Origin of the sequence: Companilactobacillus kedongensis (assembly GCF_003946625.1) — a bacterium.
Classification (GTDB): domain Bacteria; phylum Bacillota; class Bacilli; order Lactobacillales; family Lactobacillaceae; genus Companilactobacillus; species Companilactobacillus kedongensis.
Genome location: NZ_RHOR01000004.1, coordinates 57,672 through 115,342, shown reverse-complemented (window position 1 = coordinate 115,342; position 57,671 = coordinate 57,672). Strand labels below are relative to the sequence as shown.

General features: G+C 35.8%; 61 protein-coding genes and 1 riboswitch (2 of these 62 cut by a window edge). Of the genes, 7 read left to right on the top strand and 54 right to left on the bottom strand.

Going from position 1 to position 57,671, the window contains the following annotated elements:
- The 18 genes from holA to EKM60_RS04075 form a co-directional block, all read right to left on the bottom strand.
- Nucleotides 1-813, bottom strand: partial view of a DNA polymerase III subunit delta gene (gene holA / locus EKM60_RS04160; RefSeq protein ID WP_125712746.1) — the 5' portion only. Its footprint begins 201 nt before the window's first position; the window shows 813 of its 1,014 coding nt (coding positions 1-813); the start codon lies at nucleotides 811-813; the stop codon falls past the left edge of the window.
- A complete protein-coding gene (locus EKM60_RS04155; RefSeq protein ID WP_125712744.1) occupies nucleotides 788-3,040 on the bottom strand; it encodes a DNA internalization-related competence protein ComEC/Rec2 in 2,253 nt (750 codons plus the stop codon). Before EKM60_RS04155 ends, holA begins: the two co-directional genes overlap by 26 nt.
- Nucleotides 3,041-3,634 (bottom strand): helix-hairpin-helix domain-containing protein, encoded by a 594-nt coding sequence (locus EKM60_RS04150; RefSeq protein ID WP_125712742.1) that lies wholly within the window; start codon nucleotides 3,632-3,634, stop codon nucleotides 3,041-3,043.
- Nucleotides 3,635-3,718: 84 nt separating this feature from the next.
- Complete coding sequence (locus EKM60_RS04145; RefSeq protein ID WP_125712740.1) at nucleotides 3,719-4,762, bottom strand: SepM family pheromone-processing serine protease; 1,044 nt, start codon at nucleotides 4,760-4,762, stop codon at nucleotides 3,719-3,721.
- 5 nt (nucleotides 4,763-4,767) lie between these two features.
- Nucleotides 4,768-5,259, bottom strand: coding sequence for a pantetheine-phosphate adenylyltransferase (coaD, locus tag EKM60_RS04140; RefSeq protein WP_125712738.1), 492 nt, complete (start codon nucleotides 5,257-5,259; stop codon nucleotides 4,768-4,770).
- Between the two features lie 2 nt (nucleotides 5,260-5,261).
- Nucleotides 5,262-5,810, bottom strand: coding sequence for a 16S rRNA (guanine(966)-N(2))-methyltransferase RsmD (gene rsmD, locus EKM60_RS04135; RefSeq protein WP_125712735.1), 549 nt, complete (start codon nucleotides 5,808-5,810; stop codon nucleotides 5,262-5,264).
- A 2-nt stretch (nucleotides 5,811-5,812) separates the two neighbouring features.
- Entirely contained in the window at nucleotides 5,813-6,079 is a 267-nt protein-coding gene (locus EKM60_RS04130; protein ID WP_125712733.1) for a YlbG family protein, read from the bottom strand.
- A 4-nt stretch (nucleotides 6,080-6,083) separates the two neighbouring features.
- Nucleotides 6,084-7,262, bottom strand: coding sequence for an FtsW/RodA/SpoVE family cell cycle protein (locus tag EKM60_RS04125; RefSeq protein WP_125712731.1), 1,179 nt, complete (start codon nucleotides 7,260-7,262; stop codon nucleotides 6,084-6,086).
- 137 nt (nucleotides 7,263-7,399) lie between these two features.
- A complete protein-coding gene (typA, locus tag EKM60_RS04120) occupies nucleotides 7,400-9,265 on the bottom strand; it encodes a translational GTPase TypA (RefSeq protein ID WP_125712831.1) in 1,866 nt (621 codons plus the stop codon).
- Nucleotides 9,266-9,330: 65 nt separating this feature from the next.
- Nucleotides 9,331-10,107, bottom strand: a complete 777-nt coding sequence (locus tag EKM60_RS04115) for an inositol monophosphatase family protein (RefSeq protein ID WP_125712729.1) — start codon at nucleotides 10,105-10,107, stop codon at nucleotides 9,331-9,333.
- Nucleotides 10,091-10,384, bottom strand: coding sequence for a UPF0223 family protein (locus tag EKM60_RS04110; protein WP_125712727.1), 294 nt, complete (start codon nucleotides 10,382-10,384; stop codon nucleotides 10,091-10,093). The genes EKM60_RS04115 and EKM60_RS04110 overlap by 17 nt, the downstream gene beginning before the upstream one ends.
- A gap of 154 nt (nucleotides 10,385-10,538) precedes the next feature.
- Nucleotides 10,539-11,966, bottom strand: coding sequence for a dihydrolipoyl dehydrogenase (gene lpdA / locus EKM60_RS04105; protein WP_125712725.1), 1,428 nt, complete (start codon nucleotides 11,964-11,966; stop codon nucleotides 10,539-10,541).
- Between the two features lie 7 nt (nucleotides 11,967-11,973).
- Nucleotides 11,974-13,263, bottom strand: a complete 1,290-nt coding sequence (locus EKM60_RS04100) for a 2-oxo acid dehydrogenase subunit E2 (protein ID WP_125712723.1) — start codon at nucleotides 13,261-13,263, stop codon at nucleotides 11,974-11,976.
- A gap of 45 nt (nucleotides 13,264-13,308) precedes the next feature.
- Complete coding sequence (locus EKM60_RS04095; RefSeq protein WP_125712721.1) at nucleotides 13,309-14,286, bottom strand: alpha-ketoacid dehydrogenase subunit beta; 978 nt, start codon at nucleotides 14,284-14,286, stop codon at nucleotides 13,309-13,311.
- Nucleotides 14,287-14,288: 2 nt separating this feature from the next.
- Entirely contained in the window at nucleotides 14,289-15,389 is a 1,101-nt protein-coding gene (pdhA, locus tag EKM60_RS04090) for a pyruvate dehydrogenase (acetyl-transferring) E1 component subunit alpha (protein ID WP_125712719.1), read from the bottom strand.
- Between the two features lie 155 nt (nucleotides 15,390-15,544).
- The gene (locus EKM60_RS04085) at nucleotides 15,545-16,543 is read right to left on the bottom strand and encodes a D-2-hydroxyacid dehydrogenase (protein WP_125712717.1); all 999 of its coding nucleotides are present in this window, start codon (nucleotides 16,541-16,543) and stop codon (nucleotides 15,545-15,547) included.
- Nucleotides 16,544-16,564: 21 nt separating this feature from the next.
- Nucleotides 16,565-17,311, bottom strand: coding sequence for an LrgB family protein (locus tag EKM60_RS04080; RefSeq protein WP_125712715.1), 747 nt, complete (start codon nucleotides 17,309-17,311; stop codon nucleotides 16,565-16,567).
- A 3-nt stretch (nucleotides 17,312-17,314) separates the two neighbouring features.
- Nucleotides 17,315-17,740 carry a CidA/LrgA family protein gene (locus EKM60_RS04075; RefSeq protein ID WP_125712713.1) on the bottom strand — a complete coding sequence of 142 codons (426 nt, stop codon included), beginning with the start codon at nucleotides 17,738-17,740 and terminating at the stop codon, nucleotides 17,315-17,317.
- A gap of 708 nt (nucleotides 17,741-18,448) precedes the next feature.
- Here EKM60_RS04075 and def point away from each other — a divergent pair.
- The 4 genes from def (at nucleotide 18,449) to EKM60_RS04055 (ending at nucleotide 22,042) form a co-directional block, all read left to right on the top strand.
- Nucleotides 18,449-19,009: a peptide deformylase gene (gene def, locus EKM60_RS04070; protein WP_125712711.1), complete on the top strand. Its 561-nt coding sequence runs from the start codon at nucleotides 18,449-18,451 to the stop codon at nucleotides 19,007-19,009.
- A 133-nt stretch (nucleotides 19,010-19,142) separates the two neighbouring features.
- Nucleotides 19,143-19,355 carry a DNA-directed RNA polymerase subunit epsilon gene (locus tag EKM60_RS04065; protein WP_125712709.1) on the top strand — a complete coding sequence of 71 codons (213 nt, stop codon included), beginning with the start codon at nucleotides 19,143-19,145 and terminating at the stop codon, nucleotides 19,353-19,355.
- A 3-nt stretch (nucleotides 19,356-19,358) separates the two neighbouring features.
- A complete protein-coding gene (rnjA, locus tag EKM60_RS04060; protein WP_125712707.1) occupies nucleotides 19,359-21,047 on the top strand; it encodes a ribonuclease J1 in 1,689 nt (562 codons plus the stop codon).
- A gap of 44 nt (nucleotides 21,048-21,091) precedes the next feature.
- Nucleotides 21,092-22,042, top strand: a complete 951-nt coding sequence (locus EKM60_RS04055) for a diacylglycerol/lipid kinase family protein (RefSeq protein WP_125712705.1) — start codon at nucleotides 21,092-21,094, stop codon at nucleotides 22,040-22,042.
- Nucleotides 22,043-22,093: 51 nt separating this feature from the next.
- Here the strand turns inward: EKM60_RS04055 and EKM60_RS04050 are convergent, their stop codons facing one another.
- From EKM60_RS04050 to EKM60_RS04040, 3 genes are read right to left on the bottom strand one after another with little or no spacing between them, the layout of a single operon-like run.
- Nucleotides 22,094-22,906 (bottom strand): PTS system mannose/fructose/sorbose family transporter subunit IID, encoded by an 813-nt coding sequence (locus tag EKM60_RS04050; protein ID WP_125712703.1) that lies wholly within the window; start codon nucleotides 22,904-22,906, stop codon nucleotides 22,094-22,096.
- Entirely contained in the window at nucleotides 22,881-23,681 is an 801-nt protein-coding gene (locus tag EKM60_RS04045; RefSeq protein ID WP_125712701.1) for a PTS mannose/fructose/sorbose/N-acetylgalactosamine transporter subunit IIC, read from the bottom strand. Before EKM60_RS04045 ends, EKM60_RS04050 begins: the two co-directional genes overlap by 26 nt.
- 2 nt (nucleotides 23,682-23,683) lie before the next feature.
- Nucleotides 23,684-24,601 (bottom strand): PTS mannose/fructose/sorbose transporter subunit IIAB, encoded by a 918-nt coding sequence (locus tag EKM60_RS04040; RefSeq protein WP_125712699.1) that lies wholly within the window; start codon nucleotides 24,599-24,601, stop codon nucleotides 23,684-23,686.
- 217 nt (nucleotides 24,602-24,818) lie between these two features.
- Here EKM60_RS04040 and EKM60_RS04035 point away from each other — a divergent pair, with 217 nt between their 5' ends.
- On the top strand, nucleotides 24,819-26,054 hold the full coding sequence (locus tag EKM60_RS04035) for an alpha-L-fucosidase (protein WP_125712696.1): 1,236 nt from the start codon (nucleotides 24,819-24,821) through the stop codon (nucleotides 26,052-26,054).
- Between the two features lie 16 nt (nucleotides 26,055-26,070).
- Nucleotides 26,071-26,796, top strand: coding sequence for a GntR family transcriptional regulator (locus EKM60_RS04030; RefSeq protein ID WP_125712694.1), 726 nt, complete (start codon nucleotides 26,071-26,073; stop codon nucleotides 26,794-26,796).
- Nucleotides 26,797-26,976: 180 nt separating this feature from the next.
- On the opposite strand, the gene EKM60_RS04025 is transcribed toward EKM60_RS04030, so the two are convergent.
- From EKM60_RS04025 to mraZ, 27 genes are all read right to left on the bottom strand, one after another.
- On the bottom strand, nucleotides 26,977-27,486 hold the full coding sequence (locus EKM60_RS04025) for a DUF2892 domain-containing protein (protein WP_125712692.1): 510 nt from the start codon (nucleotides 27,484-27,486) through the stop codon (nucleotides 26,977-26,979).
- A 96-nt stretch (nucleotides 27,487-27,582) separates the two neighbouring features.
- Nucleotides 27,583-29,973 (bottom strand): SF1B family DNA helicase RecD2, encoded by a 2,391-nt coding sequence (gene recD2 / locus EKM60_RS04020; protein WP_125712690.1) that lies wholly within the window; start codon nucleotides 29,971-29,973, stop codon nucleotides 27,583-27,585.
- Nucleotides 29,960-30,628: a tetratricopeptide repeat protein gene (locus EKM60_RS04015; protein ID WP_125712688.1), complete on the bottom strand. Its 669-nt coding sequence runs from the start codon at nucleotides 30,626-30,628 to the stop codon at nucleotides 29,960-29,962. Before EKM60_RS04015 ends, recD2 begins: the two co-directional genes overlap by 14 nt.
- Before the next feature lie 8 nt (nucleotides 30,629-30,636).
- Complete coding sequence (locus EKM60_RS04010; protein WP_164508314.1) at nucleotides 30,637-31,290, bottom strand: histidine phosphatase family protein; 654 nt, start codon at nucleotides 31,288-31,290, stop codon at nucleotides 30,637-30,639.
- Between the two features lie 406 nt (nucleotides 31,291-31,696).
- Complete coding sequence (mnmA, locus tag EKM60_RS04005; RefSeq protein ID WP_125712684.1) at nucleotides 31,697-32,815, bottom strand: tRNA 2-thiouridine(34) synthase MnmA; 1,119 nt, start codon at nucleotides 32,813-32,815, stop codon at nucleotides 31,697-31,699.
- An 11-nt stretch (nucleotides 32,816-32,826) separates the two neighbouring features.
- Nucleotides 32,827-33,162, bottom strand: a complete 336-nt coding sequence (locus tag EKM60_RS04000; RefSeq protein WP_125712682.1) for a hypothetical protein — start codon at nucleotides 33,160-33,162, stop codon at nucleotides 32,827-32,829.
- A 47-nt stretch (nucleotides 33,163-33,209) separates the two neighbouring features.
- Nucleotides 33,210-34,358 carry a cysteine desulfurase family protein gene (locus tag EKM60_RS03995; RefSeq protein WP_125712680.1) on the bottom strand — a complete coding sequence of 383 codons (1,149 nt, stop codon included), beginning with the start codon at nucleotides 34,356-34,358 and terminating at the stop codon, nucleotides 33,210-33,212.
- A 14-nt stretch (nucleotides 34,359-34,372) separates the two neighbouring features.
- Nucleotides 34,373-35,062 carry a 5'-methylthioadenosine/adenosylhomocysteine nucleosidase gene (locus EKM60_RS03990; RefSeq protein ID WP_125712678.1) on the bottom strand — a complete coding sequence of 230 codons (690 nt, stop codon included), beginning with the start codon at nucleotides 35,060-35,062 and terminating at the stop codon, nucleotides 34,373-34,375.
- Nucleotides 35,063-35,076: 14 nt separating this feature from the next.
- Nucleotides 35,077-35,370 carry a hypothetical protein gene (locus EKM60_RS03985; protein ID WP_225426995.1) on the bottom strand — a complete coding sequence of 98 codons (294 nt, stop codon included), beginning with the start codon at nucleotides 35,368-35,370 and terminating at the stop codon, nucleotides 35,077-35,079.
- The gene (locus EKM60_RS03980) at nucleotides 35,360-35,923 is read right to left on the bottom strand and encodes an NUDIX hydrolase (protein ID WP_125712676.1); all 564 of its coding nucleotides are present in this window, start codon (nucleotides 35,921-35,923) and stop codon (nucleotides 35,360-35,362) included. The genes EKM60_RS03985 and EKM60_RS03980 overlap by 11 nt, the downstream gene beginning before the upstream one ends.
- On the bottom strand, nucleotides 35,916-37,337 hold the full coding sequence (locus EKM60_RS03975) for an MFS transporter (RefSeq protein WP_125712674.1): 1,422 nt from the start codon (nucleotides 37,335-37,337) through the stop codon (nucleotides 35,916-35,918). The genes EKM60_RS03980 and EKM60_RS03975 overlap by 8 nt, the downstream gene beginning before the upstream one ends.
- Nucleotides 37,338-37,380: 43 nt before the next feature.
- The gene (locus EKM60_RS03970) at nucleotides 37,381-37,608 is read right to left on the bottom strand and encodes a cold-shock protein (RefSeq protein ID WP_125712672.1); all 228 of its coding nucleotides are present in this window, start codon (nucleotides 37,606-37,608) and stop codon (nucleotides 37,381-37,383) included.
- A gap of 3 nt (nucleotides 37,609-37,611) precedes the next feature.
- Nucleotides 37,612-40,392: an isoleucine--tRNA ligase gene (ileS, locus tag EKM60_RS03965; protein ID WP_125712670.1), complete on the bottom strand. Its 2,781-nt coding sequence runs from the start codon at nucleotides 40,390-40,392 to the stop codon at nucleotides 37,612-37,614.
- A gap of 180 nt (nucleotides 40,393-40,572) precedes the next feature.
- Entirely contained in the window at nucleotides 40,573-41,304 is a 732-nt protein-coding gene (locus EKM60_RS03960; RefSeq protein ID WP_125712667.1) for a DivIVA domain-containing protein, read from the bottom strand.
- A gap of 16 nt (nucleotides 41,305-41,320) precedes the next feature.
- Nucleotides 41,321-42,118: a YlmH family RNA-binding protein gene (locus EKM60_RS03955; RefSeq protein ID WP_125712665.1), complete on the bottom strand. Its 798-nt coding sequence runs from the start codon at nucleotides 42,116-42,118 to the stop codon at nucleotides 41,321-41,323.
- Between the two features lies 1 nt (nucleotide 42,119).
- Nucleotides 42,120-42,389: a YggT family protein gene (locus EKM60_RS03950; protein WP_125676589.1), complete on the bottom strand. Its 270-nt coding sequence runs from the start codon at nucleotides 42,387-42,389 to the stop codon at nucleotides 42,120-42,122.
- Nucleotides 42,390-42,402: 13 nt separating this feature from the next.
- The gene (locus EKM60_RS03945; RefSeq protein WP_125712663.1) at nucleotides 42,403-42,795 is read right to left on the bottom strand and encodes a cell division protein SepF; all 393 of its coding nucleotides are present in this window, start codon (nucleotides 42,793-42,795) and stop codon (nucleotides 42,403-42,405) included.
- Nucleotides 42,796-42,809: 14 nt separating this feature from the next.
- Nucleotides 42,810-44,030: a cell division protein FtsZ gene (ftsZ, locus tag EKM60_RS03940; protein ID WP_125712661.1), complete on the bottom strand. Its 1,221-nt coding sequence runs from the start codon at nucleotides 44,028-44,030 to the stop codon at nucleotides 42,810-42,812.
- Between the two features lie 34 nt (nucleotides 44,031-44,064).
- On the bottom strand, nucleotides 44,065-45,408 hold the full coding sequence (gene ftsA / locus EKM60_RS03935) for a cell division protein FtsA (RefSeq protein WP_125712659.1): 1,344 nt from the start codon (nucleotides 45,406-45,408) through the stop codon (nucleotides 44,065-44,067).
- A 78-nt stretch (nucleotides 45,409-45,486) separates the two neighbouring features.
- A complete protein-coding gene (locus tag EKM60_RS03930) occupies nucleotides 45,487-46,185 on the bottom strand; it encodes a cell division protein FtsQ/DivIB (protein ID WP_164508310.1) in 699 nt (232 codons plus the stop codon).
- Between the two features lie 16 nt (nucleotides 46,186-46,201).
- Nucleotides 46,202-47,308: an undecaprenyldiphospho-muramoylpentapeptide beta-N-acetylglucosaminyltransferase gene (gene murG, locus EKM60_RS03925; protein WP_125712654.1), complete on the bottom strand. Its 1,107-nt coding sequence runs from the start codon at nucleotides 47,306-47,308 to the stop codon at nucleotides 46,202-46,204.
- A complete protein-coding gene (murD, locus tag EKM60_RS03920; protein WP_125712652.1) occupies nucleotides 47,308-48,678 on the bottom strand; it encodes a UDP-N-acetylmuramoyl-L-alanine--D-glutamate ligase in 1,371 nt (456 codons plus the stop codon). The genes murG and murD overlap by 1 nt, the downstream gene beginning before the upstream one ends.
- A 10-nt stretch (nucleotides 48,679-48,688) precedes the next feature.
- Nucleotides 48,689-49,654, bottom strand: a complete 966-nt coding sequence (gene mraY, locus EKM60_RS03915) for a phospho-N-acetylmuramoyl-pentapeptide-transferase (RefSeq protein WP_125712650.1) — start codon at nucleotides 49,652-49,654, stop codon at nucleotides 48,689-48,691.
- Between the two features lie 15 nt (nucleotides 49,655-49,669).
- A complete protein-coding gene (locus EKM60_RS03910; protein WP_125712648.1) occupies nucleotides 49,670-51,841 on the bottom strand; it encodes a penicillin-binding transpeptidase domain-containing protein in 2,172 nt (723 codons plus the stop codon).
- The gene (gene ftsL, locus EKM60_RS03905) at nucleotides 51,838-52,200 is read right to left on the bottom strand and encodes a cell division protein FtsL (protein WP_125712646.1); all 363 of its coding nucleotides are present in this window, start codon (nucleotides 52,198-52,200) and stop codon (nucleotides 51,838-51,840) included. The genes EKM60_RS03910 and ftsL overlap by 4 nt, the downstream gene beginning before the upstream one ends.
- 15 nt (nucleotides 52,201-52,215) lie before the next feature.
- Nucleotides 52,216-53,163 carry a 16S rRNA (cytosine(1402)-N(4))-methyltransferase RsmH gene (gene rsmH / locus EKM60_RS03900; protein WP_125712644.1) on the bottom strand — a complete coding sequence of 316 codons (948 nt, stop codon included), beginning with the start codon at nucleotides 53,161-53,163 and terminating at the stop codon, nucleotides 52,216-52,218.
- Complete coding sequence (gene mraZ / locus EKM60_RS03895; protein ID WP_125712642.1) at nucleotides 53,153-53,584, bottom strand: division/cell wall cluster transcriptional repressor MraZ; 432 nt, start codon at nucleotides 53,582-53,584, stop codon at nucleotides 53,153-53,155. The genes rsmH and mraZ overlap by 11 nt, the downstream gene beginning before the upstream one ends.
- A gap of 236 nt (nucleotides 53,585-53,820) precedes the next feature.
- On the opposite strand from mraZ, the gene EKM60_RS03890 reads away from it, so the two are divergent.
- On the top strand, nucleotides 53,821-53,940 hold the full coding sequence (locus EKM60_RS03890) for a DUF4044 domain-containing protein (RefSeq protein ID WP_083480759.1): 120 nt from the start codon (nucleotides 53,821-53,823) through the stop codon (nucleotides 53,938-53,940).
- A 47-nt stretch (nucleotides 53,941-53,987) separates the two neighbouring features.
- Here the strand turns inward: EKM60_RS03890 and thiT are convergent, their stop codons facing one another.
- The 6 genes from thiT to EKM60_RS03860 all read right to left on the bottom strand — a co-directional run.
- Nucleotides 53,988-54,575 (bottom strand): energy-coupled thiamine transporter ThiT, encoded by a 588-nt coding sequence (gene thiT, locus EKM60_RS03885; RefSeq protein WP_125712640.1) that lies wholly within the window; start codon nucleotides 54,573-54,575, stop codon nucleotides 53,988-53,990.
- A 51-nt stretch (nucleotides 54,576-54,626) separates the two neighbouring features.
- Nucleotides 54,627-54,728, bottom strand: a riboswitch (TPP riboswitch).
- A gap of 26 nt (nucleotides 54,729-54,754) precedes the next feature.
- Nucleotides 54,755-55,555: a septum site-determining protein MinD gene (gene minD / locus EKM60_RS03880; protein WP_125712638.1), complete on the bottom strand. Its 801-nt coding sequence runs from the start codon at nucleotides 55,553-55,555 to the stop codon at nucleotides 54,755-54,757.
- A gap of 2 nt (nucleotides 55,556-55,557) precedes the next feature.
- Nucleotides 55,558-56,220, bottom strand: coding sequence for a septum site-determining protein MinC (locus EKM60_RS03875; RefSeq protein WP_125712636.1), 663 nt, complete (start codon nucleotides 56,218-56,220; stop codon nucleotides 55,558-55,560).
- Nucleotides 56,220-56,759, bottom strand: a complete 540-nt coding sequence (mreD, locus tag EKM60_RS03870) for a rod shape-determining protein MreD (protein ID WP_125712634.1) — start codon at nucleotides 56,757-56,759, stop codon at nucleotides 56,220-56,222. Before mreD ends, EKM60_RS03875 begins: the two co-directional genes overlap by 1 nt.
- Nucleotides 56,759-57,619: a rod shape-determining protein MreC gene (mreC, locus tag EKM60_RS03865; protein WP_125712632.1), complete on the bottom strand. Its 861-nt coding sequence runs from the start codon at nucleotides 57,617-57,619 to the stop codon at nucleotides 56,759-56,761. Before mreC ends, mreD begins: the two co-directional genes overlap by 1 nt.
- A gap of 45 nt (nucleotides 57,620-57,664) precedes the next feature.
- Nucleotides 57,665-57,671, bottom strand: the 3' portion of a protein-coding gene (locus EKM60_RS03860; RefSeq protein WP_057765642.1) for a rod shape-determining protein. Its footprint extends 995 nt past the window's final position; the window shows 7 of its 1,002 coding nt (coding positions 996-1,002); its start codon lies off the right edge, out of view; its stop codon occupies nucleotides 57,665-57,667.

Below are 57,671 nucleotides of genomic sequence, written 5' to 3'. Positions count from 1 at the left end.
GCGCTCACTTAATATTTTAGTCTGGATCAAAGTTCGTAATTGTGACATTAAGATAGCTACTAGTAGTATTGGATCAATCTTTTGCAATAAGAACTGTTGATACAATTCTTCGGCTTGATAAATATTTTGAGCTAGAATTTGATTCATTAATTCAAACACGTTGTCATCTAAACTTTGAGGGACTAGTTCACTGACCGCTTTTTCATCAATAACTTTTGATTTTAAAGCATACAACTTTAATTTCTCTAGTTGGTTTACTATTTGTGAGTAATTGCCTTGAGTTTTATTGATCAAAAGGTCTAACGCTCCTCTATCAATCGAATAACCATCATTTCTCAAGTCTTCATTAATAGTTTTGACCAAATGTCCACTATCCATCTTGCTGGCATCTATCATACCGGCAGATTTCTTTAATTGTTTAACGATTTTTTTACGAGAGTCTAATTTATCATAGGTCGCGAAAATAACCATGATAGTGGAAGGAGTCGGATTTTTAACATATTCAGTTAATAGATCCATATTTTGTTCTACAAAACCCTTAGATTTCTCACCAGTCAAAAAGTACGGATGGTTTATGAACACTAAACGCTTTTCTCCAAAAAATGGCGCTGAAATAGCTTCATTTATTGCATCATCTAATGATGTATCCTCTAAATCAAATGAAGAGAAGTTCATGTCTTGCTCTTCCGGCAACAATAAATTCTTAAATAGCTTTTCAACTTGTTTAACAAATACTTCTTCTTTACCAGTTACAAGATAAACGTTTTGAATATTTCCCTTTTTCAATTCACTTTTTAATTCTGTTATTTTCAATTACTTCACCCTTTAAAAAAGTTTTTATCTTGTTCTGCTGCATAAACGGATAATAATACCAAGTAATCATACCATAATCAGCCGTATTCATATGCGGCACATGTAATTTATCCAATCTTTGAATTGTTTCTTTATTTGGATGACCATAACGATTATTCACTCCTGCGGAAATGAGAGCTAATTTAGGTGATGTCTGCCTTAAAAACTCATCCCCACTTGAGGTCTTTGATCCATGATGGCCTACTTTTAGATAATCAACTTTTATCTTATAATCCTCTAACATCTTTTTTTCATTATCGATATCTAAATCACCTGTAAATAACCAATTCTTATCATTAATGCTAGCCAATAGAGTCAACGAATCACCATTTTCACCAATGCTTCTATTTTTGGGCCATAGAACATCCCAATCTGTATCTGCAATCCTGAATCTATCCCCCTGTTTAATATGCGTGAACTTCACCTTAGGATTATTTTGGATAATCCTTTTAATAGACAAATTATCATCTAATCCTTCGCCGAAACTAACCTCAGTAACAGGAAATTTATTCAATAGAACGGGTAAGTTCCCCATGTGATCAGCATCTTTATGGGATAGGAAAACTCGATCAATTTTATTGATACCCTGAAATTTTAAATAAGGAATTGTTGAATTAGTCACCTGATCTGACTTAGTCCCCTTCTGCCATTGCTTTTTCGGAAAGCTTAATTTGCCACCAGTATCAATTAAAACAGTCTTTCTATTGAAAGGCGTCGTCACTAAGATACTGTCTCCTTGACCTACATCGATCATCGATACTTGACCAGCTAAAGGGAACTTATTATAAGTTACAGCCATAGTAAAAATCACCAGATAGCTAATCAAATACTTATTCTGAAATGATTTCTGTTCTAAATTGAATAGACTCAACACAACCAATATTAAAACAACGAATAGAGAAATTTTACCAGTTATCAGAACAAAACCACTATTCTGGGCTATTTGCTCAAGAAAAATATATACACTATCAAACAACTGATTTACGATATTCCAAAAGAAAAATTTTGGAAAAATTGCTGCAACTATTGTCGTAGGTAAAATTATATATTCAAAGAACGGAACAAATATCAAATTTATCAACAATATCAGCCAGCTAAATTGATAAGTATAATTACAAATCAATGGAAGACTGACCAAATTTACTTTAAATGTCATCGAAATCGTATTTTTAATGTCATAAATAAACAATAAAGCAAATGACAATAAAAAGCTTAACTGTCCACCCATATCTAAAATCGATCTCGGCTGTACAAACAAACATATCATTATAGTTAAGCTAAATACATCTAACTTACTAATGTTCCAATGAAGTTTACCGATGATAATACCCAAGATAGATAAAACTATTGCTCTCCAGATTCCAATTTTAGAACCAACCAAAATCCCATAAATCGGTAATAGGATAAGCAATATATCATCAACCATTTCTCTAGTTATCTTAATAGTAGAAAAAGTTTTTCTAAAGAACGTCACTAACATTAAAACATGCAATCCTGACAGACTAAAAAGATGTATTATTCCTAAAACACTTAAATTGTTAAAAAAGTCTTTTTCCTCACCACTGCTGTATCCAAGTAACAAACTTTGAGCATGTATTTTGAGCCATCTTGGTAACTTTTCTAATTTTTTGATCATATGTATTCGTAAAACATTTATTATTTCAAATACTGATCCTGGTTGATGAACTTTAATTTTATCGATTTTACTCAAATATACTGAATAGTAGATACTTCTGTTTTCTAAAAAATTTCGATAATTAAACTCACCGGGATTTCTATTAAATTGAATTCTTTCAACTTTATCAATCGTTACATTTGCCTCAATAGGATCAGATAAAGATTTCCAGTTAGACTTATCACTTTGATTTTGTAACCTATAAAAAAATTTCACCTTTTGCTTATCGATAGATGTTTCCCCACTCATTAGATCACCATTTATCTTAATAGTATCTGGAAAAATTATCAGAGTCTCCTTCTCGGAAGTTATTTCTGGAATATTATTATCACCCCTGATCCAAACGACTCCCGCAATCATAAGCATCAAAAGGATTAAAATTGGTCTTTTTAAAAAAATAACCCTTATTAAGATTAAGATTCCAAGTAATATCCAAATAACTCTATTCGTATCTGTCAGCAATTGGGATACACAATAACTAAACAAAGCTGGAAAAATAAGATAGTTTTTCATCTAAACCGTCAATTGATCTTTTAGTGATTCTAAAGTTTTATCACCAATACCAGATACTTTAGTTAAATCTTTTAAATCTTTAAAATTTCCATTTTCTTCTCTAAAAGCAATTATTTTTTCTGCCTTCTTAGGTCCAATTCCGGTTACCGACTGAAAATCTTCAACTTTAGCGGTATTAATATTTACTTGTTTCTTACTATCTGTTCCACTAGTACCTGTAGAAGACGACACTTCTCCAACTGCTGGAACTACAATTTGCATTTGATCGGTTACTTTTTGAGCCTGATTGATCTGCTTTGTATCAGCATTTTCATTCAACCCTCCAGCTAACCTGATTGCCTCCTGAACAATGGAACCAGTTTTTAGTCGATATACTCCGGGGCTTTTCACCGCACCTTGAATATCGACTACAAATTCCTTATTAGTTAATTCCTTTTTAGGCGTAGTTTTTCTTTGAATAGCAGTGTTATCCACTACTGGAGCCACCTTAGTTTGAGCCTTATGTGTCAAACTCCAAGTTCCAAAACCTAGTAGTAAGAATAATAATAAAATAACTGCTAAATTTTCTCGACATAATTTAATTACTTTTTCCATTAAATTCACCTCAATAAAAACTACGTTAAAAAATTTAAATTCTAACGAAAAAAGTCTGTCGAATTATTCGACAGACTTTTTAACTTAATTTTTTTCAAGATATTTGATAGCTTCATTTAGTGATTTAACTGGAACGATCTTCATCTTCGTATTGATTTTTTTAGCTGCACGTTTAGCCAAATGATAGTTATTAACGTAATTAGGGTCATATTTCTTAATTTCTTTAGTAACTGGATCATCAGGTGCAAAGAAAACAGTGGCCCCTTCTGAAGAAGCAGCATAAACTTTCTTCTCGATCCCACCGATAGGGCCAACTGTCCCATCAGGAGAAATTGTACCAGTACCAGCAATTATTCGATCTTTTTTAAGATTTTTGTTGGTTATTTGTGAATATACTTGCAGCGTAAACATCAGACCTGCAGATGGTCCACCAATGTCACCAGCATCGATTTTCGTCGGAGGCATTCCCTTAGCCTCTGTATTATCTGTCAACGTAATACCTAAACCAAAACGTTTTGTACTAGCCAGTTTGACGAGCTTACCACTGGCGGTTTTCTTTTTACCATCTCTAGTAAAGTTAATTTTGACGGTCGAATGCTTATCTTGTTTACGAACATATTTAATAAACTGATTAGAGTTCTTAAATTTGTACCCATTGATCGAGCTGATCGTATCTCCAACCTTTAATTTACCTTTAAAAGCTGAATTGCTCAAAATATCCATTACATAAACGCCAAGATATTTTTTAGTAAAAGGCTTATCGGCAGCTGAATAAGCAGCTTGAACAGCATTATTAGTTGCTGATCTCATATAGTATTGCTGAACTTGCATATATTGTTGATCTGTTTCATTTCCCATCAATTCTTCACGAGGATAAATTGTTTCAAAATCATCCCCCAAAGAACGTAGTAGGGTAAACGGTGTCCCTTGCATAATACCAACAGTCGTCAGCAGGAAATCACCCTTCTTTTTATCATGCTTGCCATCAACTTTGACATATTGCGAAGTGGATTCAGCACTTCCAGGGACCTCTAAATAATACTTTGTTGGAAAGGTAAAGAATGCTAAGACGATGATGAAGATAAATACTCCACCAAAAATCTTGTTTCTAGTTTTATTAAATTTCAATCGACTTAGTCCTTCCGCAATTTCTTAACTAAAGCATCTGCCACATCTTCAGGGACAAATTTTGAAACATCCCCACCAAATTTGACGACTTCCTTAATCATTGATGATGATATATTAGCATACTTTGAGTCGGCCAATAAAAAGATTGTCTCTATCTCTGGATTTAAAGATTTATTCATAGCGAATACACCTGCTTCATAGCTGAAATCACTAGAATTACGCATCGAGCGTACTAACGTATTAGCTCCGTATTCCTTAGCTAACTTTGTGGTCAACTGTTCTTTGCCATCAATAACACGAACATTTTCTAAATCACTTAATTCATTTTCAATGAAAGTTTTTTTCTCTCGATAATCAAACATATAATTCTTAGAGTTGTTAGTCATTGTGGCTACGATCAATTCATCAAATTGCTTAGCGGCACGACGAATGATCGTTAAATGACCATTTGTAACAGGATCAAAACTTCCTGCATACATTCCAATTCTCTTTGGCATAATTATCCTCCAAATTGATACATTACAACTTTTGTATCTTTGTAGTCTTTTTCTTTGATAAGAGCTATTTTATCAGAAGTTAACTCAACGTTATAATCCGTTTCGTCAACAATAATTGCCCCATCATTTAATAAATCATTTTCAATCATATCTAAAATTATTTGCTCAGTTATCTTCATTCTATATGGAGGATCCAAAAACACTAAATCAAACTTAATTTTATTCTCAGAGAACTCTTTCAAAGCTTCAGTAGCAGCCTTTTTTATAACTACAAACTGTTCTTCATGATGAGTTTTTTCAACATTTTCTTTGATAGTATTAATAGCTTTATATGCCTTATCTACCAAATAAGCTCTTTCAAAACCACGAGATACGGCTTCAATTCCGAGACTGCCGGTACCGGCAAATAAATCTAAAGCTACTCCATCATTCAGATAAGGTGTCAACATGCTAAAAACTGCTTCTTTGACCTTTGCTGAGGTGGGACGGGTATTATTGCCTGGAACTGGCTTCAAATTCAATCCGCCAAAGGCACCTGATACAACTTTCATAATTACTCCTCTAACTCATCAGATTTCTTATTTTTTAAAACGTAATGATCATCTAGTTCTTTTCTATGAGCAACAGTCACACGTTTAACATACTTTTTATTCACTAATTCTTTTTTAACTTCTGAAGCCTTACTGGAATTAACATACAACATCACATATTTCATCTTTGGAGATGAATAATAAATTGTTCCATAACGTTGCAATTTCTTTTTCCATTTCATTGAGTAGACCCAGACATACAAAGCCTGACGTTCCACTTTCTTGTACATAAAATCACCTGTGTTTTTCTATATTGAATTTATTTGTCGCCTCAAGATTTAAGACTATCCCTAATGAAAACGATAGGACTAACAAACTTGAACCACCATAACTAATGAATGGCAAGGTAACACCTGTTAATGGCATTAAACCTAATAATCCACCAACATTTAGGATCATCTGTGCCAACATCATAACTGCTACACCGTAGTACACCAAAACGTTATACGTGTTTGCCGACTTAATTCCAAGATAAAGTATCCTGAATATGATCAATCCTAGTAAACCTAATACTATGAAAACTCCTACTAGACCCAACTCTTCACTAATAATGGCCAAGATAAAATCAGTATGCGGTTCCGGTAAATAACCTCTTTTTTGAATACTATTTCCCAAACCAACTCCAAAAATACCACCATTACTAATTGCATAAAATGAGTTGACCAACTGGTTACCAGATGTACGCTCCAGTTTAAATGGATGCAACATTGCTAAAATACGCTGATACTGATAATTTCTAATAATAAATTTAGGCTGAAACTTAGTTATCCAGAATATTCCAACTAAGAATGCTCCAAGTAAACTTCCATCTAATTTTAAAATATGGTTGAAAGGTATTGAAGATGAAGAGATCAAAACGATAGTTATCAATCCCAATATCAATGCTCCACCAATATCAGGCTGAAATCCGACCAGAACGATAATTGCCAAAACTATTATAACTGGTTCCTTGATCACATGTAGTGAGTCAGAGAGCTTCTCATTATCCAACAGTCTGCTTTTACGACTCGTTAAAATATAGGCCAGATAAAGGATCAAAGCTATCTTAGCTAGTTCCAACGGTTGAAAGTTTATTGGTCCAAAATTGATCCACGCTGATGCACCATTGATCCTACTACTAGGATTGAAATAAGCCCTAACCAGTAGCAAGGCTAGCGATACCAATGTAATCCCTAATAGAAGCGCCCTAGTCTTTGAACTTTTAAAGAACTTAACTTTCAACATAAAAGTTACAAAAAGGAGAATCAGACTCATGAACGCGTACATTCCTTGTTTTATCAAGTATTGATTAGTACTGCCACCATTCGACATAGCATTATAAAAACTGGCGGAATATACCATTACTACACCAATACCCAGAAGTATGATGTATGGGATCAAGATCCACAAGTCAATTAACTTTAATTTTTTCACATTAATACTCCTAAAATCTAATAATAAGATTATACCACCAATCAAATAACGCGTATAGAAAAGCCAGCCTTTCAGGATTCATGAGAACAAATAAAAAAGGTATAACATCAAATGATGTTATACCTGATTAAGCCATATTAAGCTTTCTTAGACATTTTTCTTTGTTTGTCATACTTCTTACGTTCGTTTGTACTTAAGATCTTCTTACGTAATCTAACGCTCTTAGGTGTTACTTCACAAAGTTCGTCTTCGTTTAGGAATTCGATTGATTGCTCAAGTGACATTTCCTTAGGAGTTTTGATTGCGGCAGCATGATCTTTACCAGCGGCACGAGTATTTGTAAGGTTCTTACCCTTTGTAACAGTAACAGCGATATCTTGATCACGGTTACTTTCACCAACGACCATACCTTCGTATACTTCAACGCCGGCACCGATAAATAGTTTTCCACGGTCTTCGACTGATTGTAAACTATATGTAGTTGAAGGACCTTGGTTAATTGAAACCAAAGCACCAGTTCTTCTACCTGGTTCCCAGTTTTTAACAACTGGTTTGTATTCTTCGTATGTGTGGTTCATGATTCCGTAACCACCAGTCATTGATAAGAACTCTGTTGAGTAACCGATCAAACCACGTGAAGGTGCTGAGAAGATCAAACGTGTTTGACCATTTCCAGTACTTTCCATGTTCTTCATGTCACCTTTTCTTTGTGACATTGAATCGATAACTGATCCAACATATTCGTCAGGTGTATCAATTGTAACCTCTTCGAAAGGTTCGCTGTTTACACCATCGATGTTCTTGTAAATAACTTCTGGACGAGAAAGTTGTAATTCAAATCCTTCACGTCTCATTTCTTCAACAAGAATTGACAAGTGAAGTTCACCACGTCCTGAAACCATCCAAGCACCAGCTTGATCAGTATCTTCAACTTTAAGTGAAACATCAGTATGTAATTGTCTTCTTAAACGTTCTTCAATCTTTCTAGCAGTAACTTCTGTACCTTCACGACCAGCGAAAGGTGAGTTATTTTGTAAGAAAGTCATTTGAAGTGTTGGTTCATCAATACGTAATAATGGAAGTGCCTCTTCATGGTCAACTGGACAAACAGTTTCACCAACATAGATATCTTCCATACCAGAAACAGCAATCAAGTCTCCAGCCTTAGCTTCTTGAACTTCAACACGATCAAGACCCATGAAACCGAAAATCTTAGTAACACGGAAATTCTTAGTTGATCCATCAAGCTTCATAACGGTAACATTATCACCGATTTTGATAGTTCCACGGAAGACACGTCCAATACCGATACGTCCAACGTAGTCATTATAATCAAGTAAAGCAACTTGGAATTGTAATGGTTCGTCAGAGTTATCTACTGGAGCTGGGATAGTCTTCAAAATTGTGTCGAACAATGGGTCCATTGTGTGCTTTTGTGCAGCTGGATCTGAATCATAACTTGATGTTCCGTTAATAGCTGAAGCGTAAATAACAGGGAAATCAAGTTGTGTATCATCAGCACCTAATTCGATAAACAATTCAAGAACTTCATCAACAACCTCTTCAGGACGAGCACCTGGTCTATCAATTTTGTTGATAACAACAATAGGTGTTAGATGTTGTTCCAAAGCTTTCTTTAGAACGAAACGTGTTTGAGGCATAGTTCCTTCGTATGCATCAACAACAAGTAGAACACCATCAACCATCTTCATGATACGCTCAACTTCACCACCGAAATCGGCGTGTCCTGGTGTATCCAAAATGTTGATCTTTTTACCGTCATAATCAACGGCTGTATTCTTTGAAAGAATTGTGATACCACGTTCCTTTTCGATAGCGTTGGTATCCATAGCACGATCTTGAATTTGGTAATGTTCCCCTAATGTATCTGATTGTTTTAACATTTCATTAACTAAGGTTGTCTTACCGTGGTCAACGTGGGCGATAATGGCAATATTTCTAATATCTTCTCTTAATTTAGTCAAAGTACTTCTTCCTTCCATTAATAGTAATGCGACTGGATTACTTGCAATAAAAAAACTGTGATTGTAATTCACAGTTTCAGTTATTATTTTTTAACTGTCTTTAGTACCTCTGAAATAACTTTTTCAGTACCAACTATTACGACTTGTGATTTTAGCATATTTACGGGGCTATCGTCAATAGTCGAGACCTTTAAACCGAGACTTTCACAGAGTACTCGACCCGCAGCTAGATCCCAGGGAGCCAAATAAGACATGTATAAAACCTCTCTACCAAAGATTAAATGTTCAAAGATAATCCCTGCACTACCATAAATTCTCAATCCGCTACTCTTTTGTACAACTGCTTGAGAATTAAAACGATCTGCTACAACCATTGGCCAGCTGATATCAACTAAGCCTTCTGGTAATGACTGATTTTTAGGACTAATTACTTTTTCTTCATTTCTAAATACTCCATAATCAGGTCCGCCATGATAGATTTCTTGTTTAACAACATCAATTATTGCGCCTAGAAACGGTTTGCCATCCAGATAAACTCCTATCATCGAGGCAAAATCATCGCGTCGTTTCACAAAGTTCATTGTACCATCAATCGGGTCAACAAAGAAAACTAATCCGGACATATCTTTTACGACATCTCCATAGCCTTCTTCACTAAAGATCGTTGCTTCGGAATATTTTTCTTTTATTTTGCCAACTAACCATTTCTCAGTAGATTTATCAAAGTTAGTAACCAAATCGATCCGGCTGCTTTTTGTCCCAACAGACTTATCCTTTTTTGAGTCTACCAAGAGATTCTTCCCAACTTCACTTAGTAATTCAACCAAAAATTCATCCATTTCTTTAATATTTATTTTCATATTGAACCCTTACTTTCTCATTATCAGGTGTTTTTTGACATTGCTTAAAAACTTTATATATGGAATATCCTGATTCAGTCTCAAACTCATGGTCCAGACGCTTCTGTTCCATCTTCATTGATACTACTTGTTGGAATGATCGATATTTATTTAAAAAATCTTCTCGTTTAATACCATGCTCATATGCCGACTCAACTGCATTGTAGAGTGCCATCACCGTAATTATTTCATCATTGTTCCAATCTTCATCTAATGGATAACTATAGTTTTCGTGCATAAGTATTCCCCTTTTCAACCATTTACTATACTATACAAAAAAAGTGATGCAAGTGCATCACCTATTACTTAAATCAGCTAACTTGCCGATCTGTCCAACCCAAAAAAGATCAGAAATCCCTCACTGGAATCTCTGATCCTTTTTAAATTTTTAACTAAATATGTGTAGGATATCCGATAAGAATGTCGGCTGCTTCTTGAATTGGTTCACCTAATGTTGGATGTGGGTGAATTGTCAAGGCAATATCCTCGGCATTCAATTGACAGTTAACGGCAACACTTAATTCAGAAATCAAATCACTAGCACCAGGGCCAACGATTTGTGCACCAATAAGTGTACCAGTATCTTTCTTAGCAATTAATCTTACAAAGCCTTCTGGAGCGTCTAATGATACGGCACGAGCATTACCAGCAAATGGGAACTTAGCTGATGAAACTTCGATACCCTTATCTTTAGCTTCGGCTTGTGTTAGACCAACACTTGCTAGTTCTGGGTCTGTAAAGCAGACAGCAGGAACACCGATAAAGTCATTAGCAGTATTCTTTCCAGAGATAGCACCTGCAGCAGTTTTAGCTTCAAAGAAAGCCTTATGAGCCAAAGCTGGACCAGGAACAATATCACCAATAGCATAAATATTAGGAACATTTGTACGACCTTGTTCGTCAACTTCAATAAGTCCACGATCTGTAGTCTTAACAGATGTCATTTCAAGACCAAAGTTGTCAGTATTTGGACGACGTCCAACAGTTACCATACAGTAATCTGCAACAACTTTTTCTTCCTTACCATCAACTTCATAAGTAACAGTAACGTTGTCTTTACCGTTTTCACCCTTCTTAGCCATGGCGTTATTAACGATAGTAACACCTTTCTTTTCAAGGTTCTTCTTAACAACTGAAACCATATCTTTTTCAAAGTTAGGAATAATTTGTGGTGTACCTTCAAGGATAGTAACATGTGCACCTAAGTCAGCATATGCTCCGGCTAATTCAGTACCAACATATCCACCACCGATGATTACAAGTTCCTTAGGAACTTGTTTAAGGTTCAAACCACCAGTTGAATCAACGATTCTGTCTTCAAACTTGAATCCTTTGATTTCAACAGGACGACTACCAGTAGCAAGAATCAAATTCTTGAACTTGATAGTTTGACCGCCACCATTATCCATAAATTGACGAGGGCCAGCAGGCATGATACGTAGTTGTGTATCGTTGTCCAAGTATGCTTCTCCTTGGATCAATTCAACCTTGTGCTTCTTCAAAAGCATGTTAACACCGTTTGTCATACGAGCAACAACTTTTTCGTCTTTCCAAGCTTGTGTCTTTGTGAAGTCAATTGTGGCTTCTTTTGTTGTAATACCATATGTTTCGGCATTCTTAGCTTGTTGTAGTCTGTGTCCGGCTGTAATTAAAGCCTTTGAAGGAACACATCCAACGTTCAAACAAACTCCACCAACAGTATCTGATTTTTCAATTACGGTTACTGTTTGTCCCAATTCAGCGGCACGAATAGCGGCAACATATCCGCCGGGTCCCGAACCAATGATAACAGTATCTTTTTCTACAACATTATCTGCCATTTTTAAACTAGCCCTCCATTAGTAGCATATCTGGTTCATGCAATAATTTCTTCATGAGGTTCAAGGCATTTTGAGCCAATGCACCATCAATTAGTCTGTGATCATAACTTAGTGAAAGCTTCAACATCTTACCAACTTGGATGTTTCCGTCTTCATCAACGTAAGGTTCGTTAGCAATCTTACCAACACCTAAAATAGCACTTTCAGGTTGGTTGATAACTGGTGTAAACCAGCCACCACCGATTGAACCAACATTACTGATAGTGATTGAACCACCAGACATTGACTTAGCATTCAATTTGTTGTCATATGCAGCTTGTGTATTTTCTGAGATTTCTTTGGCAATTTGGAACATTCCCTTAGAATCAGCATCCTTAATGTTTGGTACATACAAACCATGATCTGTGTTTGTAGCAATACCAACGTTAAAGTAGTGTTTATAAACAATTTCCTCAGTTGTATCATCAATAGAAGCGTTAAATTCAGGATATTCCTTCATAACAGCAACTAAAGCTTTAACAATATATGGCAAGAATGTTAGCTTGATATCTTTATCAGCAGCAACTGCCTTGTATTTCTTACGGTTAGCCATCAAAGCTGAAACTTCAACATCATCGAAACTTGTAACGTGTGGAGTTCTGTGCTTAGAATTTGACATTGCTTTAGCAATGGCTTTTCTAGTCATAGTCATCTTTTCACGTGTTTCAAGTTCTGGATTATCTGACTTGTAAGGTCTGATTGCTGTAGCTGTTGAAGCAGGTGCAGCAGCGGCGGCTGGAGCAGCTTCTTTAGCTGGGGCAGCAGCGGCACCGTTAAATCCTTCAACGTCAGCCTTTGTAATTTGTCCATGGTCACCAGTTGGTGTAACTTGTGATAAATCAACGCCCTTATCACGTGCCAATTGACGTACTGATGGCATTGCTAAGTAATCAGCATTTGCTGATCCTGTAGCATCCTTAGCAGGTTCTGCTGCTGGAGCAGCTTCTTCTGCGGGAGCGGCAGTTGAGTCATCTGATGCGGCTGCAGCTGGAGCTTCATCATCGTCGCCTGTATCAGCTGATCCATCATCGATAACGATCAATGTATCACCGATTTCTACAGTTTGTCCTTCTTGAGCAACGATTTGTTTAATAGTACCTGAGACTGGTGATGGTAGTTCCTCAACAGACTTATCATTTTGGATTTCAACTAAAGAATCATCTTCTTTAACTGTGTCTCCTTCTTTAACAAGCCAGCTAGCGACTTCACCTTCGGCCATTCCTTCGCCTAGTTCTGGTAGCTTAAATTTAAATGCCATGGCTAGAATCCTTCCCTTCAATTACCTATCTATTAGTAGTTTTTATTAATAATTTAAAATTTCTCTAACTTTTTCTTCAATTTCATCTGCGCCTGGGATCCAAATATCTTCGGCTTGGGCAAATGGATAAACACTGTTTGGAGCGGCAACTCTACCAATAGGTGCATCAAGAGACATAATAGCGTTTTCTGAGATAGCTGAAGCAACTTGTGCTCCAACACCAGCCATCTTTTGAGCTTCTTGTACAACTACAACTTTGTGTGTCTTTTCAATTGATTTGAAGATTGTTTCTGTATCAATAGGAGAAACAGTTCTTAAATCAATAACTTCAACAGAGATTTTTTCAGCAGCTAATTTTTCAGCAACTTTAAGTGCTTCATTAACTTCAGCACCATAAGCAACAATAGTAATATCTGTACCTTCACGTGAAACATTAGCTTTGTCCAATGGAACTGTATACTTGCCATCAGGAATATCATCCTTCATTGAACGATATAACTTAAGGTTTTCCATAAATAGAACAGGGTCATTGTTTTCAACAGATGAAATCAATAGTCCTTTAGCATCATATGGATTACTTGGCATAACAACACGTAAACCTGGTGTACCTGTAAAGTAGTTTTCTAGGTTATCAGCGTGCATTTCAGCAGTATGTGTACCACCACCATAAGGTGTACGGATTGTAACAGGTGCTGTTTGCTTACCATCAAAGCGGAAGCGCATCCTTGCTTGTTGGCCAACAATTTGGTCAATAGCTTCAAATGAGAATCCCATAAATTGAATTTCAGGGATTGGACGCCAGCCAGTAACACCTAGACCAGTTGCCATACCTAAAATTCCAGATTCAGCCAATGGAGTATCGAAGACACGATCTTCACCATATTTTTCTTGAAGACCTTGTGTGGTTCTAAATACACCACCGTTTTTACCAACATCTTCACCGAAGATCAATGTTTTTGGATCTTCGTCTAAGACAATGTCAAGTGCGTCAGTAATTGCTTTAATATAGGTTTTCTTTGCCATCGTTACTTCGACTCCTTTTCTTCAAATTTTTCAATTTCAGCTTTTATTTCTGGAGTTGGGACTTCGAATGTACGTTTCAACATAGCTGGCACTGTATCTGGTTCAACAGCATCTGCTTCCTTGATAGCATCCTTGAATGATGCTTTATATTCATCAACAAGTTTTTCTTCATCCTCGTCTGACCATAAACCTTTGTCTTCAAGAACTTTTCTTAAACGAATCAATGGGTCTTTATCGAACCAAGGTTTTGTTTCTTCTTCAGTTCTATAACGAGTAGGATCATCACCAGCACTTGAGTGAGCACCGTAACGATATGTTAATGTTTCAATCATAACTGGTCCATTACCGGCTGTAATGTATTCACGGGCAGCCTTAGCAACCTTATAACAAGCTAAGATATCCATACCATCAACTTGAACACTAGGAATACCAGCAGCAACAGCCTTTTGAGCTAATGTTGGAGCAGCTGTTTGCTTGCGACGAGGTGTTGAAATGGCAAAGCCATTATTTTGAACGATGAACAATGCTGGAGCTTGGAAAGCACCTGCGAAGTTCATACCTTCATAACTATCACCTTGAGAAGTACCACCATCACCAGTATATGTGAATGCAATAGCATCTTCACCATTCTTCTTAAGTCCTAAAGCAACACCGGCAGCTTCATCATAAGCAGCACCAATAATGATTTGTGGCATCATAGCACGTGCTTCATACTTATTACCTACGACATGTCCTCTTGACCATAGGTATGCTTCAGTAACTGTAGCGCCATGTTGAATCAATTGAGGAACATCACGGTATGCTGGCAATAAGTAATCTTGTTTCTTCATTGCCAACACAGTACCCATTTCAGAAGCTTCCTCTCCTTCTGTTGGTGCGTAGAATCCCATACGTCCTTGACGTGAGAAGTTCATAGTTTGTTCGTGCAATGCACGTTCCCAAACCATTTTCTTCATAAATTCAACTAAGTCATCATCTGAAAATGAATCAAAAGTCTTTTGATCCACAATTTCAGCGTTTTCATTTAAAACTTGAATTGGCTTTGGATTATTTGATAAATCTTTTTTAATAGTTTCAAAGTCAACAATCGGTTTGTTTGCCATTCTCTTACAGTCCTTTCATTAAAGAAACTCACCCGTCCAACCTGCATTGAAAGGGCTTTCACACTCTTAATACTATCATTGATTATGAAAAAAACAAGGGTTTTTTAACCGCTTTCAATAAAAAATTTCCGGTTAAATCTTTGTGAATTAATTAACTATTTTCCTAGTTTAATTTCATTTTTAGAGGTACCATTTTGAAGTTCTTCTACCATAGAATCTAGTGAAATTGTAGCCATGTTCTTTACTGCCCTAGTAGTGTAAAAGGCAATATGAGGTGTGATGATAAATTTAGGATGTTTGATCATTGCTTCTAGTAGGTCATCATTAAGTTCACTATTGGAAAGGTCGCTGTTGAAAATACCAACCTCGTTTTCGTAAACATCAAGAACAGATCCGGCTAATTTACCGCTTTCTACTGCATCATAGAGGTCTTTTGTCTTGATCAAATCTCCACGTCCAGTATTGACAACAATGGCACCGTCTTTCATTTCTGAAATAGTATCCTTATTGATGACAGTATTGCCCTTACCAAGACTAGGTAAATGAAGCGTTACAACATCTGAATTCTTTAGGAGTTCGTCAAGGCTATCAACGTACATGCCTTGCTCCTCGAGTTCTGAATTGTGAAATTTATCATAAGCAATAACTTTTGCCCCAAAACCTTGATAAATTTTAATTGCGGCACGACCAATTCTTCCGGTACCAGCAACACCAACAGTAAGAGAATTTAGTTCTCTACCGATATCTGGTGCCCATCTGAAGTCATGGTTATCTACTTTTCTAATCATAGATTTCATACTTCTTAGTAATGCCATCAATCCTGTTACCGAATACTCGGCAATAGCTTCTGGGGAATAGCTTGGAACATTTGTAAGTCTAATATCGTTTTTTATAAGTGCATCAATAGGTAAATTATCTGTCCCGACATTTCTCAATGAAATAACATGAATACCATATTCATTCATCTTGTCGAAAATAATTGGATCATATGGGAGTTGTTGATATGCCACAACACCATCGAATCCTTTAGCAGCTTCAATAGTTTCTGCAGTTAAAAGGTCAGAAACGATTTCAACTTCAATATCGTTTTCTTTTGACCAATCCTTTATATATTGCATTTCATCTTCTCTTACACCGTAGTCAATAAGCTTCATAACAATCTCCTTAGAAAAAAATTATTTTAAACCAATCAATCGTGCAAATAATGGAACAACAATATTGGTTACAATTCCCACGACAATGACGGCAATTGACGCCATTGCTCCTTCTATGGAACCAAGCTTAACAGCTTTGGCCGAACCGATCGTATGTCCAGAAGTACCTAAACCTAATCCAATACCAATAGGGTCAGTATCAAGTTTCAACCATTTAACAAGCTGATCCCCTATCGCTAATACAATCACCGAATTTAAAATTACCGTCATAGCAGTAATAGCTGGTATACCGCCAATACTAGTTGAAAGTGGTAAAGCAATGGCGGTTGTTGCTGATTGTGGTAATAATGAAGCAATTTCAGAATCACTCAAATTGAGAGCTCTGCACATTAAGTAAATAATGACCAAACTGATGAATAAACCTACTATTAAAGATAGTAGTATTTCGACCCAATAATCTTTGACAATATCATTTCGTTTATATAGTGGAACTGCAAAAGATATTGTAGCTGGTCCTAAGAACCAGAATAATAAATTGGCGCCGATGAAGTTGTCTTTACCTCCATGCCAAAAAGCATCATATATTACAGTAGAAGAAACTCCCATCGTTTGTTCTAAAATCCATAGTACAAAAATGCCTAAAATCATTCCGACGAACAGTGGTTGAAATAAGAAAAAATTATTAAACCTGTTAAATAAGTAGAGCCCAATTAAATAAACTGCCACTGAAACAAATATTCCAAAGAATGTATTATTGATAAACTGCATATATCATGCCCTCCTGTTTCTAATTTTTTTACTAATAGAAATAAAAAGTCTCGCAGTAAAGGTTACAGTTATCAATAATATTATCGTCGAAGCGATAATCGCAATGATTAAAGTAATTCCATCCTCCTTAATTAGATCCAAACTTTTGTACATCTGAATACCAGATGGGACAAAGAAAACTCCGATAATCCCGATCAAAAAGCCAGATAGCTTTTCAACCTGGTGTAATTTAACTACATGTGTCGTTAAAAGAACGTATAGGATTATCAAACCCCAGACTGGCACTGGTACTGGAAATGCTTTCGGCATTATCACAGATAAAATATTGGATACAAACAATACCGCAGCAAAAATCCCGAGCTGAATTATTACGGGAGAAGCATCTTTTTGCTCCTCCTCGACAATCCGTTCTTTCTCAGTTTTGTTCATAAGTATATTCCCCTTTAGTTCTGCTGAAAACGGTTACATCGGTGTGCGAGCTAATCTTATCACGATTCTTCAAGCTGTGGCAACTAAGTTCATTTACTCACATTTGACAGCTTAAAAGTGAAAGTTTTTTTAAAATATGATTAAGTACCTTTTATATCAGTCATCCAAAAATCTTTATCTAGTTATTTGATTCACAATTATCATTTTTTTGTTCAATATTAATAATAAAATAAAAAAATTATTTTTTATTGTCATTACGTCCATGTGTCAGACAACTATTTTTCGAATTGATAACCATCATTAGTCGTGTCTATAAAACAAATATCGTCAAGGGATCATCGATGCTATTGAAATTAAGGGTAATTCATCAATAATTCACTGTCAGAACATTCTATAAACATTTCACGAGTACTTTTGACGGTGCTCTCTTACAATTAATTAAAAAACAGCTATCAAAAATTTCCTTTCTGAAAGTTTTAAAGTAAAACCCCAAAAATTATTTTTGAGAATATGACACCTTTCTCCACAAGAAAAACTGTCTCACAAATAAACTTCCTATTAAAGGTGTAAAGAAACGTCTTAACTAATAGAATTCAGTCTGATAAAGTAATTTTGTAAAGTAATTTAAGTTATATTTCATTTTTTAACGTAAAATAATTTATAATAGAAGTACTGATATAACTCAAATCTAAATATCTGGAGGAAATTATGTATTTAATGAAAGACATCGTTCGCGATGGTGACCCTGTATTAAGAAAAGTATCTCAAAAAGTCGAATTCCCATTGAGTGATGAAGACAAGAAACTAGCTGCTGACATGATGGAATATCTGATCAACAGTCAAGATGAAAAAATTGCCGAAAAGCATCAGTTACGTGCCGGTGTCGGTTTAGCTGCTCCTCAAGTTGGCGTTTCTAAAATGATGGCATCAGTTTTGGTGCCTGCAGAAGATGGATCTGACAAACCACAACTTAAAATCACCTTGATAAACCCTGTTATCGTCAGAAATTCAGTACAAAATGCCGCTCTATCTGAAGGTGAAGGTTGCCTCTCTGTTGACAAAGATGTACCTGGATTCGTACCTCGTTCAGATCGGATTACGATCAAATATGATGACTTCGATGGAAATTCTCAAACACTTCGTGTTAGAGATTACCCTGCGATTGTTTGCCAACATGAAATCGATCATTTAAACGGACATTTATACTACGACAAGATCGACAAAAAAGAACCATTCGAACTCGATCCAAGTACTGTAGTAATCTCGTAGAACAGCGCTAAGTATACTTGAAACTGGTTCTATGTTACACTGGTGTCATCTGTATTATTGCACGTTTAATGGACAAGAAATTAATAAACGAAGCTGACCTGTTTCGTTAATAAACATTAAAGGAGAAACCAATTTGATTTATAAAGTTTTATATCAAGAAAGCGAACTAGATAACCCCCGTCGTGAATTTACTAAGTCACTATACATGAATGCTGACTCAAGTATCGAGGTTCGTGAAACAGTAGAAAAAAATACAAAGTACCATATCGAATTCATTCAGGAGCTTGACGAAAAACACTTGGAATACGAGCAAAAAGACCCTTCATACAAGCTCACGGAGTTTTAGTTAATGTCGTTTAAAGTTAAAAATAACGAAGTTGCTGTTTTTGCCATCGGGGGCCTTGGCGAAATCGGTAAAAATATGTACGGTGTTCAATATCAGGATGAATTGATCGTTATTGATGCCGGAATTAAGTTTCCAGAAGATGAACTGTTAGGAATTGACTATGTTATTTCTGATTACAGCTATCTCGTTCAAAACCAAGACAAAATTAAGGGACTATTTATTACCCATGGTCATGAAGATCATATTGGTGGTATTCCCTTCTTACTTCAAAAGTTACCTAACATTCCTATATACGCCGGTCCATTAGCCTGTGCTTTAATAAAAGGTAAACTTGAAGAACATGGTTTGCTCAGAACTACTAAAATGTATCCCATTGAAGAAGATACTGTTATTAAATTTCCAAAAACTAGTGTTTCATTCTTCAGAACAACTCACTCTATCCCTGATACTTTAGGTGTTGCAGTTCAAACGCCCCAAGGTACTATCGTAGAAACTGGTGACTTTAAGTTCGACCTTACACCAGTAGCTGGATTGCCTGCTCCAAACTTACAAAAAATGGCAAAGTTGGGATCAGATGGAGTTTTATGTCTACTATCTGATAGTACAAATGCTGAAATACCAACATTTTCAAAATCTGAAAGATCAGTTGGACTAACAATTCACCAAATATTTGAAACAATTGAAGGAAGGATCATCTTTGCTACCTTTGCTTCTAATATTTATCGTGTATCGCAAGCGGTTGACGCTGCCATGCAACAAGGTCGAAAAATTGCTGTATTTGGCCGAAGTATGGAATCGGCAATTGCCAATGGTCGCGAATTAGGCTATTTAAATATTCCTGATGATATGATCATCGACCCACATGAATTGAACAAAACTCCAGCAAATGAAACTTTGATCCTTTGTACAGGATCACAAGGTGAACCATTAGCTGCTTTAAGTAGAATTGCTAATGGTACACATAGACAGATCAGTATTCAACCTGGTGATACGGTTATTTTCTCAAGTAACCCTATTCCTGGTAACACAATTAGTGTCAATCACTTGATCAACCAACTTTCTGAAGCTGGTGCAGAGGTTATCCATGGTAAAGTAAACAACATCCATGCTTCTGGTCATGGTGGTCAAACTGAACAGGAATTAATGCTTCGATTAATGAAGCCTAAATTCTTTATGCCAATTCACGGTGAATACAGAATGTTGAAGATCCATACTGAATTAGCTGCTTTATGTGATGTGCCAATGGACCACTCTTTCCTACTAGAAAATGGCGATGTTTTAGCATTAACTAAAGATTCAGCTCATGTCGCTGGACACATCCCTGCTGGAGACGTTTATGTTGACGGCAAAGGTGTCGGCGATATTGGTAATGTAGTTATCCATGATCGACAAGTACTTTCTGAAGAAGGTATGGTTGTAGTAGTTGCTACTATTGACTATCAAAAACATATTGTACTTGCTGGACCTGACATTCTATCACGTGGATTTGTTTATATGCGTGAATCAGGCGAGTTGATCAATCAAGCTCAAAAACGTGTCTTCCATTTAATTAAAAGTGCCTTTGATAATGAGGAAAAAGTTACTGAAGCATCATTGAAACGAATTATAATTGAAGGATTGCAAGAATTTCTATACAAACGTACAGCCAGAAATCCTGTGATTTTACCAATGATAATTTCCACTTCTATCTAAGCAGATCAATTTGATCTGCTTTTTTATTTTTTAAGGGGTTTATTATGACGAAAATTAACAAACTGGAAATAATTTTAAATCGCAAAGCTGGTAATGGTGAATCATTACGAATATGGAAAACTATCAAACACTTTCTTAAAAAGAATGATATTGACTTTCAAATTCACACCACCCAAAAAAATGGTGATGGTGTCAGAATTGCTCAAGAACTTGCAGACCATTTGGAAGTAAATACTAAGATACTAGTACTCGGTGGTGATGGAACTCTTAATCAGTCTGTCAATGGTGTTAAGAATTCCAAGAATCCTAACACGCCATTAGCCTATATTCCAGCCGGATCTGGCAATGACTTTAGTCGTGGTATTAAACTGCATCATATTAAGCCTCTGATTTTATTACAAGATATTTTATCGATGGAAAATCCACGTTTAATTGATATCGGTAAAGCTACTTTTCCTAAACAGACAAAGTATTTTGTAAATAATATTGGCATTGGACTTGACGCTAACACGGTCTATACGACCAATCACTCTAAGAGAAAAGACTTTCTAAATAAGATGAAATTGGGCACTTTAGCCTACGTTTCAAGTTTAGTGAAAGTAATCAAAGAACAAGGTGCTTTTCCATTAACAGTGATAACCGACGATGGTATCAAAAAATTCGATCAAGCCTATATTGTTTCAGCAACTAATCATCCCTATTTTGGTGGTGGTGTGGCGATCGATCCTCTGGCGACCCCTTTTGATGGCAAGCTTGATCTAGTCGTTGTCAATAAGATCACGGGAATGACCTTTGTTAAACTTTTCAGCAAACTATTAACCAATGGATCACATTTACAAGATGAAAATGTCTGGCACACACAAACCAAGTCGTTTACTTTGAGTAGTTTACATGACGAATATGGTCAAATGGATGGCGAGGAATTAAAACCACAAGAATTTGAAATAAACTTTGAAGTTTCATCACATCCTTTCTGGTTACCAATTGAAAAATAGTAAAAAAGATAGTCGATACTTATTAAAAAGTATCGACTATCTTTTTTTCTGTTATTTACTCAAAATTCCAAAACCACCAAGAATGATTCCACCTATTAGTACACAGACGATCAAACGTGTTGAATTCATCTTTTTCTTTCCTAATAACCAATAGCAAAGTGCAACTAATAGTACTGGAACTAGTGATGGCATGATTTGATTCAATACAGATTGAGCCTTCAAAGTAACTTTACCACTTTGGAAGACTAAGGGAACTTTGGCGGAAACAACTGTAGGTATCAAGGCTCCTACAACTGTTACACCAAGAAGGATGGCTGCGTCGGTGATACGGTTTAGTTTATCACCGGCGGCATAAATCAACTTTTCACCTTGGGCATAACCCAAAGGTAACAAAGTAAATCTCAAGAACAATACTGCGAAGTTTACGAGTAACCAGATAATAGCACCGATCGGATTACCCTTTAACCCCATATAAGCACCAATGGAACCAAAGATAGTTGGCAAAATAACCCCAACAATCGTATCACCAACACCAGCAAATGGTCCCATTAAACCAGTCTTTAAACCAGCAACGGTATCTTTAGCTTTGGTACCTTCCTTTTCCTCAATAGCCATATCCATGCCGACAATGAAACCACCGACATAGGCATTGGTATTGAAGAATTGGTTATGTGTCTTCATCATTTCAATCAAATCATCATCATCTGGATATAATTTTTTCAATGTTGGTAACATCGTATAAAGATATCCAGTTGACATCATTCTTTCATAATTCCAACAGATCTGACTGGACCAAAGCCAGCGCCAATTTGCTTTAAAAAGATCTTTCTTCGTGATCTTAGTTTTCGTATTCGCCGAGTTCATTTTCCACGCCTCCATCGTCTTGAGATTGTGATTTATTATTATCGCTATTATCATTTTGCTTGTAGTACATGATGGCTAATGCGAGGCCAAGTAGTGCAACACCTAACATTGGCATCTTCAAGTATGCTGCAGCAATAAATCCAACGATCAAATATGCGATAAATTTCTTCGTAGGTAAGAATCTCAACAGAATTGCAATACCGACGACTGGTAAAATTCCACCAGCGACATTTAAGCCATTTGAGAGCCATTGTGGCATCCATTCAACAATCTTCGAAACCACATTATTACCAACGATCAACATAATGAAAACAGGTACAGCTCTTGATAATCCCCATGGAAATACACCGTAAACAATATTTCTGGCAACATTTTTTGTATCACCCTCGGCGATATGTTTATCAACTCGATGTAAGAAGAACGTATTGATGAAACGTGCTAAAACATCAAGTTGAACCATTAAAAGTCCAACTGGAACAGCTAATCCAATCGCAAAATCAATACCCTTTCCAGTCATTACAGCATATGCTGTACCAATAATGGCACCAGTCATAAAGTCCGGCATACTGGCACCACCATATGTACCAACACCTAAAACCATCAATTGTAACGTGGCACCGACGACTAAACCTGTTTTAATATCGCTCATAATTATTCCGGCAACGAACCCGATCAATAATGGATAATTGCATAAAATACCAACGGTGATCTGATCAATGATCATCCAGAAGGCTAAGGCTGTTAATAATAGTATTTGCCACCAAACTATTGTCATGATTATTTACGCCCCTTTTTCAATAAATTCATAAATTCCTGTTTATTATCATTTGGTACCATTTGATGATAAAGATCAACATTTTGATTAGATAGATATTCAAATACGGTTTCATCTGAATCCGTTACAGCAACACTTTTGGCAATTTGACGGGCATTTTCTGACATCGACATATTACCAACATTGATCGATTCAATTTTTACACCTTGTTCAACCAATTCTTGTAAGACTTTGGGATCTCTAACTAAAATAAAGACTCTTTGTCCTTGATATTTTTTATCCTTTAATCTCTTTGCAGCACCCTGACTAGTCAGGATACTTAGATGTACGCCTCTGGGAACGGCCGTTTTCAAGGTCATCTTTTGTACGTCGCTCTTTACAATTTCATTATCAATAACCATGATCCTAGTTGCATTGAGCTTTCTAGTCCACATTGTTGCGACTTGACCATGGATCAAACGTGCGTCAACTCTGACATTAACAATTGGGTCTTTAGTTGAAGTTGCATCAACCTCTGGATTATTGATCTCACTAGTTTCTTGTTTCTTAGCAATTTCCTTTTGAGGATCGATTTCAGTTAAAACTTCCCGATTTTCTTTAAGTGCTTCCTCGATAGGAGTTCCCGTTGCTATTGTCAAAACTAAACTCAATGATAATCCTGCGAATACTCGTACATCATCATGTTCTGATTTAAACAGAATTGCCGAATTTGCTGGAGTACCATTCTTAATATCAGTAATTATGTTGAATGTATCCGACGTGTTACTACTATATAGTTTGTCATACTCACTCACCATATCATTCACACCCATAGGATCATGGAAAGAGATCGTTGCAAAATCAGTTAATTCTCCTGTGATCATTTCACAGCTCTTCAAAGTCTCTTTAGCATAATTACCATGACTTGATAATACGTACATTGCTTCTCACCACCATCTAAATTATTTACTTAGTACATTAACCTATTTCGGGATAAGTCTAACACATTAGGTAAACGATTACAATAAATCTTAAAATTCATTTAAGTCCTGGTATAAAGGTCTTTACCATTTTCCTTACTACTTGAATTAGTATATCTTAATGTGTTAACTTAATGATGATAAGATTGAGTGAATTACTCAACTAAGGAGGATCAACATGAACGTTCCTTTAAAAAGAATCAAAAATTACGAAGATTTAGGATTAGGACTATTCATTCACTGGGGTCTATATTCACAATTAAGCCAAGGTGAATGGACTGAATTTATCCATGGTATCAATAAAGAAAAATATGAAAAATTAGCTGATACTTTTTCCGCTAAAGATTTTGATGCAGAAAAAATCGTTCAACAGGCTAAATCTATGGGTGCAAAATATATCGTCCTAACTGCCAAACACCATGAAGGATTTTTCCTCTATGATAGTCAAGGATTAAGCAATTTTGATGCCATACATAGTTTGGCCAAACGAGATCTCATCAAAGAGTTTGTTGACGCTTGTCATAAATACGACATTAAACCTTTCTTATATATGGCAACTTATGACTGGCACAATCCTCTATACGAAAATGACTTTAATAAATATCTGGAATATTTACGTAAGTCGGTTGAAATACTTTCCAAGAATTACGGCTCGATCGGTGGATTCTGGTTTGATGGTAACTGGAATAAAAAAGATGCCGACTGGCATCTGGACGATCTTTATGGAACCATTCGTAAATATCAACCTGATGCTATGATCATAAATAACACTGGTCTTAAAAACCGTGGTAAAATCATTAATCCCGAAATTGACGCGGTTACTTACGAACGTGGTACACCGGACTCAATCAATCATGGTGATGATGGACAAAAATACGTTGCTGGGGAGATTTCATTGACTTTAAACCAACACTGGGGTTTTGCCAAATCAGATATCAACTTTAAATCACCTCGTGAAGTTATCGAAACGATTTGCCATGCCAGAGATATCGGTGCTAATATTCTGATAAATATCGGATTAACTGGAACTGGGGAGATTCCTATCATTTCCAAAGAATATATGAAATTTATCGGACTTTGGATGGATCATAATAGCCAAGCTATTTATGAAGCACGCCCCACTGATATTAAATCAGGTTACCAAATGAAAGATTTTGCACTTTCAGATGGTAAAAATACATATCTCTTCATTTTCGATCTAAAAATCGTTGGTAATAGCAACGTCGTTTTAGGTGGTGAAGGTGTCAATCCACGTTCATTTACTGGTATTAATAAAAAAGCAAAGAAAATTTCCTGGTTAGATAACAAAGAAAAGTTAAGTTTCACCCAAAACAATGATATGCTAACTATTGATGCAACTGGTTTTAAGTATGGAACTGACTTAATTGTCCGCGTGGCAAAAGTTGAATTCTAAACAGGGAGGAATTTAATTGCTCACACCTAAATATCAAGAAATTATCGAAATTTTAACTGACGAGCTTAACCATGGTTCATTCAACCAAGGTGACAAATTTTACAGTGAATCTGATATCTGTAAACGTTTTGAAGTCAGTTCTACCACAGCTGTAAAGGTCCTCAACGACTTGCAGCAAAATAATAAAGTTACCCGGATCAAGGGTAAGGGTACTTTTGTCGCCAAAGAAAACCATCGTAGTGTTGTCCTATTGACTGACCTAAATATGTCAAACGGTAATACTGAAGGTGTAAAAGTTCTTTCAGCCCAAGAAAACAATCAAAAAAATATCCAAGAGATCCTAAAAATCGATTCCAAATCTCAATACTTCGAGATCAAACGTCTACGTTATATTGGTGATGAAGTGGTTCAATATACCGTTAACTACATCAATTCCCAATATATTTCAAAAGAAGCTTTGATCGATCTGCATAACTTCGACTCCGTTTACCAGCGGATACGTGAAGATTCGGGAATCGATCCTTACAAACTACCATATTCACAAAGAACAACAGTTGAGATGCTTGATGATGAAAGTATTCTAAATTATTTCAATCACAAACAATATCCAGTATTTATGTATCAGAGAAGAAAAACTTATTTACCCAATGTTAAAGGTACCATTCTTGAATATGCCTTTACTTATAAAGATCCCGCCTATTGGGGTTATCAAACAGATTCCGTTTTTGGGAGTAATATTTAAGATTTGCCGTCTCCAAGTATGAGAAAATTTACCTGCTGTTCCGCACAACTGGTAAATATTCACATATTTTCCAACTCATTTAAAATGATTTATATAGTTACAAAAAAGAAGTTGTACCACGCCTTTAGGATTAGGTGTGATGCAACTTCTTTTTGTTAAATTAAAAAAACAATCACTTTTTTATTTATTATTAATTGCGTCAGTAATTTTGTTTGCTCCATGTGACACATTTCTATCATCTTGATACTTACCTAAAGCTTGAATTACTTGTTCTTCTAATTCTTGTGCATGACTTGCTTCAAAGAAAGGTAAGTAAACTTTCTTTTCAATACCTGAACGTTCATATGAAAAAACGGTTAATATTCCACTTCCGCCAATACCTACTCCAATTAGAACTAAAATCAAGGCCATCAAAACCGAATTGCTAAATGTGAACAATCCCCCAAGAATAAGTAGTGCTCCTAAGAACAATCTACCGATCTTATATTCTGATGAAGTATAAACATTAGATAGATTATCTAATGGTGATGTGTCCTTTTGTTTACCTGCAGGAATTAGACCAAACAAAACTGTGTTTTGAATGTTAACGTGCAAAAAGTTTCTATCAACAAAGATATTTCCCTTAACCCACGGTGCAACAAGACTTACTGAAAAGTCTTGATTTGGACTCAATCTATTACTCTCAACCATATTAAAAAATCCCCCTATAATTAACTATAACTTTTTTAGTATAAGTCTTGTATAAAGGAATTGTCAATGTAAATAAAAGTATTTCCATATTTTGTATTAATTTACTGTTTCGCGATCATTAAAGTCAAACGGTGTGATATTTTCCATCCCAATCATCGGATCTATGGAATTGTTCATGACCATGTCTAACGTCAAACGATAGTCTGGTTCAACTATATCTTCCGATTCCTCTTCAACTTTTTCTTCTGGTGTATCTTTAATTTTAAAGGCGGTGAATAGTCGTTTCTTCAGCGTAGTATTTCTTTCTGCCGATTCATCAGTTATCGAGCGTTCAAAAGCACTTCTATTACCTACCATGATAAGTAGACGCTTAGAACGTGTAATCGCCGTGTACAGTAAATTACGGCGTAACATACGTGATTCTTCGTTAACTAACGGTAGAATAACCATTTCAAACTCAGAGCCTTGCGCTTTATGAATCGAAGTACAGTATGCCAAAGCAATATTGGTCCAGTCTTTACGATCAAGAGTAACTTCATTTCCATCAAAATCAATTACCAATTGATCCACATGATCGGCACTTTCCTTGGACAAAATTATCCCAATAATTTTACCGATTTCACCATTGAAAACATTATCTTCCGGAGTATTGACCAAATAAACTACTTTATCATTGATACGATAATGGATATTTCCCATTAGAACTTCTTTACGTTTTTCAGCCATGGGATTAACTACATCTTGAATCGTTGAATTAAGATTATCGATCCCAGCAACACCACGATACATCGGAGCTAAAACTTGTACATCAGCTATATCGAATCCACGTTCACTCGACTTACTAACGATTTGTGATAAAACTTCCGGTACATTTCTACTTGTACATTCGATAAAACTACGATCGGAACGATTTTGGAAAACCTCATCAGCTACTCTTCCCTCATTAATATCATGGGCAAGCTGAATAATTGTTGAATCCTCATCTTGTCTATGAATGTCCTTTAGAATAACGGTCGAGAATATTTGACTATTGATCAAATCAGAGAATATTTGACCTGGTCCAACTGAGGGCAACTGATCTTTATCTCCAACAAGCACAACCTGTGTCCCTGGTTGAACGGCATCAATCAGTGTCTTAAATAACTTAGTATCAACCATCGACATCTCATCAATGATCAACAATTTACAATTAAGAGTCGGCTCCGCAAATTCATCATCTTCGGTTCCTGTCAATCCTAACAAACGATGGATCGTCATAGCCGGTAAGCCAGTTGCTTCACCCATATGTTTAGCCGCTCGACCCGTGGGTGCTGCCAAAGCAATCGAATAATCTTCAGAAGCAGGATCAAGTGTTTCATCATTTAGCTTTGCATAAGCTGCAACGATTCCGTTGATAATTGTTGTCTTACCAGTACCAGGACCACCAGTCAATAGAAATACCGAGTGAGTCAGTGATTGCTTGATAGCTTTTTCTTGTGATGGATCATACTCAACTTTGAATGATTTTTCGATCTTTCTTAATTCTTTGGAAAAAGCCTTGTCACTCCATTCAACACCTTTATAAGTGTCGGTAATCATTTTCAAAGATTGTGAAATTGACCATTCAGCTTCATACAGTGACTTTTCATAAACTTTGCCTTCTTCAGACATCAAGACGCCGTCGTTGACTAATGATTTCAATCCATCGGCAATTTTTGTCTTTAATTCATCAAGATTATTATCTGAACGTAGAATTGCTATGGCACGTTTAAATAAATCATCCTGTTCGATCAAAGTATCGCCAGTTGAATTATTCAATACTGTTACCAATTGAATCAAAGCTCCTTTGATTCTTCGAGGATCATCAAGTGGAATATTTAAATTCTTGGCCAATTCGTCAGCTCGCTTAAAACCGACACCCTTGACATCAGTCACTAATCGATACGGATCTTCAGTTATTTTTTCTAAAGTATTTACTCCATATTTTTGATAGATTCGGGCACTCAAAGTGTTACCAAATCCAAAGTTGCTCAACTGATATAATACTTGTTCAGTTTGATGATTTTTAGATATTTGTTCCACAATCAAGTTAGTTTTTTCTTCACCCAATTTTAGAAAATCCAATGCATTAGGATCTTGCAAAATCTTGTCGATAGCATTTTCACCTAATGTATCAACAATTTTCTCAGCCTTCTTCTTACCAATACCCGGAAACTCATCACTAGAAAAAAAACTGATCAATTCTTTTTTGCCACTAGGCCGGCTATGCTGATAAGTATCAGCCTGAAATTGCTTGCCATATTTAGGATGGTCAACCATGCGACCTTCAAATTTATACTCTTCTTCTTCTGAAATATTGCCAAAACTACCGGTTACGACAATATCAGTGCCGTCCCAATCAGTATTAGTCTTTTTTATTTTGATCGTAAAAATTTTGAATAGATTTTCTGGATTCTCAAAAAAAATAGCTTTGACAGTACCAACAAAATATTCTTTATCGTCTGCCATTGCTATCTCCTGTTTCAGTTAAATATTTTTGTAAATTAGATAATTTCTTTTCATTTTCAGCAAAATATTTAGGATCAATTTTTTTTGATTGCTCCAAATATGTTTGATAATTTTCTTTTAAATTCATCGCGCATAAAGCTGAATTAAAATAATACTTTGCTTTAGGCTTTAATGAAATTGCATCTTGATAATATTTTTTGGCTTCAGAGAAATTACCGTTAGCTAATAATAAATCAGCCATTAATTCAACTGATGCGAGATCTTTAGGATTTTTTTCAACGGCAGTCAATGCATAAACGATGGCCATTTGCTTTTTACCTTGTTCATCAAGAGTTTTAGCTTCCATAAAGTAAGCTTCAAATCCGTAATCATCTTGAATCAATTTAGAAAAAATCTCACTAGCTTTGTCATATTTATTTGCTAAAAAGTAAACATTCCCTAAATTATAGCGAATATCTTTATTCTCATCAAAAAGGGCCAAAGACTTTGTTAAAAGTTCCTCAGCTTGTTCCAGATCACCAGCCTCAACCAAATAAGCTGATAACTGTAAAATCTTATCTAGTTGATGATGATCACGATTTAATTCATTGACGATTTCTTTAATGGCAGCTTCTTTATCGCCATTTTTAAATAATTTTTCTGCTTTCTTATCCATTTAATACCTCAAATAGTATCGGTACTTTCCAACTTCTTGTGTAAGTATCCTGTTTCATTCCATTTAATAAGTTTGAATTCATCATTACTATATTGTAAATGTGTCAGACTTGTATTAGATAAACCGCCATCTTTTCTAATATCAGCGATCTTAGTTCCCAATAACGATTGAATCAAAGTTACCAAAGCGGCCCCATGACTGACGATTACAATAGATGCATTTTCATCATTCTCTGAAACAATTTTTTTAACTGCGGCAGTTGTACGTTTAGCTACTTCTTCAAAAGATTCACCTTTAATACGATCTGAATCATAATCGATCGGTTCATATCTAAATGCGTGAATAACCTCTGGCATCTCTTTTTCCAATTTAACAAACTTTTGACCTTCCATAATGCCAAGGTCAAATTCCCTCAAACCATCTACAACAGTCAAAGTAACTGTTTGATTCATATCTGAAATCAAAGTTTCAGCAGTTGTTTTGGCACGTGGCAATGGACTTGTATATGCATTAGCGATATTAACATCATTCAACCTTTTGGCTAATAATTTAATATCTTCCATACTTTCTGGTAATAGTGGCGAATCACCGTGACCGCCTTGATATTTTCCCTCTAAATTCCATTCGGTCTTTCCATGTCTGACAAAGTACAATTCCATAATTTATTCACCTTACAAAGTTAATTAATTACTATTATGATGATTTTTAAGGTTATTTTCAAGTTACAGGTGTATTTTCCACCTACGATAAAGAGCAAAATTGTGTCTGCAATGGGACCGATTCAAGTCAAAGTCTTGAATCTCGATTTTGAGTTTTGCTTACGCAAATTTCAGAATCGTTCATAGAGTTAAGAACAGAGGACCACTGTTCAACTCCATTATCACTGGATCTCCGGCTATATTGCATAAGAGATTATATAGTAATACTTTTTCATTCAAAATAAAAAAAGCCCCCTAAGTATACAAATCTGTATAACCTAAGGGACACTTTATATTCAACTAAAAACTAGCATAAAACACTGACATGCCTTATTTAAACACATTTACAATAAGTAAACCTCTGCGCTTACTAGATATATTGTAGCTTCTTAGATGCCATGTAAGCTGCATCAATTGTAGCTCCACCAAGACACTCCTCACCATCATAGAAGACAACTTCTTGTCCAGGTGTAATAGCACGTACTGGATTGTCAAAATCAACAGTTACCTTACCATCATCTAAAACATGAACAGTAACACCTGTATCTTGTTGACGATATCTAAACTTGGCTGTGCAGTGGAACTCATCACCATAATCTAAACCTGTGATAAATGACAAGTCTGATGCATCCAAATGATCTGCATAAAGTCTTGGATTATCATATCCTTGGTCTACATAAAGAATGTTCTTAGACATATCCTTACCAACAACGAACCATGGCTCGTTTGACTTACCATTTCCGCCAATTCCAAGTCCTGATCTTTGACCAATTGTATAATACATCAAACCAGCATGCTTACCCTTAACTTCACCATCTGGTGTCATCATTGTTCCAGCTTGGGCTGGCAAAAACTCACCAAGGAACTTTCTGAAGTTTCTCTCACCGATGAAACATACACCAGTAGAATCCTTCTTTTTAGCAGTTGAAAGTCCAGCCTCTTCAGCAATACGACGAACCTCAGACTTTTGCATTCCACCGATTGGGAACAAAGCCTTTTGTAGTTGATGCTGTTGTACAGTACTTAGGAAATAAGTCTGATCCTTGTTAGCATCTCCACCACGAAGTAAATGTACAACACCGTTATCATCACGGAACGATTGTGCATAGTGACCCATAGCAATGTAATCGGCATTTAACTTCTCAGCATAATCTAAGAAAGCCTTGAACTTAACTTCCTTATTACACATAACATCAGGGTTAGGTGTTCTACCTTTACGATATTCAGCCAAGAAATATTGGAATACACGATCCCAGTACTCCTTCTCAAAGTTAACTGAGTAGTAAGGAATACCAATCTTGTTGGCAACCTTTGCTACATCCTCATAATCCTCTGTGGCAGTACATACTCCAGAATCATCTGTATCGTCCCAATTTTTCATGAAGACACCGATAACCTCATATCCTTGTTGTTTTAACAAAAGAGCACTAACTGATGAGTCCACTCCTCCACTCATTCCAACAACGACGCGCTTTTTTGCATTATCCATATTAAAAACCTCTATCTCTTAACTAAAATGTTTTTTTCTATTAAAAAGTTCATTAAATATCTGAAATCTTCAACTTCTTGAGCCGTGTTCTTTGATTTAAAAATATTTAAATTATGTAGACCACTTTTATCCGTTGTAGCCATTTTAAGATTATCAAAATCTTTGTTGATGGTAATCTTCAAGACATAACGAGCATCATATGGTGAATTACCATTAATTGGACGTTCAAGGCGGAAATTACCTTGTTTAGTTTCTTGAAAACCAACATCTAATAGTGCGTATTTTTTAATTTCAGGATTGATTTCATAGAAATCTTTATCACCTAAAACTTGTACTTTTGTACTCATAGTAAAAACCCCCTAAGCTTAGTTAAATTAATTTTGAAGAAATTTAACTAATTAGTCAAGTCTTTAACAATTGAAACTAATTTATTAGAAAAATTAGTAATTTCTTCAGCTGTATTATCTTTACCAAAGCTGATTCTGATCGAATCATCAATTTTAGGGCTATCTTTACCGTACATAGCGACAAGAACATGCGAAGGTTCAAGACTCCCAGCGGTACATGCAGAACCACCAGAAACGGCGAAATATTCCAGATCCAATCTAGTTAACAATACGCCACGATTTATCCCTGGCAGATAGAGATTAAAGACGTGATTCAAGGCATTGATGTCCTTTGGACCATTGACCTCAAATTTAATATTATTATCTTTTAAAATTTCTTGAATCTGTTGTTTGAAACCAAAATAACGTTCACGACGGGCAGTTTTAACTTCAGGAGTAATCAATTCTACCGCTTTAGCAAAACCTGCAATAGCTGGAACGTTCTCAGTCCCGGCACGACGTTTCGTTTCTTGGTCGCCTCCCTTAATAAAGGAAGGAATATCGATCTTTTCATTAATATAAAGGAAACCGATAAACTTCGGACCATTAATTTTATGAGCAGATGTTGACATCATATCTATGTGTTGATCTTTAACATCGATAGTTTCTTGACCATAAGCCTGAACGGCATCAGTATGGAAAAATGCTTGATGATCTTTTAACAATTCACCAATTTCTTTAATGGGGTTTCGTGAACCTACTTCATTATTTCCGTACATGATCGAAACTAAAATAGTATCATCTGTTAAAGCATCTTTCACTTGATCGACTGTAACTTCACCACGTTCATTGGGCATCAAATAAGTGATCTTAAAGCCTAATGACTCCAAATACTTCATTGGTTTAAGAATAGCTTCATGCTCAATAGCCGTAGTAATAATATGTTTACCTAGATTTTGACGTGATAAAGCAGTTTCAATAACTGCAGTATTGTCACTTTCAGTACCACCACTTGTAAAAACAATTTCTGAATCTTTAGCATTGATACTTTGGGCAATTGTATGACGACTTTCATCTAACACTTTGCGTGCTTGACGACCAAAATAATTAGTTGCCGATGCATTCCCAAAATTATCTGCCATTTGTTCAGAAATAACATCAACGACTTCTTTAGCCATTGGTGTCGTGGCAGCATTATCCAAATAAGTAAACTCCAATTTAAAAATCCCCTCTACTCTTGATCTAAGAAGTTCAATAACATTTCAACTGACTTCTTGCCGGCTTGAATAACAAAGTCATCAAAGTTGACACTTGCATCTTCATCACCAACATCACTCATTGAACGAATAACAACGAATGGTGTCTTAAATTGCGTACATACTTGTGCTACAGCTGCACCTTCCATTTCGGAAGCTAGTGCATCTGGGAACGACTTTTTAATTGTAGCAATTTTTTCTTTTCCGTCAATAAATTGGTCTCCAGTTACAATAACGCCAACATGGGAAACCAAGTTTGACTTCTTAGCAGCTTTAGCAATTTCATCAACATAGAATGAATCTGCTTCAAAGAATAATGGTTGTTCAGGCAATTGACCCATTTTGTATCCAAAACCAGTTGCGTCAGCATCGTGATAAGCCAACTTACTTGAAATCACAACATCCCCAATTTTCAAACCTTCACCGATACCACCGGCTGATCCAGTGTTAACGACAAACTCAGGTTGATAACGATCATTAATAATTGTCGCTGTCATTCCGGCTTGAACTTTACCAATGCCACTCTTAGCAAGATAAACTTGATGGTTCTTATATGAGCCAATTGTAACTTCGACTCCGGCAACTTCATCTTTAGTCACGTCACTCAGAGATTCTCTCAGTAATTTGATTTCCTCTTCCATCGGAACGATTACGCCAATTTTCATTTAACAGTTCTCCTTTATATAAAAAATAAAATTAAAAATACAATGACTATTAAGCCAAACACTGTAATAATCGCAATATTTAGCTTTTTTTTCAATTTATTTGTCTTATTTTCAAATGATTCCATTTTTTCTTGCATAATTTGATCAGGATGCGTCTGTCGATACTCTTCTTCGGCACGTTGTCTCTCTTGATCCCTTAGTTCTTGTTGTCTTCTTTCAACCTGATCAGCCGGCACTACTGAATCGTATTCAGATTTATCAGATTTAGAAAAGACACCTTTAATTTTAGATACAAGGTTATTTAGCATTTAATAACTCCCAATAAGTAATAGCATAAATTGATTTGGAGTCACAGATAACGCCGGTCTTAACTTGTTTTTTAGCTTCTTCAAGTGTCAATTTCTCAACATTTAGAAACTCATCTTGATCAAGTGGGCGCTTGAATTCAACTTCTTTTAAATTATCAGCTTTAAACATTGTTAGCTTTTCATTTGAATATCCAGGACTAGCAAAAAATGCCGTGACCTTTTCTAAGTGATCTGTTGTTAGACCCAACTCCTCATTCATTTCACGTAGAGCGACTTCTTCTAAGTCACTACCTTCGTCAGGATCAATTTTACCGGCTGGAATTTCAAGTGTCTCTTGATCTAATGGTGCACGCCATTGACGTACAAAAATCATTTTTCCATCATCTGTAAAGGGAATGATTGCCACAGCTCCATGGTGTTTAACTACTTCACGAATTGCTGGAACTCCATTAGGCAAGACAACTTGTTCAACATCAACATTAATAATTTTCCCGCCAAATACTCTCTTTTGTGCTACTACTTCTTCATAATATCTAGAATCTTCTTTATTCATTCTTTAAACCTCTTGATTTTATTAACCTAATTACTGACATCATTATAGCAACTAAACAAATTACTAACGCGAATGTCATTGTAACACGCATCCCGTCAATAAAGATATCAGGTCTATTGTCAACATATGTCGTAACTGATTTTCCATAAAAATTGCTCATTGATAAGAATAATACTGTGGTTGAAACTGATACACCAATTATCATACCCATATTACGTGCCAAAGCGTTCAATCCACCAGCAATACCCAAATCTCTTGGTTCAACTGAGCTCATGATCATCGTATTATTAGGAGCTTGGAACAATCCATTTCCTAATCCATTTAAGCCAATAAATAATAGTATAAACCAAAGACTTGTATTTACATTAAAGAATAAATATCCAATCTGGGCAATAGCAAGAATCATTAATCCGGTAATTGTCAAAAGGATCGGATTAATCTTAGCTGACATTTTACCAGAAATAGGCGCCACAATAACTTGAACAATTGGGAACATCATTAAAACATATCCAGCAATAGAAGCTTTCATACCCAAAGCATTTTCAAGATAGAATGGCGAGACCACATTGAAGAAGAAATTAGTTACAAAAATCAGAAAACCGACTACTAATCCCAATGTGAAATCATGATTCTTGAAAATCCTCAATTCAATCATTGGCTGTTCTGTATTCTTCTGAAGATGAATGAACCATAAGAACAACAGAATTGCGGCAACAAAAGCTAAAATAATATAAATGTTACCGAATCCAACTGATTGTCCGATAAAGATAGCCGCAAAGAATAATATCAAAGCCACAAAATATACTGCAAAGCCGCGATAATCAAACTTGGCAGGATTCTTAGGTTCTTTTTTCGGTAAATTCAAATATCCTAGTAACAACGCAATTGCACCAATAGGAAGATTGATCCAAAAAATATAACTCCAATGAAATTGCGACAATATTAATCCTCCGATACCGGGTCCAGCAATTGATCCTATCGAAACAAAAGATCCAATATAACCTAAAGCATAACCACGTTCTCGCAAAGGAAATGTCTGGGTGATGATACCGTTGTTAGTTGCCATCGCCATCGAAGCACCAAAAGCTTGAATAGTACGACCAAACAATAGAATTGGTAAATCAACACCAAAACCACAAACTAGCGAACCTAAGATAAATAAGATCGAACCAGTCTTAAAAACTTTTATTTTTCCGATCGAATCGGCCAGCTTACCAAATAATAGTAGAAAAATACAAATTGTCACCAAATAGATCGAAACGATCCATTCGGCCATATTCATCGGAATATTAAGATCATTACTGATCACAGGCAATGCGATATTAACAATTGAACCATCTAACGTAGCCATTAATGTAAAGATACCAACGGATACCAGTACCATCCATCTCTTTGGATTTAATTCTTCGTTCATATTCGTTCTCCCTGATAAATTATTTCAATAAAAAAAGAAAGCACTATTCAGCGCTTTCTTCATCTCGTTCAGGATCTAGTATAGTCATATTGATTGCTTGTGGTCCTTTAAAACCAGGAGCAATCTCAAACTCAACATCAAGACCTGGCTTGATAAAGAAGTCTTCACGATTCAAAACAGAATCAGCAAAGAAAAAGATATCTTCTTCTCCATTATTTACAAAACCAAATCCACGTTCATTATTAAAACGAATTATTTTTCCTTGAAACATTTATTAGCCCTCAAAACCTTCTTCAATTGTTTGAGGATATTCCTCAGTAACAATCTTAGCACATCTTGAACAGAATGTTGGGAAGTTTGAGTCACTACCGACGTCAGTCTTGATCATACGACATCTTTGACATACATCCCCATCAGCTTTTTCGACTAGAACACTGACACCTTCATACTTGTCAGCATCAGCTGGAGCAGCATCTTGACTGATTTCAAATTGAGAAACGATCAACAATTGGCCAAAGTTACTATCAATATTGTCTAAAGTAGCTTTTAATTCATCATCTGGATAAATAGTTACTTTAGCTTCTAATGACTTACCAATCAACTTGTTTGTACGAGCAACTTCAAGTGACTTCAAAACATCATCACGGAATGACATGAATTTGCTCCAATTTTCATGAATTTCAGCTTCGTCGGATAATTCTTCAGCAACTGGCAATTCAGCTAATTGAACATATTCTTCTGGTTCTTTTAGATATTCCCAAACTTGTTCCATAGTATGCGGCAAGATAGGTGTCATCAATTTAGCAATTTTAACAACTGCATCATAGATAACTGTTTGCATTGAACGACGTGAATGTGAATCCTCAGGGTCAATATAAACAACATCTTTAGCAAAGTCGAGATAGAAAGTTGACATTTCATTAGTAATGAAACGAACGACATTTTTTGTAACATCAGCAAAATCATAAACATCATATTCATCGTGCAAAGTCTTAACGAGGTCATTTAACTTAACAGCAACATACTTGTCTTCTGGACGAAGATCTTCATAAGCAACACGATTTGTCTTTGGATCAAAGTCGCTTGTATTAGCAAGCATAAATCTCATTGTATTACGGATCTTACGATATGTTTCTGAAACTTGTTTGAATGAATCAACAGATACAGCAACGTCAGAACTTGAGTCAACTGAAGCAACCCAGAGACGAATAATTTCAGCCCCAAATTGTTTTTCAATGTCAGATGGTGCAATAACATTACCAAGTGATTTACTCATCTTAACGCCGTTCTTATCAAGTGTGAAACCTTGAGAAAGAATTGCTTTATAAGGAGCAACACCAAATGCGGCAACAGATGTGATCAATAATGAGTTGAACCATCCACGATATTGATCAGAGCCTTCAAGAACTAAATCAGCTGGGAATTGTAAGTTATCACGCAACTTAGCAACACCAGCATGTGCTGTCCCAGAGTCGAACCAAACATCCATAATATCTGTTTCTTTAGTAAATTTACCATTTGGACTAGCAGGATTTGTATAACCATCTGGAAGAAGATCTTTAGCATCACGTTCAAACCAAACATTTGAACCATACTTGCCAAATAAGTCTGCTACATGATCAATAATTTCTTTAGTCATAATGGCTTCGCCATTTTCAGCGTAGAAGATTGGTAGTGGAACACCCCAGGCACGTTGTCTTGAGATTACCCAATCACCACGATCACGGATCATATTGTAAAGACGAGTTTTACCCCAATCAGGAATGAAACTTACCTTTTCAAGTTCAGCCAATAATTGTGGTCTGAATTTGTCAATTGAAGCAAACCATTGTGGTGTAGCACGGAAAATAACTGGTTTCTTTGTACGCCAGTCATGTGGATAACTGTGAGTGAAGAAACTCAACTTCAATAATGAGCCGTTTTCTGTCATACGTTCAGTGATCATCTTGTTAGCTTTATCATAGAAGACACCCTGATATTCAGGAACTTCATCAGTAAAGCAACCATGAGCATCGATTGGTGAAAAAATAGGTAACTTGTATTTCATACCGACAACAAAGTCATCAGCACCAAATCCAGGAGCTGTATGAACTAGACCAGTACCATCATCTAATGTAACGTGATTACCAAGAATAAGTAATGATTCACGGTCATAGAATGGATGTGTAGCTGTTAAGCCTTCAAGTTCACTACCCTTGAATGTCTTTAGAGTTTCAACATTTTCCCATTCAAGTGTTTCCTTCAAGAAACTGATACGTTCTTCAGCAACGACATATTTTTTACCGTCAGCCTTGATCAAAGCATAATTAAATTTAGGATTTACACAGATAGCCTCATTTGATGGCATTGTCCATGGAGTAGTTGTCCAGATAATAAATGAAGTATCCTTGTCTAATAGATCTTTACCATCACGTACTTTGAAAGCAACGAAGATCGAAGGTGATTTGATATCTTTATATTCAATTTCAGCTTCAGCCAAAGTAGATTCTGATGATGGTGACCAATAAACAGGTTTTTTACCACGATAGATATAGCCTTTATCAACCATTTCACCAAAGACTTTAACTTCTTCTTTTTCAAATTCCGGTTGATATGTGATATATGGGTGTGCCCAGTCAGCTGAAACTCCTAAACGTCTGAATCCAGCCATTTGCTTTTTGATCTCATTTTCAGCAAAATCACGACACATTTTACGGTATTCAGTCATACCGATTTCCTTACGTTTAACACCCTTCTTAGCCAATTGTTGTTCAATTGGAAGACCGTGAGTATCCCAGCCAGGAACATAAGGTGAACGGAAACCATTCATAGATTTATATCTGATGATAATATCTTTTGAGATTTTATTAAGTGCATGTCCCATATGGATATCACCATTAGCAAATGGAGGGCCATCTAACAATTCAAAAGTTGGTTTACCTTCATTTAATTTTTGGCGCTTTTCATATACTTTATTTTCGTCCCAAGCCTTTTGCCATTCTGCTTCTTTGTTTGGCAAATTACCACGCATAGGGAATTTAGTTTTACCTAAATTTAGTGTGTCTTTTACTTTCATTCTTTCACCCCTCGATTAAAATAAAAAGAACCCATCCAAATTAGGACGAGTTCTCGTTGTACCACCTATTGGTATATCATAATAGAAATTTTTAAGAGTTGATATACGGAGTAAATTATTCTGCTAACCTCACACCATACGTTAGCTCGCTGAAGAATGTTTTACTGGGCACTTGTTCTCTTAATTATTGTTATCATCCTGATTGTCATTGTCAAACTGGAATGTTGGTCCATTTTGATCATGGTTGATCGTGTATGGATCATTTGGAGCTTGATCTGGTTCCTGACTATCAGTAATGTTGTCATTATAATTCATTTGTCCGTCATTGGGAACACTATCTTGATAATTTTCATAATTATCTTCAGAATATTGGCTATTTGCCATACCTACTTTTTGCTTCAAATCACTGGTAGACGTAGCATCGGCCAATTGTTGCCACTTAGGATTATCGATCATTGATAATTGTTGTTGCAACATTCCTTGTAAACCACGACGAAAATCATTGGTCTTTTGTTTAAGTTCATCCGTTTCAATTGTTACCTGACGAGCTTTGTCAGAGGCGTCTTGCAGAATTTGATTAGATTTCTCGGTCGATTGATCTAACAACTCGCGAGCTTTCTTTTGTGACTCTTCAATTATGACTTGTGCTTCTTGCTCAGCACCAGACTTAACTTTGTCAGCCGCATCTTGGGCCACAATAATAGACTGATTCAAAGCATCTTTCATATCGGTAAAATATTTAAGTTGCTCTTTCATATCAGCATATTCTTTTTCTAACTGTGAGTTTTTTTGTAAAGCTAGGTCATAATCTTGAGCCACTTGGTTCAAGAATTTTTCGACTTGGTCACGATCGTACCCACGAAATTTGTGGTCAAATTCTTTATCATGTATTTCAACTGGTGATAATACCATAACTTCACGCCCCTAATTATTTATTAATGACATTTACAAACAATATATATTTATCATTTCTTGATTTTCCCATAATATCATTAATTCTTATTCGACCGTATCCGCGAACACTCAAAGTGTCACCCATTGTTATAAAGTCACTGGCATTGCGTGTTCCAGTCCAGTTTAATTGGACTTTTCCATGCTCTACTAATGATTTAGCAACTTGTCTAGATAAATCATAAGCAGTTGCGATCACTGTATCGACTCTTAATGATTGAACTCTTATGTCTTCGTCCACGGAATCATCTCTAGGCAAAAGTAAATCTGCAAAATCTTTTTGAATTAAATGAATCTTATATGGTCCTATTTTTGTAACTTGTTCTTCAATGAAGTCATCCATTTGATCAAAGACAAAAAATTGCCATCTTTCACCATCAGTGATGATGTCACCAAAATGATCACGATCAACTCCGGACCCTGTCAAAGAACCCAAAATTTGACCATGATGTAAGTTAGCAAATTTTTCTGGATATCTTATTTCGTACATCGAAACCTTATAATCAGATTCCTTTGGTACAAAATAATCAGGAGCAATTATACCCCTGACTCTTTCTGCACCTTCATATCCACCAAAATAATGAACGAATAAATCATCATATTTATTGATCAAGTTATTCAAAATCAGCTGTTCTCTTAAATTAAGAAAATCAGTTAATTGCGGTGTATACATAGTCTGCGATTTTAATAATAAATCACTGATACGATCGACAAAAGGTTTTTCCTCAGGACGAAAAAAGCCGCTATCCAAGCTTATTTTTTCTTTGTCAGCCATTTTAAATCACCATGAATATTACTTTCTGTACTAATTGTAAGATTATTAAAGCAATTAATGGAGAAAAGTCTAAAACTTGTCTATTTAAAAATGGTAGAGCTCGATGAATCAATGCCAAAAATGGTTGTACTAAACGTACGATCAATTGTCCAAACGGATTTTGATACAATCTGGGCATAAATGAAAGTATGCAGTAAATAAATATAACCATTTCATACAGCTGAAAAGCTCCAGCAATGATATATGGTAAACCGGTTAAAATTCGATCCATGTAACTCCCCTATCTATTCATTAATATCAGGAATGCTACCGTCAATTTCAAACTTAGGAGGTGTGCAGAGAAAAATCTTATCTCCAACACGCTTAATTTCACCATTCAAAGCAAAAATTGATCCTGTCAAAAAGTCAACGATACGCTTAGCTGAATCATCATTGATATTGTTAAAATTAACAATAACAGCTTTATTGTTTAATAATTGTTTGGCAACTACCTTGGCATCAGCATATACTCTTGGTTGATAAATAGCTATTTTGCTGCTGGTAGTTCTAGAATCTGTTGTTGAATTCATTGAGACAACCTTTTCATTATTAGAATAATCGGCCTTTTGTTGTACAGGTTGATTTTCATCTTCTTCATCATTAATACCAAAAAAGTTACTGAACTTTTCAAATGCCATAGATTAGTTCTCCTTTATTTGTTGTTGCGACGTTTAAAGATTGGTGGTGTTGAATCATCATCATCGTCATTCAAATCAATTGTTTCTGGTTTTTGAAAGATTTCAAAATCACTCTTTTCACCAGAAGCATTATTTGTATCGGCATCACGATTGATGTCCCAATCTGCCAAAGGATCTTTCTTTGGTTGTGGAGCTGGTTGAACACTACCTTGATTCTTGTTATCCAAAGTAGCCATTTTATTATTTAAAGTTGGTTTCTTGGCATTCTTCTTGCTATCTTCAGTTTCGACACCAGTTGCAATAACTGTGATCTTAACTTGATCGCCAAGTGAATCGTCCATTGAAGTACCAAAGATGATATTAACATCTGAAGTTGCTTGATCTGTAACAATTTGAGCAGCCTCTTGTGCTTCATAAAGTGATAGGTCTGTACCACCTGTAATGTTAAGAAGTACTTGCTTAGCACCGTCAATTGAAACTTCAAGTAATGGTGACGAAATAGCCTTATTAGTAGCTTCAGTAATTCTATTTTCACCATTAGCAGTACCAATACCCATAAGAGCTGATCCTTGATCTGACATAATTGTCTTAACATCAGCAAAATCCAAGTTAACATAACCAGGTGATGTAATAAGATCAGAGATACTTTGAACACCTTGACGCAACACATCATCAGCTTTACTGAAGGCTTCACTCATAGGTGTCTTCTTATCAACAACTTCAAGTAATTTACTATTAGAAATAATAACTAGTGTATCGACATCTTTTTTGAGTTCTGTAATACCATCAGCAGCAAAGCGTGAACGTTTTGAACCTTCAAAAGCAAATGGACGAGTAACAACTCCAACTGTAAGAGCGCCACTTTCTTTAGCAATGTTAGCAACGATAGGTGCGGCACCTGTACCAGTACCACCACCCATACCAGCAGTGATGAAGATCATATCTGCGCCCTCAAGGGCTTCTTTAATTGCTTCTTCACTCTCTTGAGCAGCCTTTTGTCCAACTTCTGGGTTAGAACCAGCACCTAAGCCTCTTGTTAGTTTAGGTCCTAATTGAATTTTTGTTTCAGCTTTTGAATCTTGTAAAGCTTGAACATCAGTATTAGCAGTAATAAACTGAACACCTTTTATTTGTGCATCCACCATACGGTTAACGGCGTTACCACCGGCGCCACCGACACCAATTACTTTAATTACTGCTCCCATGTTGTCATTTGAGTCTAAAGAATATTCCATTAAGGAGTTCCTCCTGTTTAATTTATCTTAGTTTTTAATCAAAAAATTTACTCCAGAAATCTCTAAACTTATCAAGTCCCTTGCCCTTTTTGGCCTTTGGAGCTTTTTGAGTTTTTTCAATTTCATCCGGTACATTTTCAGGTTTTGGTTCTGGTTCAACGACCTGCTTGGTTTGTGCTACAGGTTGAGGAGTTGAATTATTTTGGTTAATCGTTGCTCCATTAACAACATTGTCAGCAATAATTCCGATATCGTTTAACCTTGAAGCATATGTCACTAATCCTAAACCTAACGCATAGGAAGGATGACGCATTCCCATTTGAGAAGGTACATAGCTTCTAACCTTAACGCCAAAGACCTTTTTGGCAAGTTCTTCAATGTTAGGTGTTGCAGCAACACCACCAGTTAGAACAATTCCACCTGGCAATGATAATGCCCCTGAATTTTCAAGTGGTTCTTTTAATCTATTAAATATTTGCTCTAAACGAGCTTCAATTATTTCTGAAATATATTGTTCTGAAATTTGTTCTGGATCTGTCTTGCCAACGACTTCAACGCTGATTGTTTCATCAGAAGAAGTTTCATCGGGATCAGCATTACCATAATAAACTTTTAATTGATCAGCATTTTCAACAGTTGTATTTAAGACAACTGAAATATCATGTGTAACATAATGTCCACCCTCAAAATCGACGGTTGACAACTTTAAATTATAATCATGTACAACAGAAGCTGTAGTTTGACCGGCACCCATATCAATGATCACTGAACCAAAGCCACTTTCACCATCATTCAAAACAACTTGGCTAAGTGCCATTGGCGTAATGACTTTATGAATTATATTTAATCCAGCTAATTGAATGGCCTTCTTTGTATTATGGACAATCGTCTTTGGTGCGGTATAAATAATACCCTTCATCTCTAAACGAACACCGATCATTCCACGTGGATCTCTAATATTATTAAAACCATCGACTGAAAATTGTCTTGGTATCAAAGATACAACTTCGCGTTCACTAGGTAAGTTCTGTACCATAGCCGCTGCCATAACTTGTCTTACGTCATTTTCGGTAATTTCTTTTGATTCTGAACCAACGGCTATCATACCTTGGCATTTTTCAATCTGTAACATATTGGCGGAGATACCAACCACAACATCGTGGATAGTAATATTAGCCTGTGTTTCAGCACGCTTGACAGCTTTTTTAATTGCTCCAGCGGCTTTATCTATATCGACAATAACACCACGACTAACGCCTTCGGATCTTTCGCTTCCTACGCCAACGACATTTAACTTGTCGTCTGACGATTCAGCAACCACTACTTTAATTGAGCTAGTACCGATATCTAACCCTACAAAAAACTCTGAATTGTCCATATATACGTGGCAGCCTCCCTTACCTAGAAAAAAATCTTTTCATTAGAAAATTTTAACACAAATATGACTATATTAAACCTATTTCTTAGCTTTAAAAGGATAAGAATATGCACCAATTTCTAAATTAATTACACCCTTTTGCTTCATTTGGGCGGCAATTCCCGGATAATACTCCATTTTAGCTTGAACAGTTCTTATGTCAGCTACTACCTTGTTACCATCATTCATATCGATTTTAATACGATAAGGGTTCAACTTAGTAGGCGAATTATAAAACTGTGAAACATTTGTTCTTACATTATCAGGCAATTTTTTATAAATTTTTGAAATTCTCTTTAAACTCTTTTGATTATTGAAGCCACTATAAATCGGATACTTTCCGATTGGCGAATGCATTTTTTGATCAATTACATGACCGCCATTTATAACCCGGTAGTAATATCCATCTTTATAAATCAGACCAAGAGTCTTAAATTCTTTAACCTTGATAACAATATCTCTTAGATTATGTGTTTTAAATGAAACTGTTTCGATCGAAGGTAATTTTTTCTTTGTTTTATTAGCGATTGTCTGCTGATCAAACATTATATTGATCAACAAACTATTGTTATTAATATCAGTAGCATCGATAACTTGCTGTGCTCCAAGGTCATTGACACCTTCAACGGTAACATTTCTAACTTTACTAAGCGGAGAACCTAGATAGGCGATAAAAATTATCACAACGGCCAAAATCAATATGATGCTATTTTTACCTAAGTTCTTCCTCTTTTTCATCATAGTAACTCCTTAATTACTTAACTAAGCCAGTTAAAACTTTGATCAATCTATCAGAAGCATCGGGAACGCCGATATCTTTTGAAGCGGCTGACATCTTATTTCTAGTTTCTTCACTACTCATAATTTTATTAATTTCTGAATAAAGTGAATCACCAGTCAAATCTGCTTCAGGAATCATAATGGCCGCACCATTTTTAGCAACTGATAACGCATTCTTAGTTTGATGGTCATGTGTTACATAAGGACTTGGAATGAAGATTGCGGGAATCCCTAGCGCTGTTATTTCAGCAATACTAGTAGCCCCACTACGTCCAACGATCAAGCTAATGTCTGGTAAGATCTCAGGCATATCGTCAATGTATGGTCGTACAGATATATTGTCCATGTTCAATGATAGGGAATCAATTTTTTTGATTACATCATCATAGTGAACTCTACCTGTTACGAAGAGAACTTGATAATCTTCTTTAGAAAACTTTTCTAAAGCTTCAATCGTTGTTCGGTTGATCGGAGCAGCTCCACGTGAACCACCAAAAATCATTACAGTTGGTGTATCAGGTTGCAAGTCAAAATCTTTCAAACGATCATTTACTTCTATTGTTGCCACTTCTTGTGCTCGAGGATTACCCGTGAAAACAATTTTTCTCTTTTCGCTGAATTGATCTTGTGCTTCCTTAAAAGCAATCGCGATCTTATCAACGAAATTACCTAAGAATTTATTAGTTACACCGGCAATCGTATTTTGTTCATGAATGACTGTCGGAATATGTAACCTGTGTGCTGCATAAACCACTGCACTAGATACATATCCGCCAGTTCCAATAACAACATCTGGACGAAATTCCTTAATAATTTTCTTGGATCTTCTAACACTGGAAAGAAACAATTGTAAAACTTTTACGTTCTCTAAAGTTAATTTACGTTTGAAGCCTCTTATTTCAATTGTTTTAAATGGAATACCGGCATTATTGACTATTTTGCTTTCTAAGCCCTTTTCTGTACCAACATATAAAACCTCATCAACTAGATCTCGTTCTTTTAGACGTTGAATTAACGCCATTGCGGGATAGATGTGTCCACCAGTACCTCCACCGGAAACTACGATTCGTAATTTGGTCATTATGCTTCTCCTTTAAGTCCTTCGACTTCTTCAATAAATTGATCTCCACGTTGTTCGAAGGTATCGAATTGATCCCAACTTGCAGCTGCAGGTGAAAGTAAGATAACATCCCCATCGTCACTTTGACGATAAGCTTCAGGAACGGCTTCAGCTAAGTTAGATACCTTTATAATATTTGTAACATTGGCTTTTGTAGCGGCATCGACCATTTTGTCGGCCGTTTCGCCATACAAGACAATATTTTTAACATTTTTTAATTGTGGGACCAATTCGTCAAACCCGTTTCCACGATCAAGTCCACCAGCAATCAAAGTCAATTCTTGATCACCGAAAGCTTCTAGTGCAACAGTCGTTGCTTCAATATTAGTTGCTTTAGAGTCGTTATAGAATTTACGACCATTAAATTGGTCAACGAATTGAATACGATGCTTTACACCCTTAAATGAAGTTAAGACATTAATGATATCTTCATTGCTGACATTAAATATTTTGGCAACATTGATGGCAGCTAGTGCATTTTGAACATTATGTTCACCAGGAACTTTGATCACATCAGTATTTAAAATAAACTCTTTATCATAATAAATTTCATTGTTCTTAACATATGCACCATGTTCTAACTCTTGTTCATCTGAGAAAGGTACAACTTGTGCCTGTGTATCTTTAGCTAATTGACGCCATTCATCTTGGTTCCAGTTGACGATGAAGTAATCGTCTTTAGTTTGGTTCTTTGTAATATGCATTTTAGCCTTAATATAATTGGCTCTAGTACCATGAAAATCAATATGAGCTGAATAGATATTATTCAAAACAGCTACATGTGGATGAAGATCAATTGTTCCTTCTAATTGAAAGCTTGAAAGCTCAGTTACTACTACATCGTCTTTAGTGGCTTTCTGGATCACATCGGAAATAGGAATACCGATATTACCAGCATAAAATGATTGTTTAAATTTTGGAGAATGTGCCAACATCAATTGAATCAATGTTGTAACCGTAGTCTTACCGTTTGTCCCTGTAACAGCAACCATCTGTGCGTCTGAAAAACTATAAGCAATTTCTGGCTCTGTAATAACTGGGATATTCAATTCTTGAGCATGTTTTATCAACTCATTTGAATATGGGATACCAGGATTTTTTACAACGTAATCAAACGACGTATCAACTAAATCGGCATCATTACTTCCTGTAATAACTTTAAATCCTTGATCCAAAAGTTCTTTGGCTTCGGTGTTGCCATCTAAGGAATTAGAGTCAACAACCGTAACTTCAGAATTCATTTTTTTCAATAATTTAGCTACTGCAAAACCACTTTTGGCTAAACCTAAGACGAGAAACTTTTTATTTGAGTATTTACTTTCTGCTTTCATGACTGACTTCCTATACAAATAATATTAGATAAATTCCTGAACAAATGATTCCAACAATCCAAAAAACAATATCAACTTTCCATTCATTCCATCCCATCATTTCAAAATGATGGTGAATTGGTGTCATTTTGAAAATACGTTTATGGAATACTCTATACGAGAATACTTGCAACATGACACTAGCTGTTTCTATTACATAGACTAGACCAATCAAAAGAAGTGACCAGTAACGTCCTAATAGAATGGCGATAGCTGCTAATCCTGCACCTAAAGCTAATGAGCCAACATCACCCATAAAGATTTTTGCTGGCTTATGGTTAAAAATCAAAAATGCTAGTAATCCACCAACAACTGAGAAACAAACGATGGCAATATCAATTCGATTTTGATTCAAAGCTATTAACCCGTATGTACCATACGAAATAGTAGCCAATCCGCCTAATAGTCCGTCTAAGCCGTCAGTTAAATTAGTTGCATTGGAAAAACCAACTAGCCAAAAGATTGTGAATAGAACAAAAATTATCACTGAATCAATTGACCAAATACCAGGAATAGTAAAGTTAAATGGTAATTGATCAGTTGCATAGACATATATAAAGATAAAAGCAACTATAATTTGCAGAACTAATTTTTGTAAAACTTTTAATCCTAAATTACGTTTCTTAAAGACTTTTATGAAGTCATCAATGAAGCCAATTCCACCATAAAGAACTATTACCAGAGTGATAATAATCAATGAATGTGTCAATTGGTTCTGCCAAGCACCAACCCAAACGTTAGTGATCGTCATGGCAATTATGATCAAAAGTCCACCCATTGTTGGTGTTCCGGATTTCTTTTCATGCCATTTTGGTCCAACTTCTCGAATAGACTGTCCTTCTTTATGCGATATCAAATATCCAATAAGAAATGGCATTAAGATCGAGACGATAGCAAAAGTACTAACTATATCTATAATAATTTGACTTAATTCCATGTAAATCCCCTTAACCTATTTATTTTTCAATGTAACTATAATTTTACCACTGTCATTTAAAACATGACCGGCTTTCAAGGATTGTGACGTAACATATCCGTCACCTTTAGTCGTCACATGCTTACCCGTAACTTCAGCAAACTTCAAAACATCATTTTTAGACCAGCCGCTCAAATCAGGCATAGTCATAGCACCATTAGTCAATAAGACAATTCTTTGACCTGGCATAACTTTCTCACCACTTGCTGGTAATTGTTGAACGACTTTGTCTCCAGTTCCTATAATACCAGCCTGAAGGTTCAATGAATCAATCTTCTTTTGTGCTTTAGTAGTTGTACTATTCAAAAAACTCGGAATACTTACATATTGGCTACCAGCTATATTAGATTTAGTTGGTGAATCACCCTGATTTACTAAACGAGTCACTAACGGATTAAATATCTCCGATAAAATTTTCTCAGGAGACTCAGTCATTTTTTGCGGCTGTTTCATTGTGATATAGACAATATAATTAGGATCGTCATACGGTACCATACCTGCAACTGAGAATATGTAATTATTAGTACCTGTTAAATAACCACCCTTATCAGAGGCCACCTGGGCGGTACCAGTCTTGACTCCGACCTTAACATCAGGGACATCATAAACTCGACCGGTCCCGTACTCTTTAGTAACTACTGAACGCATAGCTTTTTTGACCTTTTTAGCAGTGCTTGCGGATATCGGATGACCAACTGTCTCAGTATCATAATTTTTTTCAGTCTTACCTGTTGTAGGATTAACAACTTTTTTAATGATTTGAGGCTTGATCATCTTACCGTTATTAGCTATTGCTGAGAATGCTTGTAACATCTGAATGACGTTAACATTGACACTTTGTCCAAATGAGGTCATGGCCTGATCACTTTCATGCTCAAACGAGATTCTACCAGCTACTTCACCCGGCAACTGAATTCCCGTTTTTTGGCCTATTTTAAAGCGTTTCATATACTTCATCCACGTTTTTGCACCCATTTTTTGTTCCAAATGAACCATTCCGACATTAGATGACCTTGTAAATGCCTCGGACATGGGAATTGATCCCCATCCGGCATCATTCCAATCATTAATAGTTCTGCCACCGACTTCAACTGAACCTGATTGATACAATTCATTAGGTTTGTAATTACCTGAATCAATAGCTGCCGATAGAGTCAATATTTTCATAACTGAACCGGGTTCATATTGATCTTCAACTAAAGTATCACGCCAACTGTCAGTCAATCCTTTACCAGTAGTTGGATTAAATGTTGGTCTCTGAGTTGCTGCTTCTATCTGACCAGTTTTAGCATTCATGACAACCACTTGTAGATTTTTCGGTTCATATTTTTCATCAATATTTTGAGCTAAAATTTCTGAGTATTGTTGAATTCTACTATTTAAAGTTAAATAAACATTCGTTCCATCGACAGCATTTTTTTCGACCACTTGAGAATTAGGTAATTCATTCCCATTAGAATCCTGTTTAGTGATCTTCTTACCATTAATACCTGACAACATTTTATTGAAGTACTTCTCAATACCCATAACTCCACTGATGTTGCTATTAGAGTCATTAGGATCATCAGCCTGTGTCATACCAACCAGATTGGTAGCAAAAACACCGTTCGGATAGGCTCTAGACGGCAATTCAACGAATTTTATTCCCGTTAAATGCTTGGCAGCAATTTTATTCTTGATCTCGATGGACAAACCACGGCCAGATTGACCGAACTCAACCTGATATTGTTTTTTATTTTTAGGTGTTAAATATTTCAAAGCCTGCTTTTTTGATATTGAAAGATACTTACTCAATACCCCAGCAACTTTAGATTTATCCTGAACATAGTCAGGCTTACCATCCTCAGTTTTTGCCGAATGTGAAACAACTGCATAAATATTATAAATACTAGAATCTCCAGCAATCATTTCACCATTTTTATCCAGAATTTCTCCACGATGAGCATTAACTTTCGATGAATGTTCATATTTCATCTTGGTGCGCTGTACCAAATTAACGCCATTATAATGCTTACTAATAGCGATTGATGTAAATCTAGTAGTTGCGGCTATAAAAAAAAGGGCAGTCACGAACACTATTATTATTCCTATAATATAGTGATTTCGCGTTGCCTTATTTGATAAAGCTTTTTTAATAATCCGTCTCATTTCGAAACATTCCTTACGTTCTTGTTACTCATTTTTAAATTATGATCCTTAGCAAATGAAGACAGACGATCAAAGCTTGTCATCTCAGAAATTTCTTGTCGTAAATTAACATTTTCAGTACTTGTTTTGTTGATTTTAGATGTAATACTATCTAAATTGTTTTGAGCTGCAGTCATAGAAACATTAATGCTGACTAACGCCACCATTAATGACAATACTAAAGCACCTAAACCAACCAGCAGACTGATTTCGAGTTTAGATACGGCCACACGACCTGATGTTTTAGGGACTTCAACTGGTTTTGCTTGCGGTTGAACCTCTTCATAGTTTTGTAGATTTCTAGCTGTACTCTCTCTCATTTTCAATTCTCCAATTTAAATCTTTTCTACGACTCGCAGCTTGGCACTATGTGCCCTATTGTTTTCATCTAATTCATTTTCATTTGGTAAAATTGGTTTTCTAGTAATCATTTTTAATTCAGGTTTTAAGTAATCTGGAATAACTGGCAAACCTTGTGGTACATCAATTTGTGATTTTTCTTTAAAAATATGTTTTACAATTCGATCTTCCTTAGATTGGAAGGTTATTACACTGATTCGACCTTTAGGTGCCAATAGATCAATTGCCTGTTCAAGCGATCTTTCTAGTGAACCCAATTCATCGTTTACCGCGATACGAATAGCCTGGAAAACCCTTTTTGCAGGATGTCCCCCAGTTCTTCTTCTTGCGGCTGGAATAGCATTTTTTATGATGTCCGCTAATTCCAAAGTTGAAGTGATCCGGTGATCTTCTCGAATTCTTTCAATTGATCGAGCTATTTGTTTCGAGAATTTCTCATCACTATATTTATAAAAAATACTGACTAAATCTTTGTAGTCCCAGTCATTGACAATTTTTTCAGCATCAAGATCTTGGCGCTGATCCATTCTCATATCCAAACGGGCTTCTTTTTTGTAAGAGAAGCCTCTTTGAGCATCATCAAACTGAGGTGAAGAAACACCTAAGTCATATACAACACCATCGACAGCGGTAACACCCAATTTATTCAAACTTTCCTTCATATCCTCAAAGTTACTACGAATTAAAGTTAATTGATTACTGCCGATCACTTTACTATTTTTAAGTTGCTCTCCAACCTCAATAGCAGCTTCATCTCTATCAAATGCATATACATGGCTATTATTTATACGGCTCAATAATTCAGTCGTATGACCGCCACGTCCAAAAGTTGCATCAACGTAGATACCATTGTCGCGCGGATTAACTTGTTCAATTGTTTCTTTTAGTAAAACTGTCTTATGTTTAAATTCTTTAGAAGTCAAAATCCGTCATTTTCTCCGATATCTCTTCAAAATTATCCTCAGCCTCTTTGCTGAAATCATTCCATCGGCTTTCATCCCAAATTTCAATTCGATCAGAAACACCGACTACTACACAATTCTTTTCTAACTTGGAAAATTTTATCAAAGGTGCTGAAATATTAATTCTTCCTTGTTTATCAAACTCAACTTCTGTAGCGGCTGAGTAGAAAAATCTAGTAAAAGAACGTGCATCCTTTTTTGTTAAAGGCAATTTGTCTAATTGAGCTTCCAATTTATCCCATTGAGCAAGAGGATATCCAAATAAGCAGCCATCCATACCACGTGTAATGACAAAGCTTGTACCCATTTCTTTACGAAATTTAGCAGGCACAATAATTCGGCCTTTACTGTCAATTGTGTGGTGAAATTCGCCCATGAACATCCCAGTCACCTCAATTCTTTAACACCTCTTAATTTACCACAATTCCCCACAATTAACCACTTGTTATTGAACATTGGTATTGACAAATTAAAAAAACTCTCGATTAGCTGATAACACTTAGTTATCGGCGGTGGGAGTTTTTTTGTGGAGTTCTGCAGTTGTATGATTAAAGTTGCAATAAGTGATTGAGTGAAGTAGTATTTTGTTATATGAAATCAGATTAGGTGGTGGAAGTTTTGAACGACGAAAAAAAGCCTAAAAGTACTTTAACTAAAATAATTCAAGTTGTTGTTTGGTTAATGATCTTAGTTACCATCGGCGGAGTTGTCCTCGGATCTCTCATGAGTTTCATTTAAGCAAAATAAAAAACCAGAAGCCATTTGGCCTCTGGTTTATTTTTTTATTATTCTTTAACCATAATGAAACGTTTGAGAACTCGATTCAAAACCACAAGTAAAACTAATAACATGATCATATTGGCAATAAAACTACCACCATTAATAACTAGTGAGTAGATCCATGGGTTCATAGTCTTTGGCGCATATGCTCCCCAGTAAATACCACCAGCAAGGAAGTGCAGGAAGTATTTGACTAAAAACCCTAAGGCTGAATAAAGGATTATTAATCCTAACGGACTCTTGCCAGATTGAATGCGATTCTTAACTTGGACACTACCCAATCCAACTAAACCGACTGCAGCAAATGCCAGTGGATATTCAACTAACCCTTGTAGTGGATTTAAAAAGCCACCACTACTGAATCCTTTTAGGATCAAATCTAGGATTCCCCAAACCAAACCGGCTGTAAGTCCAGGCTTAACGCCTCTTCTTAATGCATAAATTGCCATGGGAATAAGTCCATATTCAACTTGAATCGACGAAACACCTAAATCATGAGGTACAAATGATAGTGCTTGAGCTGCAGCGACGATAATGGCCCCTTCAGTTAAAACAACTAAACTATTATTTCTAGTTGCAATATTTTTTTGCATATAAAAAGACTCCCTTATAATATTTGCCATCACAAGAGAGTCCAACTGCATCCAGTGTCCCTAACACAATCCCTACGCATGTATTAACATAACAGGTTTAAAGGGTCTGAATTCCAATTCACTCTCAGCCAAATGGCTCCCCTTGTGTTGACTATTTATATAAAGACACTATAGCACATTTAATTGTTACGTCCAAAAATACGACCTAAAAATCCAGTCTTTTTTGTCGCATTTAAAATATCCAATGGAATATTCTCACCTAACATTCGATGAGCTATATTTCGATAACTATGACCAGCGTCACTACTACCATCTAAAACAACCATGTGACCAGAATTAGAAGCCGCAATAACTTCATCTTCATCAATAACTATTCCTAACAAAGGAATACCTAGGTGATTAACAATATCATCAATTTTCATTGATGTGCCATTGTTGATCATATTTTTTCTAACACGATTTATGATTAGATGAGGTGTTATCGGCATATTCATATTTTCCAATATTCCAACGACACGATCGGCATCACTGACAGAAGCAATTTCAGGATTAGTTACCACCAACGCCCCATCGGCAACCGTCACAGCATTTTGGAATCCATATTCGATACCAGCCGGACAATCTATCATTACAAAATCAAATCGTTGTTTCAAATAACCAATGATATTTTCCAAAGATGTTTGATCCAAGGCATATTTATCAGTAAATTGTGAAGCTGCCAATAAATACAAATTATCTTCAAATTTAGGGTCACGGACCAATGCTTGAGATAACACTACTCGACCTTGTGCAACATCGACAATATCATATACGACACGATTCGTTAATCCCAAAACTGAATCTAAATTACGTAAACCAATATCTAGATCGACCATACAAACCTTTTTGCCAAGGCTTGCTAAGACGGTACTGATATTAGCAGTTGTAGTGGTTTTCCCAACTCCACCTTTACCGGAAGTTATAACAATCGATATCCCCATTATTATACCGTCCTCTTTCTTGAGTCTTTTATTATTTCGCGATAATTTTGTATATCTTCAACGTTGATCGTATGAAGATCATCCAAATAAGCAAAACTATTATTTTTAAATTTATCAGCATTGTCTTCAGTTGCAATCTCGATCACATCAGCAATTCTCAATTGAGCTGCCCCAGTTAAATTACCACAAATAGCAACACCGGTATTATCTGGAAATCCCGCTTGAACTACACCATGGACATCTCCAATAATAAATACCGAACCAGTGGCACTGATGTGTGCACCTTCATGCAAAGTACCTAGGAAAAGCAGATCACCATCGTATTCAAGCTTTTGACCACTACGAACGATTCCTGCTTCAATATTCATCTGACTATCTTTGATCAACTTTTCAATTGAAGATTTAGCTTCAACTTCAGAATCAATGCTTTTAATTTCAATTTCAGGATATTCTGCAAACGAGGTTTTCAGTTCTTTGACTTGTTCATCAGTCAAGAGACGATTGCCTGTTTTGATAGTAACTTGAATAACTTCTTCTTCAGAAGATCCAACATTTTGATTAGCAATTAATTTTTTTAGTTCTTTTAAAGAATTGCTAAAATCGCCCTGATCACTAATGATCATGACATAACCGTCTTTACTTCCTTTAAGAGTAACGTTATTCATTACTTATCCCTCCTGTATTTGACCAGCCAATCACTCAAATTAGCTAATGGAATATAAAGTATGAAAAACACGATCATATTCCACAACAAAGTGGGTCCCAAGGTAAATGTAATGAAATCCATTGTGTCCACTTTTGTCTGCTGTAACAGTCTTTCCAAGATATAAATTCCTGATTGCATGAAAGTCAAAGCTAGGAAATAAATTGAGATCTCATATCCCATATTGGCTTTAACAAATAAGAATTTATAGTGATCAACACCCACCATTGCTAATGGTAGTAAGACTGTATACAGCCCAATCATTCCAAAGTAATACGAATCATAGATCAATCCAAAGACTATCCCATATGTAATTAGCTGTCTACGATCACTAATTCTCATTGAGAGCATAACTAAAACCATTAGCATCAACTGAGGAATAAGCATAACTTCCCCAGTATTCATATTATTTAGAAAAGCCCATTTCATTAACCCATCCAAATAAAGTGCTAATAATACAAAAATGACTTGACCTGTAATCTTACGTGTCTTGACATCCATTACTCTTCACCACTCACCGATGATTTAATAACAGTTACAACTGTAAAGTTCCTCAACTCAGCTGCAGGGGTGATGTAGACGGAATTAGTCATTCCATAATTATCTTTCTTGATTGCACTAACTTTACCAATGTATAGTCCTCTAGGTGTAAGGCCACCTAAACCGGATGTAATAACCTTTTGACCCTTTTTAACATCCTTAGTTGAAGTAACATTTTCCATTACTAAGTCTCCGGAGTCACTATCATATTTACTTACGATACCAGTAACATTTTTATTATCGCTTTGAATTTCAGAAGCAAATTTGTCATTCAATTCATTATCAGTTGAAATAAGTTCAACTTTAGAACTGATCTTATTGACCTCAATAATACGACCGATCAATCCTTTTCCAGACATAACGGGCATATTTTTCTTCAACCCGCTTGTTTGTCCACGATTAATTGTTAAGTAGCTTTGCCAGCTGCTAGGAGAGCGCGACAATACGGATGCATTGACAAAAGTGTAATCAGTCAACGTAGCATTTAGTTTTAACTCATCTTTTAATTTCTTATTCTCTTCTTGAACGACTTTCAACTTAGCTTGATTTTGAGCTAACTCGCCGATTTTAGACTTCAATCGACGGTTTTCAGTATATGTATTATACAAATCTGAAAATTCTGATGAAGCATTCTTCACAGCATTAGTGGGATAGGCAAATATACCTCCAACGATGCTAACAGTGTCATTACCTACCTGCTGTATAACAGGAGGAGTACTCTTTTTATCCTTAATATTGACCGACACAGCCAATAGTCCGAAGGTCACGATAATGATCAACATTAGAATAATTAACTTTTTATTTGAAAAAAACTTTTGCATTGCTTCCTCCTACTTGAACAAATAAAAAAAACGGGATTAACCCGCTTATTTT

Coding starts and splice junctions, on each gene's coding strand:
- EKM60_RS04155 (WP_125712744.1), bottom strand. CDS start 3,040: ATGAAAAACTATCTTATTTTTCCAGCTTTGTTTAGTTATTGTGTATCC.
- EKM60_RS04150 (WP_125712742.1), bottom strand. CDS start 3,634: ATGGAAAAAGTAATTAAATTATGTCGAGAAAATTTAGCAGTTATTTTA.
- coaD (WP_125712738.1), bottom strand. CDS start 5,259: ATGCCAAAGAGAATTGGAATGTATGCAGGAAGTTTTGATCCTGTTACA.
- rsmD (WP_125712735.1), bottom strand. CDS start 5,810: ATGAAAGTTGTATCAGGTGCCTTTGGCGGATTGAATTTGAAGCCAGTT.
- EKM60_RS04130 (WP_125712733.1), bottom strand. CDS start 6,079: ATGTACAAGAAAGTGGAACGTCAGGCTTTGTATGTCTGGGTCTACTCA.
- typA (WP_125712831.1), bottom strand. CDS start 9,265: ATGGAAGGAAGAAGTACTTTGACTAAATTAAGAGAAGATATTAGAAAT.
- EKM60_RS04115 (WP_125712729.1), bottom strand. CDS start 10,107: ATGAAAATAAATATTAAAGAAATGGATGAATTTTTGGTTGAATTACTA.
- EKM60_RS04110 (WP_125712727.1), bottom strand. CDS start 10,384: ATGCACGAAAACTATAGTTATCCATTAGATGAAGATTGGAACAATGAT.
- lpdA (WP_125712725.1), bottom strand. CDS start 11,966: ATGGCAGATAATGTTGTAGAAAAAGATACTGTTATCATTGGTTCGGGA.
- EKM60_RS04100 (WP_125712723.1), bottom strand. CDS start 13,263: ATGGCATTTAAATTTAAGCTACCAGAACTAGGCGAAGGAATGGCCGAA.
- EKM60_RS04095 (WP_125712721.1), bottom strand. CDS start 14,286: ATGGCAAAGAAAACCTATATTAAAGCAATTACTGACGCACTTGACATT.
- pdhA (WP_125712719.1), bottom strand. CDS start 15,389: ATGGCAAACAAACCGATTGTTGACTTTGAAACTATTAAAAAAGATTTA.
- EKM60_RS04085 (WP_125712717.1), bottom strand. CDS start 16,543: ATGAAGCTTATTGACTACGGTGTAAGAGAAGATGAAATGCAATATATA.
- EKM60_RS04080 (WP_125712715.1), bottom strand. CDS start 17,311: ATGCAGTTTATCAATAATACATTCTTTGGAATATTTGTTTCAGTGGCA.
- EKM60_RS04075 (WP_125712713.1), bottom strand. CDS start 17,740: ATGAACAAAACTGAGAAAGAACGGATTGTCGAGGAGGAGCAAAAAGAT.
- def (WP_125712711.1), top strand. CDS start 18,449: ATGTATTTAATGAAAGACATCGTTCGCGATGGTGACCCTGTATTAAGA.
- rnjA (WP_125712707.1), top strand. CDS start 19,359: ATGTCGTTTAAAGTTAAAAATAACGAAGTTGCTGTTTTTGCCATCGGG.
- EKM60_RS04055 (WP_125712705.1), top strand. CDS start 21,092: ATGACGAAAATTAACAAACTGGAAATAATTTTAAATCGCAAAGCTGGT.
- EKM60_RS04050 (WP_125712703.1), bottom strand. CDS start 22,906: ATGAACTCGGCGAATACGAAAACTAAGATCACGAAGAAAGATCTTTTT.
- EKM60_RS04045 (WP_125712701.1), bottom strand. CDS start 23,681: ATGACAATAGTTTGGTGGCAAATACTATTATTAACAGCCTTAGCCTTC.
- EKM60_RS04040 (WP_125712699.1), bottom strand. CDS start 24,601: ATGTACGTATTATCAAGTCATGGTAATTATGCTAAAGAGACTTTGAAG.
- EKM60_RS04035 (WP_125712696.1), top strand. CDS start 24,819: ATGAACGTTCCTTTAAAAAGAATCAAAAATTACGAAGATTTAGGATTA.
- EKM60_RS04025 (WP_125712692.1), bottom strand. CDS start 27,486: ATGGTTGAGAGTAATAGATTGAGTCCAAATCAAGACTTTTCAGTAAGT.
- recD2 (WP_125712690.1), bottom strand. CDS start 29,973: ATGGCAGACGATAAAGAATATTTTGTTGGTACTGTCAAAGCTATTTTT.
- EKM60_RS04015 (WP_125712688.1), bottom strand. CDS start 30,628: ATGGATAAGAAAGCAGAAAAATTATTTAAAAATGGCGATAAAGAAGCT.
- mnmA (WP_125712684.1), bottom strand. CDS start 32,815: ATGGATAATGCAAAAAAGCGCGTCGTTGTTGGAATGAGTGGAGGAGTG.
- EKM60_RS04000 (WP_125712682.1), bottom strand. CDS start 33,162: ATGAGTACAAAAGTACAAGTTTTAGGTGATAAAGATTTCTATGAAATC.
- EKM60_RS03990 (WP_125712678.1), bottom strand. CDS start 35,062: ATGAAAATTGGCGTAATCGTTCCGATGGAAGAGGAAATCAAATTACTG.
- EKM60_RS03985 (WP_225426995.1), bottom strand. CDS start 35,370: ATGCTAAATAACCTTGTATCTAAAATTAAAGGTGTCTTTTCTAAATCT.
- EKM60_RS03980 (WP_125712676.1), bottom strand. CDS start 35,923: ATGAATAAAGAAGATTCTAGATATTATGAAGAAGTAGTAGCACAAAAG.
- EKM60_RS03975 (WP_125712674.1), bottom strand. CDS start 37,337: ATGAACGAAGAATTAAATCCAAAGAGATGGATGGTACTGGTATCCGTT.
- EKM60_RS03970 (WP_125712672.1), bottom strand. CDS start 37,608: ATGTTTCAAGGAAAAATAATTCGTTTTAATAATGAACGTGGATTTGGT.
- ileS (WP_125712670.1), bottom strand. CDS start 40,392: ATGAAAGTAAAAGACACACTAAATTTAGGTAAAACTAAATTCCCTATG.
- EKM60_RS03960 (WP_125712667.1), bottom strand. CDS start 41,304: ATGGTATTATCACCAGTTGAAATACATGATAAAGAATTTGACCACAAA.
- EKM60_RS03955 (WP_125712665.1), bottom strand. CDS start 42,118: ATGGCTGACAAAGAAAAAATAAGCTTGGATAGCGGCTTTTTTCGTCCT.
- EKM60_RS03950 (WP_125676589.1), bottom strand. CDS start 42,389: ATGGATCGAATTTTAACCGGTTTACCATATATCATTGCTGGAGCTTTT.
- EKM60_RS03945 (WP_125712663.1), bottom strand. CDS start 42,795: ATGGCATTTGAAAAGTTCAGTAACTTTTTTGGTATTAATGATGAAGAA.
- ftsZ (WP_125712661.1), bottom strand. CDS start 44,030: ATGGAATATTCTTTAGACTCAAATGACAACATGGGAGCAGTAATTAAA.
- ftsA (WP_125712659.1), bottom strand. CDS start 45,408: ATGGACAATTCAGAGTTTTTTGTAGGGTTAGATATCGGTACTAGCTCA.
- EKM60_RS03930 (WP_164508310.1), bottom strand. CDS start 46,185: ATGAAAAAGAGGAAGAACTTAGGTAAAAATAGCATCATATTGATTTTG.
- murG (WP_125712654.1), bottom strand. CDS start 47,308: ATGACCAAATTACGAATCGTAGTTTCCGGTGGAGGTACTGGTGGACAC.
- murD (WP_125712652.1), bottom strand. CDS start 48,678: ATGAAAGCAGAAAGTAAATACTCAAATAAAAAGTTTCTCGTCTTAGGT.
- mraY (WP_125712650.1), bottom strand. CDS start 49,654: ATGGAATTAAGTCAAATTATTATAGATATAGTTAGTACTTTTGCTATC.
- EKM60_RS03910 (WP_125712648.1), bottom strand. CDS start 51,841: ATGAGACGGATTATTAAAAAAGCTTTATCAAATAAGGCAACGCGAAAT.
- ftsL (WP_125712646.1), bottom strand. CDS start 52,200: ATGAGAGAGAGTACAGCTAGAAATCTACAAAACTATGAAGAGGTTCAA.
- mraZ (WP_125712642.1), bottom strand. CDS start 53,584: ATGTTCATGGGCGAATTTCACCACACAATTGACAGTAAAGGCCGAATT.
- thiT (WP_125712640.1), bottom strand. CDS start 54,575: ATGCAAAAAAATATTGCAACTAGAAATAATAGTTTAGTTGTTTTAACT.
- minD (WP_125712638.1), bottom strand. CDS start 55,555: ATGGGGATATCGATTGTTATAACTTCCGGTAAAGGTGGAGTTGGGAAA.
- EKM60_RS03875 (WP_125712636.1), bottom strand. CDS start 56,220: ATGAATAACGTTACTCTTAAAGGAAGTAAAGACGGTTATGTCATGATC.
- mreD (WP_125712634.1), bottom strand. CDS start 56,759: ATGGATGTCAAGACACGTAAGATTACAGGTCAAGTCATTTTTGTATTA.
- mreC (WP_125712632.1), bottom strand. CDS start 57,619: ATGCAAAAGTTTTTTTCAAATAAAAAGTTAATTATTCTAATGTTGATC.